This window comes from Stenotrophomonas indicatrix, from assembly GCF_050573115.1.
GTDB lineage: Bacteria > Pseudomonadota > Gammaproteobacteria > Xanthomonadales > Xanthomonadaceae > Stenotrophomonas > Stenotrophomonas lactitubi_A.
Genome location: NZ_JBNYZT010000002.1, coordinates 560762 through 618432, shown reverse-complemented (window position 1 = coordinate 618432; position 57671 = coordinate 560762). Strand labels below are relative to the sequence as shown.

General features: G+C 66.5%; 46 protein-coding genes and 3 tRNA genes (2 of these 49 running past the window's edge). 33 read left to right on the top strand and 16 right to left on the bottom strand.

All coding sequences use genetic code 11. The annotated features are described in order from the left end of the window. Together ACQ5SA_RS08740 and ACQ5SA_RS08735 are read left to right on the top strand one after the other, a co-directional pair. Positions 1–782, top strand: the end of a protein-coding gene (locus ACQ5SA_RS08740) for a MacB family efflux pump subunit (protein WP_499313992.1). The gene continues 1177 nt to the left of window position 1, outside the view; the window shows 782 of its 1959 coding nt (coding positions 1178–1959); its start codon lies beyond the left edge, outside the window; the stop codon is at positions 780–782. After that, positions 779–2218, top strand: a complete 1440-nt coding sequence (locus tag ACQ5SA_RS08735; RefSeq protein WP_499313991.1) for a TolC family protein — start codon at positions 779–781, stop codon at positions 2216–2218. The genes ACQ5SA_RS08740 and ACQ5SA_RS08735 overlap by 4 nt, the downstream gene beginning before the upstream one ends. A gap of 295 nt (positions 2219–2513) precedes the next feature. Here the strand turns inward: ACQ5SA_RS08735 and rlmB are convergent, their stop codons facing one another. From rlmB to rnr, 3 genes are all read right to left on the bottom strand, one after another. Beyond that, positions 2514–3257, bottom strand: a complete 744-nt coding sequence (gene rlmB / locus ACQ5SA_RS08730) for a 23S rRNA (guanosine(2251)-2'-O)-methyltransferase RlmB (protein ID WP_089239900.1) — start codon at positions 3255–3257, stop codon at positions 2514–2516. 120 nt (positions 3258–3377) lie between these two features. Beyond that, positions 3378–3863 carry a GFA family protein gene (locus ACQ5SA_RS08725; protein ID WP_499313990.1) on the bottom strand — a complete coding sequence of 162 codons (486 nt, stop codon included), beginning with the start codon at positions 3861–3863 and terminating at the stop codon, positions 3378–3380. A 121-nt stretch (positions 3864–3984) separates the two neighbouring features. Further along, positions 3985–6549 carry a ribonuclease R gene (gene rnr, locus ACQ5SA_RS08720; RefSeq protein ID WP_499313989.1) on the bottom strand — a complete coding sequence of 855 codons (2565 nt, stop codon included), beginning with the start codon at positions 6547–6549 and terminating at the stop codon, positions 3985–3987. Between the two features lie 23 nt (positions 6550–6572). On the opposite strand from rnr, the gene ACQ5SA_RS08715 reads away from it, so the two are divergent. Both ACQ5SA_RS08715 and ACQ5SA_RS08710 read left to right on the top strand, forming a co-directional pair. Beyond that, positions 6573–6657, top strand: a tRNA-Leu gene (locus ACQ5SA_RS08715). 160 nt (positions 6658–6817) lie between these two features. Beyond that, positions 6818–6904 (top strand) — tRNA-Leu (locus ACQ5SA_RS08710). A 60-nt stretch (positions 6905–6964) separates the two neighbouring features. On the opposite strand, the gene ACQ5SA_RS08705 is transcribed toward ACQ5SA_RS08710, so the two are convergent. Continuing rightward, a complete protein-coding gene (locus ACQ5SA_RS08705) occupies positions 6965–7711 on the bottom strand; it encodes a sulfite exporter TauE/SafE family protein (protein WP_089239894.1) in 747 nt (248 codons plus the stop codon). A gap of 99 nt (positions 7712–7810) precedes the next feature. Here ACQ5SA_RS08705 and ACQ5SA_RS08700 point away from each other — a divergent pair, with 99 nt between their 5' ends. The 3 genes from ACQ5SA_RS08700 to ACQ5SA_RS08690 all read left to right on the top strand — a co-directional run bounded on the left by ACQ5SA_RS08700 (position 7811) and on the right by ACQ5SA_RS08690 (position 9745). Then, a complete protein-coding gene (locus ACQ5SA_RS08700; RefSeq protein WP_499313988.1) occupies positions 7811–8722 on the top strand; it encodes a LysR family transcriptional regulator in 912 nt (303 codons plus the stop codon). 50 nt (positions 8723–8772) lie between these two features. Then, positions 8773–8859 (top strand) — tRNA-Leu (locus ACQ5SA_RS08695). Positions 8860–8983: 124 nt separating this feature from the next. Next, positions 8984–9745 carry a hypothetical protein gene (locus tag ACQ5SA_RS08690; RefSeq protein ID WP_499313987.1) on the top strand — a complete coding sequence of 254 codons (762 nt, stop codon included), beginning with the start codon at positions 8984–8986 and terminating at the stop codon, positions 9743–9745. 79 nt (positions 9746–9824) lie between these two features. On the opposite strand, the gene emrB is transcribed toward ACQ5SA_RS08690, so the two are convergent. Genes emrB through emrR form a run of 4 tightly spaced genes read right to left on the bottom strand, consistent with a single transcriptional unit; the run spans position 9825 to position 14543 of the window. Beyond that, complete coding sequence (emrB, locus tag ACQ5SA_RS08685; RefSeq protein ID WP_108267849.1) at positions 9825–11411, bottom strand: multidrug efflux MFS transporter permease subunit EmrB; 1587 nt, start codon at positions 11409–11411, stop codon at positions 9825–9827. A gap of 8 nt (positions 11412–11419) precedes the next feature. Next, positions 11420–12598, bottom strand: coding sequence for a multidrug efflux MFS transporter periplasmic adaptor subunit EmrA (gene emrA, locus ACQ5SA_RS08680; protein ID WP_089239888.1), 1179 nt, complete (start codon positions 12596–12598; stop codon positions 11420–11422). Positions 12599–12609: 11 nt separating this feature from the next. After that, the gene (gene emrC, locus ACQ5SA_RS08675; protein WP_499313986.1) at positions 12610–14103 is read right to left on the bottom strand and encodes a multidrug efflux transporter outer membrane subunit EmrC; all 1494 of its coding nucleotides are present in this window, start codon (positions 14101–14103) and stop codon (positions 12610–12612) included. After that, positions 14100–14543 (bottom strand): multidrug efflux system transcriptional regulator EmrR, encoded by a 444-nt coding sequence (gene emrR / locus ACQ5SA_RS08670; RefSeq protein WP_025877626.1) that lies wholly within the window; start codon positions 14541–14543, stop codon positions 14100–14102. The genes emrC and emrR overlap by 4 nt, the downstream gene beginning before the upstream one ends. A 145-nt stretch (positions 14544–14688) precedes the next feature. Between emrR and ACQ5SA_RS08665 the strand changes: the two genes are divergently transcribed. Both ACQ5SA_RS08665 and parC read left to right on the top strand, forming a co-directional pair. Then, the gene (locus ACQ5SA_RS08665; protein ID WP_499313985.1) at positions 14689–15597 is read left to right on the top strand and encodes an AraC family transcriptional regulator; all 909 of its coding nucleotides are present in this window, start codon (positions 14689–14691) and stop codon (positions 15595–15597) included. Positions 15598–15656: 59 nt separating this feature from the next. Then, a complete protein-coding gene (gene parC / locus ACQ5SA_RS08660) occupies positions 15657–17900 on the top strand; it encodes a DNA topoisomerase IV subunit A (RefSeq protein ID WP_499313984.1) in 2244 nt (747 codons plus the stop codon). 404 nt (positions 17901–18304) lie between these two features. Here parC and bfr read toward each other — a convergent pair whose 3' ends face one another. Continuing rightward, positions 18305–18793, bottom strand: a complete 489-nt coding sequence (gene bfr / locus ACQ5SA_RS08655) for a bacterioferritin (RefSeq protein ID WP_025877631.1) — start codon at positions 18791–18793, stop codon at positions 18305–18307. 125 nt (positions 18794–18918) lie between these two features. Between bfr and ACQ5SA_RS08650 the strand changes: the two genes are divergently transcribed. Then, a complete protein-coding gene (locus ACQ5SA_RS08650; RefSeq protein WP_499313983.1) occupies positions 18919–21249 on the top strand; it encodes a penicillin acylase family protein in 2331 nt (776 codons plus the stop codon). A gap of 117 nt (positions 21250–21366) precedes the next feature. Here the strand turns inward: ACQ5SA_RS08650 and ACQ5SA_RS08645 are convergent, their stop codons facing one another. After that, entirely contained in the window at positions 21367–22755 is a 1389-nt protein-coding gene (locus tag ACQ5SA_RS08645) for a cation:proton antiporter domain-containing protein (RefSeq protein WP_499313982.1), read from the bottom strand. A 106-nt stretch (positions 22756–22861) separates the two neighbouring features. Further along, the gene (gene asnB / locus ACQ5SA_RS08640) at positions 22862–24553 is read right to left on the bottom strand and encodes an asparagine synthase B (RefSeq protein WP_499313981.1); all 1692 of its coding nucleotides are present in this window, start codon (positions 24551–24553) and stop codon (positions 22862–22864) included. Between the two features lie 358 nt (positions 24554–24911). Here asnB and ACQ5SA_RS08635 point away from each other — a divergent pair, with 358 nt between their 5' ends. Next, on the top strand, positions 24912–25808 hold the full coding sequence (locus ACQ5SA_RS08635) for a tetratricopeptide repeat protein (RefSeq protein ID WP_499313980.1): 897 nt from the start codon (positions 24912–24914) through the stop codon (positions 25806–25808). Positions 25809–25854: 46 nt separating this feature from the next. Here ACQ5SA_RS08635 and dapE read toward each other — a convergent pair whose 3' ends face one another. Genes dapE through map form a run of 5 tightly spaced genes read right to left on the bottom strand, consistent with a single transcriptional unit; the run spans position 25855 to position 31876 of the window. Then, positions 25855–26982: a succinyl-diaminopimelate desuccinylase gene (gene dapE / locus ACQ5SA_RS08630; RefSeq protein ID WP_499313979.1), complete on the bottom strand. Its 1128-nt coding sequence runs from the start codon at positions 26980–26982 to the stop codon at positions 25855–25857. After that, a complete protein-coding gene (locus ACQ5SA_RS08625; protein ID WP_353100611.1) occupies positions 26979–27344 on the bottom strand; it encodes an arsenate reductase in 366 nt (121 codons plus the stop codon). The genes dapE and ACQ5SA_RS08625 overlap by 4 nt, the downstream gene beginning before the upstream one ends. A 13-nt stretch (positions 27345–27357) precedes the next feature. Beyond that, complete coding sequence (gene dapD / locus ACQ5SA_RS08620; RefSeq protein ID WP_230110465.1) at positions 27358–28404, bottom strand: 2,3,4,5-tetrahydropyridine-2,6-dicarboxylate N-succinyltransferase; 1047 nt, start codon at positions 28402–28404, stop codon at positions 27358–27360. Continuing rightward, positions 28404–31013 (bottom strand): [protein-PII] uridylyltransferase, encoded by a 2610-nt coding sequence (locus ACQ5SA_RS08615; RefSeq protein WP_499314014.1) that lies wholly within the window; start codon positions 31011–31013, stop codon positions 28404–28406. Before ACQ5SA_RS08615 ends, dapD begins: the two co-directional genes overlap by 1 nt. A 20-nt stretch (positions 31014–31033) precedes the next feature. Next, positions 31034–31876, bottom strand: a complete 843-nt coding sequence (gene map, locus ACQ5SA_RS08610) for a type I methionyl aminopeptidase (RefSeq protein WP_353100617.1) — start codon at positions 31874–31876, stop codon at positions 31034–31036. Positions 31877–32049: 173 nt separating this feature from the next. Here map and ACQ5SA_RS08605 point away from each other — a divergent pair, with 173 nt between their 5' ends. The 22 genes from ACQ5SA_RS08605 to dnaE all read left to right on the top strand — a co-directional run. Then, the gene (locus tag ACQ5SA_RS08605) at positions 32050–32577 is read left to right on the top strand and encodes a Csu type fimbrial protein (RefSeq protein WP_230110467.1); all 528 of its coding nucleotides are present in this window, start codon (positions 32050–32052) and stop codon (positions 32575–32577) included. Beyond that, on the top strand, positions 32577–33329 hold the full coding sequence (locus ACQ5SA_RS08600; RefSeq protein ID WP_499313978.1) for a fimbrial biogenesis chaperone: 753 nt from the start codon (positions 32577–32579) through the stop codon (positions 33327–33329). Before ACQ5SA_RS08605 ends, ACQ5SA_RS08600 begins: the two co-directional genes overlap by 1 nt. A 7-nt stretch (positions 33330–33336) precedes the next feature. Further along, positions 33337–35679, top strand: a complete 2343-nt coding sequence (locus tag ACQ5SA_RS08595; RefSeq protein ID WP_499313977.1) for a fimbria/pilus outer membrane usher protein — start codon at positions 33337–33339, stop codon at positions 35677–35679. A 2-nt stretch (positions 35680–35681) separates the two neighbouring features. Beyond that, the gene (locus tag ACQ5SA_RS08590; RefSeq protein WP_499314013.1) at positions 35682–36716 is read left to right on the top strand and encodes a Csu type fimbrial protein; all 1035 of its coding nucleotides are present in this window, start codon (positions 35682–35684) and stop codon (positions 36714–36716) included. Positions 36717–36817: 101 nt separating this feature from the next. After that, the gene (locus tag ACQ5SA_RS08585) at positions 36818–37045 is read left to right on the top strand and encodes a hypothetical protein (protein WP_353099970.1); all 228 of its coding nucleotides are present in this window, start codon (positions 36818–36820) and stop codon (positions 37043–37045) included. Further along, positions 37045–37743: a fimbrial biogenesis chaperone gene (locus ACQ5SA_RS08580; protein ID WP_499313976.1), complete on the top strand. Its 699-nt coding sequence runs from the start codon at positions 37045–37047 to the stop codon at positions 37741–37743. The genes ACQ5SA_RS08585 and ACQ5SA_RS08580 overlap by 1 nt, the downstream gene beginning before the upstream one ends. 219 nt (positions 37744–37962) lie before the next feature. Further along, positions 37963–38769, top strand: a complete 807-nt coding sequence (gene rpsB, locus ACQ5SA_RS08575; RefSeq protein ID WP_089239851.1) for a 30S ribosomal protein S2 — start codon at positions 37963–37965, stop codon at positions 38767–38769. A gap of 125 nt (positions 38770–38894) precedes the next feature. Beyond that, positions 38895–39773 carry a translation elongation factor Ts gene (tsf, locus tag ACQ5SA_RS08570; protein ID WP_165376694.1) on the top strand — a complete coding sequence of 293 codons (879 nt, stop codon included), beginning with the start codon at positions 38895–38897 and terminating at the stop codon, positions 39771–39773. A 257-nt stretch (positions 39774–40030) separates the two neighbouring features. Continuing rightward, entirely contained in the window at positions 40031–41569 is a 1539-nt protein-coding gene (locus ACQ5SA_RS08565; RefSeq protein ID WP_499313975.1) for a sensor domain-containing diguanylate cyclase, read from the top strand. A gap of 119 nt (positions 41570–41688) precedes the next feature. Beyond that, positions 41689–42417 carry a UMP kinase gene (pyrH, locus tag ACQ5SA_RS08560; RefSeq protein ID WP_025877663.1) on the top strand — a complete coding sequence of 243 codons (729 nt, stop codon included), beginning with the start codon at positions 41689–41691 and terminating at the stop codon, positions 42415–42417. A gap of 97 nt (positions 42418–42514) precedes the next feature. Further along, positions 42515–43069 (top strand): ribosome recycling factor, encoded by a 555-nt coding sequence (gene frr / locus ACQ5SA_RS08555; protein WP_099821430.1) that lies wholly within the window; start codon positions 42515–42517, stop codon positions 43067–43069. A 5-nt stretch (positions 43070–43074) separates the two neighbouring features. Further along, a complete protein-coding gene (gene uppS, locus ACQ5SA_RS08550; protein ID WP_089239843.1) occupies positions 43075–43842 on the top strand; it encodes a polyprenyl diphosphate synthase in 768 nt (255 codons plus the stop codon). Further along, complete coding sequence (locus tag ACQ5SA_RS08545; protein ID WP_025877667.1) at positions 43839–44675, top strand: phosphatidate cytidylyltransferase; 837 nt, start codon at positions 43839–43841, stop codon at positions 44673–44675. The genes uppS and ACQ5SA_RS08545 overlap by 4 nt, the downstream gene beginning before the upstream one ends. A gap of 2 nt (positions 44676–44677) precedes the next feature. Continuing rightward, positions 44678–45868, top strand: a complete 1191-nt coding sequence (locus ACQ5SA_RS08540) for a 1-deoxy-D-xylulose-5-phosphate reductoisomerase (RefSeq protein ID WP_499313974.1) — start codon at positions 44678–44680, stop codon at positions 45866–45868. Between the two features lie 51 nt (positions 45869–45919). Beyond that, positions 45920–47278 (top strand): RIP metalloprotease RseP, encoded by a 1359-nt coding sequence (gene rseP / locus ACQ5SA_RS08535; protein ID WP_499313973.1) that lies wholly within the window; start codon positions 45920–45922, stop codon positions 47276–47278. A 74-nt stretch (positions 47279–47352) separates the two neighbouring features. Next, positions 47353–49716 carry an outer membrane protein assembly factor BamA gene (gene bamA, locus ACQ5SA_RS08530; protein ID WP_165376689.1) on the top strand — a complete coding sequence of 788 codons (2364 nt, stop codon included), beginning with the start codon at positions 47353–47355 and terminating at the stop codon, positions 49714–49716. 422 nt (positions 49717–50138) lie between these two features. Continuing rightward, positions 50139–51161, top strand: a complete 1023-nt coding sequence (lpxD, locus tag ACQ5SA_RS08525; RefSeq protein ID WP_499313972.1) for a UDP-3-O-(3-hydroxymyristoyl)glucosamine N-acyltransferase — start codon at positions 50139–50141, stop codon at positions 51159–51161. Then, positions 51158–51613, top strand: a complete 456-nt coding sequence (gene fabZ, locus ACQ5SA_RS08520) for a 3-hydroxyacyl-ACP dehydratase FabZ (RefSeq protein WP_089239833.1) — start codon at positions 51158–51160, stop codon at positions 51611–51613. The genes lpxD and fabZ overlap by 4 nt, the downstream gene beginning before the upstream one ends. A gap of 19 nt (positions 51614–51632) precedes the next feature. After that, entirely contained in the window at positions 51633–52424 is a 792-nt protein-coding gene (gene lpxA / locus ACQ5SA_RS08515; RefSeq protein WP_108265801.1) for an acyl-ACP--UDP-N-acetylglucosamine O-acyltransferase, read from the top strand. A 53-nt stretch (positions 52425–52477) separates the two neighbouring features. Continuing rightward, positions 52478–53680, top strand: a complete 1203-nt coding sequence (lpxB, locus tag ACQ5SA_RS08510) for a lipid-A-disaccharide synthase (protein WP_499314012.1) — start codon at positions 52478–52480, stop codon at positions 53678–53680. Next, entirely contained in the window at positions 53677–54348 is a 672-nt protein-coding gene (gene rnhB, locus ACQ5SA_RS08505) for a ribonuclease HII (RefSeq protein ID WP_499313971.1), read from the top strand. Before lpxB ends, rnhB begins: the two co-directional genes overlap by 4 nt. 276 nt (positions 54349–54624) lie before the next feature. Beyond that, a protein-coding gene (gene dnaE / locus ACQ5SA_RS08500; protein ID WP_499313970.1) for a DNA polymerase III subunit alpha crosses the window boundary here: on the top strand, positions 54625–57671 show its 5' portion. Its footprint extends 532 nt past the window's final position; 3047 of the gene's 3579 nt are visible here — the first part of the coding sequence; its start codon is at positions 54625–54627; the stop codon falls past the right edge of the window.

Sequence of the window (57671 nt, the reverse complement as noted above, 5' to 3'; positions counted from 1 at the left end):
GCTTCTTCGACACCGATGCGGTGAAGGGACTCGGCCAAGTGGCGGTGATCGACGAGAACACGCGCACCCAGTTCTTCCCCGACAGCGACCCGGTCGGCCAGGTGATCCTGCTTGGCAACGTACCGGTGCGCGTGGTCGGCGTGGCGAAGAAGCAGAGCTTCGGTTTCGGCGGCAGCACCAGCCTGAGCGTGTTCGTGCCCTACACCACGGTGATGTCGCGCATGCTCGGGCAGAGCCATGTTTCCAGCATCACCGTGCGGGTGAACGATGAAACGCCGATGGATGCGGCGCAGGAAGCGATCACCCGGCTGCTGACCATGCGCCACGGCACCGAGGACTTCTTCCTCAGCAACAGCGCCGAGATCCGCGACACCATCGAACAGACGACGCGCACGATGACCCTGCTGATCGGCGCCATTGCCGCCATCGCGCTGCTGGTCGGTGGCATCGGCGTGATGAACATCATGCTGGTCTCGGTGACCGAGCGTACCCGCGAGATCGGCGTGCGCATGGCGGTGGGTGCGCGGCAGAGCGACATCCGCCAGCAGTTCCTGATCGAAGCGGTGCTGGTGTGCCTGCTCGGCGGCTTGCTCGGCATCGGCCTGGCATTGCTGATGGGCGTGTTGATCGGCCGTTTCGCCAGCGATTTCCAGGTGTTGTTCTCCACCGCTTCCATCATTGCCGCCTTCGCCTGTTCAACCCTGATCGGCGTGGCGTTCGGCTTCCTGCCGGCACGCAGTGCCGCCCAGCTCGACCCGGTGGAGGCCCTGGCCCGCGAATGAAGATGATGACCCGACTGCCGTTCCCCGCTCCGTCTCGCCTGCTGCTGGCCGGCGCCGTGCTGCTTGCACTCTCCGCCTGCGCCTCCGTGGGCCGCTATCCCGTCGCAGAGCCAAGCGTTGCCGCCACCTATGGCCGTGGCGATGCGACCCTCAACGCGCCGGCCGCCCCCCCACGCAGCGGTCTGGAGACCCCGGCCCGCGACATCCGCAACGATAACTGGTGGACCGGCTTCGGCGATGCGCGCCTGGACCGGTTGGTTGCGCAGGCGCTGACCGCCAACAGCGATCTTGGCGCAGCCGGTCTTGCCGTGCAGCGTGCGCGCCTGCAGGCTGGGCTGGCCAGCAATGCGCTATGGCCGCAACCTTCATCGTCCGGCGTGAGCGGCAGTGGCAGCCGTGCCACCGACCAGGCAGACGACTGGCGCCGCAGCTATTCCACCGGTGTGTCGCTGGGGTGGGAAATCGACCTGTGGGGCCGCCTGCGCACCCAGCGCGACATCGCCCGATGGGAGGCAGACGCCAGCGAAGAAGACCGGCAGAACACCGCCCTGCTGGTGATCGGCGATGTCATCAACCAGTACTGGGCACTGGCCTACCTCAACCAGTCCATTGCCACCGGCCAGGCCAACCTCGAGCGGCTGCAACGCACGCATGAACTGGTGCAGGCGCGCTTCGATGCCGGTGCGGTGTCGCGGCTGGAAGTACGCCAGGCACTGCAGAACCTGCAGTCACAGCGTTCGGCACAGAGCGCGCTGGAGCAACAGCGGGTGGAAGTGCGCAATGCGCTGACCGTGCTGCTGGATGGCACACCGTGGCCGCAGCAGGACGAACCGCAGAACCTGCTGGAGGCGCAGAGTCCGTCCATTGCCGAAGGTCTGCCGGCCGACCTGCTTGGCCGCCGGCCCGACCTGCGCGCGGCCGAACTGCGGCTGCGCAACAGCCTGAAGACGATCCGGGTGACCGCCACCCAGTACTACCCGGCACTGAGCCTGACCGGAAGCCTGGGTTCCAGCGCGACCTCGCTGGGCGATGTGCTGCGCAATCCGGTAGCGACGCTGGGGGCTGGCCTGTCGCTGCCTTTCCTCAACCTGCAGCGCGCGCAGCTGGATACGGACGTGGCCGGCACCAATTACCAGATCGCCGCCACCAACTTCCGCAAGACGCTGTACACCGCGCTGTCGGAGGTGGACAACGCCTTGTCCGCACGTGAGCAGCTGCTGCGCCAGGTGACCGCATCACAGGCGTCTTACGATGAAGCAGTGGAAGTGGAGCGCGCGCAGGAAGTGCGATATCGCGTCGGCGCCACCGACCTGCGCACCTGGCTGGAAGCGCAGCAGACCCGCCGCGATGCGGAACTGTCACTGGCGCGGGTGCGGCAGAGCCAGTTGAACAACGATGTGACGCTGTTCAAGGCGCTGGGTGGCAGCGCGGGGTAAGCGCGATGCGGGGCTGCGCCCCGCACCCGCAGAGGCAACAACAACAGCGCGGTTTCTGCAGGATCACCGGGGTGCCGTGGATGTGCGGGGACGCCGTGAACCCATCCCTGGGGGCTTGGTCGCCGCATCCATGCGGCTCACACCCCGCACACCCACGGCACCCCGGCTCATACAGTTCCGCGAGAGCTGATAGTAGATCCACGCCATGCGTGGATTGGGGGCCGGCAGAAAACAGGGGCAGATCCCTTTCCCAATGGAAAGGAATCTGACCCGGATCACGCTGCGGCGATGCCGATCAACCGCGCTGGCGCACGACCTCGAACAGGCTGACACCGGCAGCGACCGAAACGTTCAGGCTCTCGATCTCGCCCGGCATCGGAATCTTGACCAGACCGTCGCAGTTCTCGCGGGTCAGGCGGCGCAGGCCATCGGCTTCGCCGCCCAGCACCAGCGCGATGTTGCCCTTCAGGTCCAGCTGGTACAGCGACGCAGTGGCTTCACCGGCCAGGCCGTAGATCCACACGCCCTGCTTCTGCAGGTCCTTCAGGCAGCGCGACAGGTTGGTCACCGCCACCACCGGGATGCGGTCGGCGGCGCCGGCCGAGGTCTTGCGCACGGTGGCGTTGACCGTGGCCGACTTGTCCTTGGGAATGATCACGGCGGTGGCGCCGGCCGCAGCGGCCGAGCGCAGGCAGGCGCCGAGGTTGTGCGGGTCCTGCACCTCGTCCAGCACCAGCAGCAGCGCCTTGCCTTCCGCAGCGGTGACCAGGCCTTCCAGCTCGTTCTCGTTGTAGGTGCGGGCAGCGGCATAGCGCGCGGCCACGCCCTGGTGGCGCACCGAACCGCCCACGCCGTCCAGCGCCTGGCTGTTGACCTTGCGCACGTCGATGCCCTTGCGGCGGGCGTTTTCCTCGATCTCGGTCAGGCGCGGATTCTTCGCACCGGCCTCGACCAGCACTTCGCGGACGTTCTCGGCGTCGTTCTCGATGGAGGAGGCGACGGCGTTGACGCCGACGATCCACTGGCTGTTCTTGCTCATGCGGGCAGGACCGGAAAGGGGGTGGCTATGGTAGAGCATCGGGGGGCCGGGCGCTGCGGCGGCTCGCCGGGCCATGCCCGGCGACCGTTGTCCGCCACCCCCGCCGGGCTTGGCCCGGCGCTACCCGCGCGAGCGAGGCGGCCAGTGCGGGGTGTCGTGGTCGGGGTGCTGGTGGGACACGATCGTGGCCAGGAACTCCAGCGCGGCGACATCCTCCTCGGTGCGGCGGGCCGGCAGCTTGCCCAGCCCGTCAACGAAAGGCAGCTTGCGCTCGACGCCATATTGGATGGTCGGCGGCAGGCGTTCAGGCTGGTCGAAGGCACCGGCGGCCACCGCCACGCCATCGGGGGCTTCATAGGTCAATGGCGTGCCGCAGTCGGCACAGAAGCCGCGCCGCACGACGTTGGAGGACTGGAAATAACGCGGTTGGCCGCGGGTCCAGCTGAACTGCACGCCGCGCACCGAGACCAACGGCGCGTAGTAGGCGCCGAAGGCCTTCTGGCACATCCGGCAATGGCAGATCGAGCTGTCGGTCAGCTCGCCCCGCGCCTGGAAGCGGATCGCACCGCACTGGCAGCCGCCGCTGTACTCGGGTTGGCCCTGCATTGCCGCTTCCTCCGAAACGTCGTGCCAACCAACGGTTGGCACCTACCAGGTGAGGTGGGTGCCGACCGTTGGTTAGCACCTACCGGGGGAGGTGGGTGCCGACCGTTGGTCGGCACACCTTTCAATATTGCTTTTTCGTGCGCTTGGCCGGCTTGCCGCGCTCGGGCAGCGGCGCCGGGTTCTGCACCTCTTCCTCGCCCTTGTGCTCGACCAGACGGAAGTCGATCTTGCGCTCTTCCATGCTGGCCTTCAGCACCAGGATGCGCACCTGGTCACCCAGGCGGTAACTGCTGCCACGGCGCTCACCGGTCAACGTCTTGCGGGTCGCGTCGAACTTGTAATAGTCCTGCGGCAACTGGGTCACGTGTACCAGGCCCTGTACCTTCGAGTCGGCCAACTCCACGAACAGGCCGAAGCTGGTCACGCCGCTGATCACGCCGTCGAACTGGCCACCCACGTGCTTTTCCATCCACGCGGCGCGGTAACGCTCATCCACCTCGCGCTCGGCCTCATCGGCACGACGCTCACGCTCGGAACACTGCAGTGCCAGTGCGGCCATCTCGCGGGCGTTGTAGGTGAACTTGTCCAGCGGCTTGCCCGACAGCGCATGCTTGATCGCACGATGCACCAGCAGATCCGGGTAACGACGGATCGGCGAAGTGAAGTGCGCGTATGCCTCCAGCGCCAGGCCGAAGTGGCCGTTGTTGTCCGGGCTGTACACGGCCAGGCTCTGACTGCGCAGCAGCACCGATTCCAGCAGCGTGGCATCGGGACGGTCGCGGATCTTCTTCAGCAGCTTGGTGTAATCGCCCGGGCGCACCTTCGACCACGGCGGCAGGCTCAGCTTGAACTCCTTGAGGAATTCCAGCAGATCGGCGTACTTGGTCTCCGGCGGCTTCTCATGCACGCGGTAAGGCGCCGGCACATGGCGCGACAACAGGTACTTTGCCGCCTCCACGTTGGCCGCGATCATGCATTCCTCGATCAGCTTGTGCGCATCGTTGCGCACCAGCATACCGGCCTGGGTGACTTCACCCCGGTTGTCGAGCACGAAGCGGACTTCGCTGCTTTCAAATTCGATCGCGCCACGCTTGGTGCGCGCCTTGGACAGCACCTTGTACAGCTGGTGCAGGCGCTGCACCTGCGGCAACAGATCGCCGATGAAGGCCTTGGCACCGGCGTCATCCTCGCCCACTGCCTGCCACACCTGGGTGTAGGTCAGGCGCGCGTGCGAATTCATCACCGCTTCGTAGAAGCGCGAGCCGGTCACCTGGCCCTCGCGGTCGATCTGCATGTCGCAGACGAAGCACATGCGGTCGACCTTCGGCATCAGCGAACAGATGCCGTTGGACAACGTCTCCGGAAGCATCGGTACCACGAAGCCCGGGAAGTACACCGAGGTGGCGCGCTTCTGCGCTTCATCATCCAGCGGCGTACCAGGACGGACATAGTTGGAGACGTCGGCAATGGCGACCACCAGGCGGAAGCCGTCTGCGTTCGGCTCGCAGTACACCGCGTCGTCGAAGTCCTTTGCGTCCTCGCCATCGATGGTGACCAGCGGCGTGCTGCGCAGATCGACGCGGTCACCAATCATCGCCGGTTCGACCACCAACGGCACCGAGGCGGCTTCGTCCAGCACCTCCTGCGGGAACTCGAACGGCAGTTCGTGGCCGTGAATTGCGGTCTCCACCACCAGCGATGCGGTCAGCTTGTCGCCGAGCACGGCGATGATGCGACCGATCGGCGGACGGCGGCTGTCCGGTGCCTGGGTCAACTCGCAGACGACCAGCTGGCCATCGCGCGCACCGCCGATCTGATCCGGTGGCACCTGCACGTTGCGCTGGATGCGCTTGTCATCGGGCACCACGTAGTTGATGCCCATCTCGACGCTGAAGCGGCCGATCAGGCGTGTCATGCCGCGCTCGAGCACGCGGGCGATGCTGCCTTCGCGACGGCCACGATGATCGATGCCCGTAACACGCGCCAACACCTTGTCGCCGTGCATCACCTTGCGCATTTCGTACGGCGGCAGGAACAGGTCGTCGCCGCCTTCAACCGGGCGCAGGAAGCCGAATCCTTCCGGATTGGCAATCACCACGCCGGTGACCAGGTTCAACGTCTGGATGGGCGCGAATCCGCCGCGGCGGTTCTGCACCAGCTGACCATCGCGAACCATGGCGCCGAGCCGGCGCGATAGCGCTTCGGCACGGTCCGGTGCGGTCAGGCCCAGGCGCGCACCGAGTTCTTCAGCGGTCTGCGGCCCTTCGCAGCGCTCCAGCAGGGCCAGGATGGCCTCGCGGCTGGCGATGGGTTGTTCGTACTTTTCCGCTTCGCGGGACGCATAGGGATCGTCGATCACCTTGCCCGTCGGCGGCAGCTTGCGGCCCGGCGCCGGACCCGGTGCCTCTGCGTTGCGCGGGCCACGTCCACGCGGCGCGGCGGCTCCATCGGCCACGGTGGGCAGCCAACCCGGCAACGGCTTGCCTGGCTTGTTGTTGCGGGCCGGGCCGGCCTTGGCGCCCTTGTTCGGGGCTTCACTGCGGGACTTGCTCCCGCCCTTGCTTGGTTTTTTGGTAGTCATCGCCCTCCATGGTAGCCGTTGCGGGCGTGCAGAACGGGTCAGCAAAACAGTTGAAGCATCCCCATTAAGAATTTTCGGGAAATCGTTGACAGGTCCCCGGTTCATCTTCACAATTGCGCCTCTGGAACGCCCAGATGGCGGAATTGGTAGACGCACTAGTTTCAGGTACTAGCGGGTAAAACCGTGGAGGTTCGAGTCCTCTTCTGGGCACCAACGAAAAAACTCCTCGCTTCGGCGGGGATTTTTTTTGCCTGTAATCCGGATGCGGCACCCCATCCACGCATGGCGTGGATATGCAGGGCGCGACCGGCGCGGGAGTTTCACAAGGGTGTTGACACCTCCATCACGGCACCGCATAATTCTCCTCCTCGACGCCCAGGTGGCGGAATTGGTAGACGCACTAGCTTCAGGTGCTAGCGGGGGCAACTTCGTGGAGGTTCGAGTCCTCTCCTGGGCACCATGTCGAGAATGAAAAACACCCGCGAAAGCGGGTTTTTTCTTGTCTGGCGTCCGGCCAGCATCACCACCACGAACGCAGCACCAGCTCCAGGCCCAGCAGCAACAGGAAGCCGAGGAAGCACGCACGGAATACCCGCGCACTGATGCGCTGGCGGATCACCTGCCCCAGCCACATGCCGGCCAGCGACGGCACCACTGCCAACGCGCTCAGGCCGAGCTGCTGCACGCCGAACGCGCCATGCAGCACCAGGCCTGTGGTCAGCGAAATCGTGGACACCGTGAATGCAAGGCCCAGCGCCTGCACCAGCTCGTCGCGCTGCAATCCCAACGACTGCAGGTAGGGCACCGCCGGCATCACGAACACGCCAGTTGCGCCGGTCACCACACCGGACATCGCGCCCACCAGAGGTCCCAGCCAGCGCTCGCGCCGAGCCGGCACCCGCAACACCGGCGCCAGCAACGCGTACCCGGCGTAGACCACCAGCGCCACGCCCAACGCGGCACGCGAGACATCACGATCCACCCGCACCAGCAGCGCGGCGGCGCCGAGGGTGGCGATCACCACCGCCAGCATCATCGGCCACAGTCGCCGCACGATCTGCCCCACCGAAGGCCCGGACAGCAACTGCCAGGCATTGGTGACGAAGGTGGGAATGAACAGCATCGAGGCCGCCGCGACCGGCGACAGTGCACCACCCAGCAGCCCCATCGCCACGGTCGGCAGGCCCATGCCGGTCACGCCCTTGACCACGCCGGCCAGCAGGAACACCACCACCAGCAACGCGTAGAAGTAGATCGTTTCGTTCATTACCTCATTGGAGCCGCCAGCACTTCAGCGCACAATGCGGCATTCCCGCCCTACCCTTCGGCTGCTCCGAAGGCAACGGCCACGATGCGAGGTCATGACATGCGCCTGGACATTGCCGATCTGCGCCTGTTCCTGGCAGTAGTCGAAGCCGGCAGCATCACCGCCGGCGCCGTAGAAGCGAATCTGGCATTGGGATCGGCCAGCGAACGCCTGCGCGCGATCGAAACCGACGCCGGCACCGCGCTGCTGACCCGGCACCCGCGCGGCGTCAGCCTGACCGAAGCCGGCGCCGCACTGGCCCATCACGCGCGCCTGATCCTGCAGCAGCAGGCACAGTTGCGCGGCGAACTGCAGGCCTTCGCCCACGGCGCACGCGGCACCCTGCACCTGTATGCCAACACCGCGGCATTGACCAACTATCTGCCCGCGCGACTGGCCCCATGGCTGGCCGAACGCCCTCGCCTGCGCGTCGAACTGCACGAACGCACCAGCAATGAAGTCGTGCGTGCGATCCGTGCTGGTCAGGCAGAGGCCGGCATCATCAGTGACGCCGTCCCCGCCGACGGACTGCGCCGCCATGTGGTTGCGGAAGACCCGCTGATGATGCTGCTGCCGGCTGGCCATCGCTTCGCCGCGCGACGCTCGCTCGACTTCAGCGATGTGCTGGGTGAGACCTTCGTCGCGCTGGCCGACGGCAATGCACTGCAGACCTATATCGAAGAACTGGCAGCAGAGGCCGGACGCATGCTCGACGTCCGCATCCGCATGAAGACCTTTGAAGGCCTGTGCACGATGGTGGGCCATGGCATCGGCGTGGGCATCGCGCCACGCACGATCGCACGGCAACACCGACGGGCCACCGGCATCGTCGCCGTTGCACTCGGCAACGCATGGGCGCAACGCCGACTGTGCGCCGCGTTTGCCGACTGGACATCGCTCTCGCCGCCGATGCGCAGCCTGCTGCTGCATCTGGATGTGGACGCGGGAATGGATGCAGAAAAAAATGTGTGAAATGGTGTTGACACATATCCAACCTTCCTGCAAAATTCTCCTCCTGAGTCGCCCAGGTGGCGGAATTGGTAGACGCACTAGCTTCAGGTGCTAGCGGGGGCAACTTCGTGGAGGTTCGAGTCCTCTCCTGGGCACCATGACTCAGACAATGATCAAACCCGCGCAAGCGGGTTTTTTCATTTCCGGGGTTGGATGATGTGTGACGCTAAAGAGCGCCTCCTGTGAGCCGATGTCAGGATCAAGGCCGCAGCGATCACACTCATGGAAGAATCACAAAAACTGGATATAGCTACACTCTACCCCCTTGTAAAAAGGCTTGACGCGGAATACGTGAGAGAAGTCAAATCGCGTCGACCTGAGCCAGCCAGCGATGTCATCCTCAAGGCCCTGTTGCTCGCCATGGGCGTACTCGCCTCAGCGGTTGTGGCCGCGATAGGCACCAAGCAACTGCTAGGACCAGATGATGCGACGTTCTGGCACCCCATCGGGCAAGGATTGCTCATCTTTCTGTCAGGGCTCGCTGCGTGCTGGGCCGCAGGATTTCTTTTCGACATTTTCAGTTCCGCGCTCAGGTCTCATCGCAACTACCTGAGGGACATCGACAGCGGACTCGCTCGCGATGACGAAATCGCCATCAGGCTGAGATTCGGAATCCAGCAAATCGCCGCTAGTGAAGCCGGACAATCAAGTCGGTCGTCACCGGGCTCTACGGCCCGCATGGTGAGTCGACTCCGCACTCTGGTCCTCCATCTCAATTCGGAGACCAAGATCCGGATCACCCGCGCGAACACGGGCGCGCTGCTTGGCGCGTTGGCCGGCTTTGCGATCACCACATCCGACACGTTGCAGAAATTCTGGGGTGTAAAGGTCCCCATGGAAGTGCCCAGCTATACGCTTTCACTTGCGATTGGAGTGATGTTGGGAGCGCTGCTGCAAACACGCTTCGCAGCCAAACTCTCACGTCTGGCCGAGTTGCTTGAGCGCGTCGCGGATATGGAAACCAGCGCCAATCCAAACCCCTGAAGAACCACCCCGCCCTACGCCGTACAAACAAAAACCCCGCCTTCCGGCGGGGTTTCTGCGTTTCAACAACAACGATCGATCAATGCCCGCCACCGGCGGCGGCACCCGCACCTGCACCGAATGGCGGCTTGGCCAGCCACAGGAACGAGATGATCGCCAGGAAGATCCAGCCCAGCAGGAAGAAGATGTCGTTGAAGCCCATCTGTGATGCCTGGTGGTTGATCATGTTGTTCAGCACCGCCGCACCATGCTGCAGGTCGCCCTGCCCCATCGCCGCTACCTGGTCCTGCATGCCCGGCTGATATACCGAGATGTGTTCGGTCAGGTCTGCGTGATGCACCTGCGTGCGACGCGCCCACAGCCAGGTGGTCAGCGACGCGGCGAAGCTGCCGCCCAGCGTGCGCAGGAATGTGGCCAGGCCCGAGCCGGCCGCGATCTCACGACCATCCAGGTCCGACAGCAGGATCTGCAGCACCGGCATGAAGAACAACGCCACGCCGATGCCCATGATCAGCTGTACGCCGGCCACATGATTGAAGTCCACCTGCAGGTTGAAACCCGAACGCAGGAAGCTGGTCATCGACAGCACCACGAACGCGATCGTGGCCAGCATGCGCATGTCGAAGCGCGATGCGTACTTGCCCACGAACGGGGTCATGATCACCGGCAGGATGCCGATCGGTGCGGTCGCCAGGCCTGCCCATATCGCGGTGTAACCCATGTCGCGCTGCAGCCACTGCGGAATCAGCAGGGCCACGCTGAAGAACGCGGCGTAGGCCACCACCATCGCCAGCGTGCCGGCGCGGAAGTTGCGGTGCCGGAACAGCTTCAGGTCGACGATCGGGTCCTTGTCGGTCAGTTCCCAGATCAGGAACACGGTCAGCGCCACCACGGCCACGCAGGCCAGCACCACGATCTTCATCGACGAGAACCAGTCCTCGTCGTTGCCCAGGTCGAGTACCAGCTGCAAGGCGCCCACGCCGATCACCAGGGTGACCAGGCCGACGTAGTCCATCTTCGGCTTTTCGACCTGCTCCGGGCGGCCCTTCAACTGATTACCGACCACCAGCGCTGCGAAGATGCCCAGCGGCACGTTGATCAGGAAGATCCATTCCCAACTGTAGTTGTCGGTGATCCAGCCACCGAGGATCGGCCCACAGATCGGCGCCACCACGGTGATCATCGCCAGCAGCGCCAGCGCCTGTCCGCGCTTTTCTCTTGGATAGATCGAGACCAGCAGCGACTGGGTAATCGGGTACATCGGGCCGGCGACGAAGCCCTGCAGCGCGCGCGACAGCACCAGCATGCCCATGCTCTGGGCCAGACCGCACAGCAGCGAGGTGATCACGAAGGCCAGCGTGGCCCACACGAACAGCTTGCGCTCGCCGAAGCGACGGCTGAGCCAGCCGGTCAACGGCAGTGCGATCGCGGTGCTGACCGCGAACGAGGTGATGACCCACGTTGCCTGCTGCGAACTGGCGCCAAGATTACCGGCGATGGTCGGCAACGAGACGTTGGCGATGGTGGTGTCGAGCACCTGCATGAACGAGGCCATCGCCAGGCCCACGGTGCACAGGGCCACACTGGGTGGCAGGAAGCCGGCGGCCGCACCCGGCGCCGCCGGTGCGCCCGGAGACCCGGGCGCAGCTGGAGCTTGTGCGGACATGGCCGGCCTCAGCTCGCCTTGCCCTGCTGCGGCAGGTTGCCCTGGATGATCGTGTGGATCACCTCATCGGCATCGTGCAACTGCTTGGCGTACACGTCGGTGTCGAACACCGTGCCCTTGGCGGCCGCGCTCGGCAGCACTTCGCCCTTCTGGTCGCGCAGGCTCACTTCGGCCTTCATCGACAGGCCGATGCGCAGCGGGTGTTCGGCCAGCTGCTTGGCATCGATGGCGATGCGCACCGGCACGCGCTGCACGATCTTGATCCAGTTGCCGCTGGCGTTCTGCGCCGGCAACAGCGAGAACGCCGAACCGGTGCCCAGGCCCAGGCTGTCGATGCGGCCCTTGTACTTGACGTCGCCGGCATACAGGTCCGACTTCAGCTCCACTTCCTGGCCCAGGCGCATGTGGCGTAGCTGGGTTTCCTTGAAGTTGGCTTCAACCCACATCTGCTCGGTCGGCACCACCGCCATCAGCGCATTGCCCGGCTGCACGCGCTGGCCAACCTGCACCGAACGACGGGCAACATAGCCGGTGACCGGGGCGACGATGCCCGAACGCGCATTGTTGAGGAAGGCCTGGCGCAGCTGCGCGGCGGCAGCCTGCACATCCGGCTGGGTGGCGATCACGGTGTCATCGACCAGCGCACGGTTGCGCTCGACGGTCTCGCGCGAACCGGCCACGGCCGCTTCGGCAGCCGCCAGCTCATCGCCTGCATGGGCCAGCTCTTCGTTGGAAATGGCGCCGGTGGCGGCCAGGCCCTTGCGGCGTGCGAAGTCGTCGCGCACGCGCTTCAAGGTCACCTGACGTGCGTTCAGATCTGCCTGCGCACCTTCGACGCTGCGGTACAGGCCGCGGGTCTGGCGCACGGTCTTGGCCAGGTTGGCTTCAGCCTGCTGCAGGGCGACCGACGTGTCCGCCGGGTCCAGCTGCACCAGCAGCTGGCCGCGCTCCACGCGCATGCCGTCATCGGCGTTGATGGCGACCACGGTACCGGCCACCAGCGGGGTGATCTGCACCTGGTTGCCCTGCACGTAGGCGTCGTCGGTCTCTTCGAACCAACGGCCAAACATGAAGTACCACAGCGCCAGTGCCGCCAGCAGCAGCACGACGATCACGAACAGGCCGCGCAGCAGTTTGCCGCGACGGTTGGGGGCGGCGGGGGCCGCAGTGTCTTGGGTCTGGCTCATGGCAGGCGTCTTCAGGAATGCGAGGAATCGGAATGGGAAGCAAGCGGTGCGGCATCAGCATCACTGGGCTGGAAACCACCGCCGAGCGCCTTGCTCAGGCGCACCGAGGTCTGCAGCTGCTGCGACTGCAGGCCGGCCAGCTGCTGCTGCGATTGCAGCAGGGTGGACTGCGCGGTCAGCACGTCCAGGTAGCTGCCGATGCCGGCGCGATAGCGCTGCTGGGCCAGGTCGAATGCAGCGCGTGCGGTATCCACCGCCTGCTGCTGCGACTGTGCCTGCTGCGCCAGCGAGCGCACCGCGTTGACCTGGTCGGCGACGTCGCGCAGTGCATCGAGCACCGCCTGGTTGTAGTTCGCTACGGCCAGGTCGTACTGCGCATCGGTGTTGGCCAGGTTGGCGCGCAGCTTGCCGCCTTCGAAGATCGGCAGGCTCAGCGCCGGACCGATGTAAGCGAAGCTGGAGCTGCTCTGCAGCAGGTCGCCGACATTGGGTGCGACCACGCCGGCCAGTGCGGTCAGGTTGAGGCTCGGGTAGAACTTGGTCTTGGCGACCTTGATCTGCTTGTCCGCCGCTTCCACCCGCCAGCGCGCGGCGACGATGTCGGGGCGACGGCCGAGCAATTCGCTGGGCACCACGCCCGGCAGCTGCAGGGCCAACGGGTTCATCGTGCGCGGGCGTTCGATCGACAGGCCCCGGTCCGGGCCCTTGCCGACCAGCGCGGCCAACGCAGTGCGTCCCGCGTCGATGCGCTGCTGCGCCGCCAGCAACTGCTGCTGTGCGGCCGGCACACGGGCTTCGGCCTGGCGCACCTGCAGGTCGCTGTCGATGCCGGCGCTGCGACGCTGACGGGTCAGTTCCAGCGACTTCTGCGAGCGCGCCAGTTCTTCTTCGGCCACGTCATTGAGCTGCCAGGCGTAGGCCAGATCGGTATAAGCCTGGGCGATGCCGGTGGACAGGTTCAGGCGTGCGGCCTGGGCCTCGACGGTAGCGGCATGGGCGCCGTCCACGGCGGCTTCCCAGGCGGCGCGCTTGCCGCCCCACAGGTCGACGCCATAGCTGAAATCGAAGGCGACCTGGCTGCTGCCGGCGTAGTGACCACCGATTTCATCGCCGGCCATCGATTCGGGCAGGCGCAGGCCGGTGTAGCCACCGGACACGGAGAGGCTGGGCAGGCGATCGGCGCGTGCGGTGCCGACCTGTGACTGTGCCTGGCGCAGGCGGGCGTCGGCGGCGTCCAGGCTCGGATGGCCGGCCAGGCCTTCGGCGATCAGCGCATCCAGCTGCGCATCGCCCAGTGCCTTCCACCAGTCCTGGGCGGGAAAACCGGCGGCGCTCAGATCGCTGTCGGCCAGGGTGCGTTCGCTGTGCAGGCTGTCCACATCGAGCACGTGGCCCTGCGGGTTCAGGCCGCGGCTGCTGGCGCAGGCGGCCAGGGCCAGGGCCAGCGCTGAAACCAGCAGCGCGCGCCCGGACCGGCGGAGAGTGGGATACGGGATCGGGTTCATGGGGTCGTCAAGGAATCGCGGATTCGGGTCAGGAGGGACAGCAGCTGCGTGCGTTCGTCGGCGGACAGATCGCGCAGGGCGTAATCCATCACTGCGTCGCCGCGCAGCTTCAACCGCGCCCAGAGCGCGCGGCCTTCATCGGTCAATACGATCTGCAGCGCACGCCGGTCCTGGGCATGCGGCTCGCGGCGCACGCAACCGAGCGCTTCCAGCTTGTCCAGCAGGCGGGTGACCGCGCTGGGCACCTGGTCGATGGCCTGGGCCAGCTCGTTGGCCGTGCACGGCGCCATGTTCGAGAGCACCTTCAGCCCGATGTAGTGGGTGAAGCCGATGCCGAGGTCTTCCTCGGCCATGGACGCATCGAGCTGGCGGACCAGGCCGTCGCGCACCTGGCGCAGCAGCAGGCCGAAGCTGGGGGGAGTGGTTGCAGGACAGATCATGGGGGAGCATTCTCTTCCAAAAAAAATATTTCTCAATGGAAATATTCGATCTGGCATCAAATGCTGTGTTGCAGCAGTGGGCTGGATCAGGTGAAGGCGCCACCTTAATGGCGCTCCCAACTGGCCCGGTAGTACAATCCAGCCAATGAATGTCACATTCAAGCCACCCCTAGCCCACGTGAAGGCGGGCGAACCCGGACCTGCCACCCTGCTGCGTGAAGAAGCCCTGGACTGGTTCGAGCGCAATGACGGGCCGCCGGTCATCGCCTTCCGCTTCGACAGCCCGCAGGGACTGGCCCGCGAAGTGGACTGGCATCACCACGTCCGCGCGCAGCTGATCTGCGTCGAACGCGGCCTGCTGACCACACGCACCTCGCATGGCACCTGGTCGCTGGCGCCAGGCTCGGCAGGCTGGATGCCACCGGCCGAACCGCATACGGTCCACATCGATGGCCCCCTGCGCGGCTGGGGCATGGTGCTGGCCGCACCGCTGTGCGCCGAATTGCCTGCCGACCCGTGCGTGCTGGGCATCTCGCGGCTGGCGCAGGCGGTGGCCGAACGCATCTGCGACTGGCCGCAGGACTACGAAAGCACCGCCGAGCGGCAGCACATCATCAACGTGCTGCTGGACGAGATCCGCACCGCGCCGCGCCAGCGCATGCACCTGCCGATGCCACGCGACCGGCGCCTGCTGAAGATCGCCTCACAGCTGCTGGCCGACCCGGCCGACGAGCGCGGCCTGGCGCAGTGGGCGCATTGGGCCGGCCTGTCGCCGCGCAGCCTGACCCGCCATTTCCGCGACGAGACAACGCTGAGCTTCGCCCAATGGCGCCAGCAGGCGCGGCTGGCCGAGGCGCTGCGGCAGCTCAGCGAGGGCCGCAGCGTGGCCGATATCGCCCACGCGCTGGGCTTCAGCAGCGCCAGCGCCTTCGTCACCGTGTTCCGGCGACACTTCGGGCTACCGCCCGGACGCTACCTGGCACGGGCCGGCCACGGCCTGGAACCGGGCCTGGATCCTGCACGCGGCTTGGCATCCCCCGCCGCATCCGGATAATCACTGGATTGAGAGCGGCGACCGCCGTCACCGCCTCCCGACATAGGTAACAACGCCGCATGACCGATCTTGCCCGCCCCGTGTTCCACGGTTTCGAACAACTGCCGCTGCGCGAATACGCCGAACGCGCCTACCTCGACTACTCGATGTACGTGGTCCTGGATCGCGCCCTGCCGTTCCTCGGCGACGGCCTGAAGCCCGTGCAGCGCCGCATCATCTATGCGATGAGCGAGCTGGGCCTGAATGCCGCGTCCAAGCCGAAGAAGTCCGCGCGTACCGTCGGTGACGTCATCGGTAAGTACCATCCGCATGGCGACAGCGCGTGCTACGAAGCGCTGGTGCTGATGGCGCAGCCGTTCTCGTACCGTTATCCGCTGATCGAAGGCCAGGGCAACTTCGGTTCCAGCGACGACCCGAAGTCGTTCGCGGCGATGCGTTACACCGAATCCAAGCTGACCCCGATCGCCGAAGTGCTGCTGGGCGAACTGGGCCAGGGCACCACCGACTGGGCACCGAACTTCGACGGCACCCTGCAGGAACCGACTTGGATGCCGGCACGCCTGCCGCATCTGCTGCTGAACGGCACCACCGGCATCGCCGTGGGCATGGCCACCGATGTGCCGCCGCACAACCTCAATGAGATCGTCAGCGCGCTGCTGCACCTGCTGGACGATCCGGATGCCAGCGTGCGCGACCTGTGCGAGCACGTGAAGGGCCCGGACTACCCGTCCAACGCCGAGATCATCACCCCGGCCAACGACCTGCGGAACATGTACGAGACCGGCAACGGCAGCGTGCGTGCGCGTGCGACCTACATCAAGGAAGCGCACAACGTGGTGGTCACCGCGTTGCCGTTCCAGGTGTCGCCATCGAAGGTGATCGAGCAGATCGCCGCGCAGATGCGTGCGAAGAAGCTGCCGTGGCTGGAAGACGTGCGCGATGAATCCGACCACGCCAACCCGGTGCGCGTGGTACTGGTGCCGCGTTCGAACCGCGTCGACGCCGAGCAGCTGATGGGCCATCTGTTCGCCACCACGGACATGGAGCGCAGCTACCGCGTCAACCTCAACGTGATCGGGCTGGACGGCCGTCCGCAGGTGAAGAACCTGAAGACGCTGCTGAGCGAATGGCTGGCGTTCCGCAGCAGCACCGTCACCCGCCGCCTGCAGCACCGCCTGCAGAAGGTCGAGCGTCGCCTGCACCTGTTGGAAGGCCTGCTGGTGGCGTTCCTCAACCTGGACGAGGTGATCCACATCATCCGTACCGAGGACGAACCGAAGGCGGCGCTGATCGCGCGCTTCGGCCTGTCCGAAGACCAGGCCGAGTACATCCTGGAAACCAAGCTGAAGCAGCTGGCCCGCCTGGAAGAGATGAAGATCCGTGGCGAGCAGGACGAGCTGGCCAAGGAACGCGACAAGATCATGGCCATCCTCGACAGCAAGACCAAGCTGAAGAAGTTGATCCGCGACGAACTGCAGGCCGATGCCAAGAAGTTCGGTGACGAGCGCCGTTCGCCGCTGGTGCAGCGCCAGGCGGCGCAGGCCATCGACGAGACCGAACTGGTACCGAGCGAGCCGATGACGGTGGTGATGTCCGAGAAGGGCTGGATCCGCGCCGCCAAGGGCCACGACATCGACGCCTCGACCCTGTCCTACCGCGATGGCGACGCCCTGCAGGGCGCGGTGCGTGCACGCAGCACCCAGCAGGTCGCGTTCCTGGACAGCGAAGGCCGCGCCTACTCCACGCCGGTGCATACCCTGCCCTCGGCACGCGGCAACGGTGAACCGCTGACCGGCCGCTTCTCGCCGGCCGCCGGCACCAGCTTCGTGACCCTGGCCAGCGCCGAACCGGATACCCGCTTCGTGCTGGCCTCGACCCACGGCTATGGTTTCGTCACCCGCTTCGAGAACCTGATCGGCCGCAACAAGGCCGGCAAGGCGATGCTGAACCTGTCGGCGGGCTCGTCGGTGCTGTCGCCGTCGGTGGTGGCCAACGTCGGCACCGACCGCATCGTCGCGGTGACCAGCTCGGGCAACCTGCTGGCGATCGCCGCCAGCGACCTGCCGGAACTGGACAAGGGCAAGGGCAACAAGATCATCGAGATCCCCAAGGCCAAGCTCGCCACCGAACGCGTGGTGGCGATCGTGGCGATCAGCCCGGGGCAGACCCTGCAGGTGCGCAGTGGCCAGCGCACGATGGGCCTGAAGTTCAACGAGCTTGAGCCCTACCTGGGCGCCCGTGCCACCCGTGGCCACCTGCTGCCGCGTGGCTGGCAGAAGGTGGAAGGGCTGTCGGTCGAATGAGGCGCGGGGTCGGATCCCTTTCCAGCGGAAAGGGCTCCGACCCCATGCACCGCCTCTGGTAGATGCCAACCTTGGTTGGCACGCCACACCCGATGGGGTCAGAGCCGTTTTCTTCGAAAACGGATCCGACCCCGGACGTCAGACACAAAAAAGCCGGGGCATTCCCCGGCTTTTTTGTTTGTCGGCTGGCGGGCGGTGGAGCAGCTGGCTGGCGAAGGCTGGCTGGCGGTGCTCCGGTGCTGGCGGGCGACGGGACGTTGTGCTTCTGCGAAATGCAGCCAAGCATGGCTTGGCTCTACTTCAGGTACAGCAGCCGACCAGCGGTCGGCTCTACCGGAAAGCAGCCGAGCATGGCTCGGCTCTACATCAAGCGGCACCGGGCATCGCCCGGCCCCACCTCCGGATCAGTGCGCCGGGGCGCCGCTGCCGTCGATCTTGCTCAGCTGGTACAGCTCCAAACCGATGCGCTTGATCAGGCCCAACTGCTGCTCCAGCCACCAGGCGTGGTCTTCCTCGGTGTCCTTCAACTGCGCCAGCAGCATGTCGCGGCTCACGTAGTCGCCCTTCTCCTCGCACAGCTTCATGCCGGCGGCGAGGTTGTTGCGAACGGCGTATTCGGTGTCCAGGTCCTTGCGCAGCATTTCCTCCACGGTCTTGCCCGGCTCGGTGGCATGCGGGCGCATGTCCGGGTCGCCGCCCAGGAACAGGATCCGGCGCAGCAGCGCGTCGGCGTGCTGGGTCTCCTCTTCCATCTCGTGGTTCAGGCGTTCGTACAGCGCGAACAGGCCCTGGTCCTCGTAGCGGCGGGAGTGGATGAAGTACTGGTCGCGGGCGGCGAGTTCGCCGCGCAGCAGTTCCTTCAGGCAGGCGATGACGTCCGGGTTGCCTTTCATGGGGGGAGCTCCTGTGAATCGATGGCGCCCATGGTGCCCCATCTGCAGATACGGTGATCTAATCGGAATCAGTCGCAGTTGCGCCTGCGGCTACAATCGGCCTACATGCTCGGGAAGGACCTGCAATGCGTCGTACGTGGCGGTGGATTCTGGGTGTGTTGGTCGCGATCGTGCTGCTCGCGGTGCTGGTCCTGTGGTTGCTGCTGCGCGGCAGCCTTGCCGAGCTGGACGGCGAGCGCCCTTTGCCCGGGCTGGCCGGCAAGGTCACCATGGAGCGCGATGCGCTGGGGGTGGTCACCATCACTGCCGGCAACAAGGCCGATGCGCTGCGGGCACTCGGCCGTATTCATGCGCAGGAACGTTATTTCGAAATGGACCTGATGCGGCGCAGTGCCGCAGGTGAACTGTCCGCCCTGTTCGGGGCGAAGGCGATCGAGGCCGACAAACGCATGCGCGTACACCGCCTGCGCGCGCGCACCGAGGCCCATCTGCAGGATGCGCTGGGCAGCGACCCTGCGGCCGTGCGTGCCTATGTGGACGGGGTCAACCAGGGTCTGGGCAGTCTGGCGGTGCGGCCATGGGCCTACCTGCTGCTGCGGCAGGCGCCGCAACCGTGGCAGGCCAGCGACAGCGTGCTGGCAGGCCTGGCCATGTATGCCGACCTGCAGGACCCCAGCAACCAGTCGGAACTGGCCCTGCAGCGCATCCGCGCGGTGGTGCCGCCGGCCCTGTACGCCCTGCTGGCGCATGACGGCAGCGAGTGGGACGCGCCGCTGGCTGGCGCTCCCCGCGGCAACGCCAGCCTGCCCGACGCCAGCCAGCTGGACCTGCACACGCTGAAGGCCGCAACTGGCGCAGCTGCCGAAGATGCCGACGCGGTCGGCAGCAACAATTTCGCCGTTGCCGGCGCACTGACCGCCGATGGCCGTGCGATCGTCGCCGACGACATGCACCTGGGCCTGCGCGCGCCAAGCCTGTGGTTCCGTGTGCGCCTGCGCTACCCCGATCCGCAGGCCGCAGGTGGCCAGGTCGACGTCAGCGGCTTCTCGCTGCCGGGCGTGCCGGCGGTGATTGTCGGCAGCAACGGCCACGTGGCCTGGGGCTTCACCAACAGCTACATCGACACCGCCGACTTCCGCAGCGAACCCGCCGACGCTGCGGTGACCGTGCATGAGGAGCGGATCGTCGTGGCCGGTGGTACCGACGTGCAATTCCCGGTACGCGAGACCGCGTGGGGACCGATCCTGCACACCCACGCCGATGGCAGCGGCGACGCCCTGCGCTGGGTCGCGCAGTTGCCGGGCGCGGTGCGCATGGACTTCGCCGACATGGCACGCGCCGCCGATCTGGACCAGGCCCTGCAGATTGCCGACCACGCTGGCATTCCAGCGCAGAATCTGCTCATCGGCGACCGCAGTGGGCGCATCGCGTGGCGCTTGATCGGCGCGCGACCTGACCGTGGCCGGGACTGCGCACCACTGGGCTTCAATGACAATCATGGCAACCAGGACTGCGCGCCCTGGCCGATCCGCAGCGACGCCGCGCCGAGCCTGATCGATCCTGCTGCGCATCGGCTGTGGACCGCCAACAGCCGCGTGGTGGACCAGGCGACCCTGGCCACCGTCGGCAATGGCGGCTACGACCTCGGCGCACGCGGCCGGCAGATCCGCGATCTGCTGGCCACGCAGGAGCGCTTCGACGAACACGACCTGCTGGCAATCCAGCTGGACGACCGCGCAGTGTTCCTGCAGCGCTGGTGGGTGCTGCTGCACGAGGTGGTCGGGCACAGCGACGATCCGGCCCTGAAGCGATTGGGCACAGTCAGCAGCCATTGGGACGGTCGCGCCGCGATCGATTCGGTCAGCTACCGGGTCGTGCGCGAGTTCCGTACACAGGTGCTCGACACGCTGACCGATGCGCTGCTGGCACCGGCCCGGGCGCAGCTGGGCGAGGACTTCCTGGCACCGCGCCTGGCGCAGCTGGAAGGCGTCGCCTGGCCGATGCTGGAACAGCGCCCCGCCAACCTGCTGCCACCCGCGTACACCAGCTGGGATGCGCTGCTGGCCGATGCTGCACGTCACACCGAAGCGGAGCTGTCCAAGCAGGGGCCGCTGGCGCACCGCAGCTGGGGCGAGCGCAATACCGCAGCGATCTGCCATCCGGTGGCGCGCGCCCTGCCTGCCTTCGCCAGTCGCTGGTTGTGCATGCCGGCCGATCCCCTACCCGGCGACCGTGACATGCCGCGTGTACAGACACCGGCCTTCGGTGCCTCGCAGCGGATGGTGGTCTCGCCCGGCCACGAGGCCGACGGCATCGTGCACATGCCGGGTGGACAGAGCGGCCACCCGCTATCGCCTTACTGGGGCGCGGGACATGAGGATTGGGTGCATGGTCGCCCCACCCCGTTCCTGCCCGGCAAGGCAGAGCACACGATGACGCTGGTGCCGGTGAAGTAGCGCCCGACAGTGACCGCATGATGCCCGCCCCGTGTGCGTGGCTGCCGGCCAGCGGCCGGCACTACTACGCCATCCGGCTGCGGGGATGGCCCCGTGGAGCCGCCGAGCGCGACGGGGTCAGGCCCTGCGACGCTCGATCAGGTTCAACAGCGGCCCGGTCATTGCGGTGGTCACCAGCGCCATGATCACCAGCACCGCGAACAGGCGGTCGCCGAGCAGGCCCAGCTCGTAGCCCAGGTTGAGCACGATCAGTTCCATCAACCCGCGGGTGTTCATCAGCGCCCCCAGTCGCCAGGCTTCGCGCGAGGCCATGCCGGTGCTGCGCGCCGCACTCCAGGTGCCCAGCAGCTTGCCCACCGTGGCCACTGCGATCACCACCACGCACAGCAGGATGTCGCTGCCCTGCAGCGCGTCGGCACGCATGCGCAGGCCGGTCATGGCGAAGAACAGCGGCAGCAGCAGGGTCACCGCGAACGGTTCGACCCTGGCCACCAGCAGGTGCCGCAACTGCGCGTTGGACGACACCGCCACACCCGCAGCGAACGCGCCGAACAACGCATGGATGCCGAGCACTTCGGTGACCAGCGCGCTGGCCAGCGACAGCAGCAGGATGCCCAGCAGCCAGCGCCCCTCGCGACCCGGCGCGATGGTCTGGCGGGAAAACCACGGTTTCACCAGCCCCAGCATCAGCACGATGAACGCCACCACGCACAGCAGGTTGAGGCTGGCCGGCAACCAGCCAGTGGCCTGCGCTGCGGCCACGATCAGCGCCAGCAGACACCACGCAGTCGCATCGCCCAACGCCGCGCAGGCGATGGCGGTCTGCCCCAGCGATGTGTGGGTGATACCGCGATCAGCGAGGATGCGCAGCAGCACCGGGAAGGCGGTGATGCTCATCGAAATGCCGACGAACAGCGCGAACGCGGTAAAGCTCACACCTTGCGGGCCATGCTGCGGATACAGCCAGATCGCCAGGACCACGCCAAGCACGAACGGCACCGCGATGCCGGCGTGGCTGACGGTGAAGGCGAACCGGCGACGCCCACGCAGCGCGCCCAGATCCAGCTCGGCGCCGGCCACCAGCAGGAACATCAGCACGCCCAGTTGGCTGAGCATGCCCAGCGGCCCCAGCGAAGCGGCCGGGAACAGCGCGCCATGCACCTGCGGCAGCAGACTGCCCAGCAACAGCGGCCCCATCATCAGGCCGGCGGCCATCTCGCCGATCACGGCCGGCTGGCCGAAACGCTTCAACAGTGCGCCCGCGCCCTTGGCGACCAGCAACAGCACCAGCAGCTGCAGCAGGAACAGGCCCAGCGGCGAGGCCAGGTGATGCGCCCAATCACTGCCGACCACGGCCTCGGCCTTGCTGGCCACCGTCGGCAGCCCGGGCCCGGCATAGCGGGCCAGCAGCAGGCCGACCAGCAGCGGCACGCCGGCCCAGACAAGGTAACGCCACGCCCACTTCGTCGGCCGCACGGGATCTCCGGTCTGTACGTCCATGAACATTCCCCAATGTGCAGGGCGCCGATGATACGTCCTTGCCTGCTCCGGTGCTGTGCGCTCGCCGGGCATGGCCCGGCGCTACGTTGTCAGGCGACCGGGCACTGCCGGTTCAGGCCAGCGCCTGCTCGTGCACGCCGGCGATGGCGCGGCCCGACGGATCGGCGGCAGCGGCGAAGCTGGCGTCCCAGGCAATGGCCGCCGGCGAGGAACAGGCGATCGACTTGCCGCCCGGCACGGTTTCAGCCGCCGCGTGGCTGGGGAAGAACTGTTCGAACAGGTGGCGGTAGTAGTACGCCTCCTTGGTCTGCGGCGGGTTGTGCGGGAAACGCTTGTCGGCGGCGGCCAGTACGCGGTCGCTGACCTGTGCTTCGGCATGCGCCTTCAGGCCGTCGATCCAACCGTAGCCGACGCCGTCGCTGAACTGCTCCTTCTGCCGCCACAGGATGCTGTCCGGCAGATAGCCCTCGAAGGCCTCGCGCAGCACTGCCTTCTCGATGCGGCGACCGCCGAAGCCGGCGCCAACCATCTTGTGCGCGGCATCGAAACGCATCGCCACGTCGAGGAACTCGCGGTCCAGGAACGGCACGCGCGGCTCCACGCCCCAAGCCATCATCGACTTGTTGGCGCGCAGGCAATCGTAGTTGTGCAGGGCATCGAGCTTGCGCACCAGTTCCTGGTGGAATTCGCGCGCGTCCGGTGCCTTGTGGAAATAAAGATAGCCGCCGAAGATCTCGTCGCTGCCTTCGCCGGACAGCACCATCTTCACCCCCATCGCCTTGATCCGGCGCGCCAGCAGGAACATCGGCGTGGACGCGCGGATGGTGGTGACGTCGTAGGTTTCAATGTGGCGGATCACCTCCGGCAGCACATCCAGGCCTTCTTCGAAGGTGTATTCGAAGCCGTGGTGCACCGTGCCCAGCGCTTCGGCGGCCACCGCAGCAGCCGCCAGATCCGGCGAGCCCTTCAGGCCGATGGCGAACGAATGCAGGCGCGGCCACCACGCTTCGCTCTGGCCGCCATCTTCAATGCGACGGCGCGCATAACGTGCTGCCACGGCAGCAACCAGCGACGAATCCAGCCCGCCCGACAGCAGCACGCCATACGGCACGTCACTCATCAGCTGGCGCTCGACCGCATGTTCGAAGGCCTGGCGCAGCTCGGCGAGATCGGCCTGGCGGCCCCGCACGTCGTCGTACTCGCGCCACGGCTGCTGGTAGTAGCGCACCAGCTCACCGCTGGCGCTGTCGTAGTAGTGGCCCGGCGGGAACTGGGCAACGTCTGCGCAGGTGTCGACCAGCGCCTTCATTTCAGACGCTACGCGCAGCCGCCCCTGCGCATCATGGCCCCAGTACAGCGGCACCACGCCGACCGGATCGCGCGCCACCAGTACACGGCCGGCTGCACGGTCCCACAGGGCAAAGGCGAAGATGCCGTTGAGCTGTTCCAGCCACTGCGCCGGCGATCCGCCCTGGCGGTACAGCGCGTTGATCACCTCGCAGTCCGAACCGGTCTGGAAGGCATAGGCTTCGGCGAGGTCGGCCTTGAGCTGCTGGTGGTTGTAGATCTCGCCGTTGACCGCCAGCGCCAGCTGCCCGTCTTCGGACAGCAGCGGCTGCGAGCCGCCGGCCGGATCGACGATGGCCAGGCGCTCGTGGACCAGCAGCGCGCCTTCGTCCAGATACACGCCGCTCCAGTCCGGGCCACGATGGCGCTGGCGCTGCGACAGCTCCAGCGCATGGCGGCGCAGGGAAGGAAGATCGTCACCGGCCTGCAGGCCGAAAATACCGAAGATCGAACACATGGGTGGAACTCCTGTTGTGGGGAAGTACACGGGGGGAAGGTGTTCGACCGGCCATCCAGGCCCGGGTGGGCCTGCGCCCGGGCACAAAAAAACCCGCATCGGCCGATGCGGGTTTTCTGGTGTCCGGGCGTATGTTGCTGTCTATCTACCCAGGGCGCAGTCCCGCATCGGCCGCGCACGATTATTCGTACGCAGATTATTGCGGTTGGTGTTGTTGACGGCGGTGGCCAGGCGGAGCGACATGGATCCGACCGTAACCGGGTTTCCGGCGCGGCGCAACTGTTGCGATGGCAACCGATTCAGCAGCCACGCCGGTACCGCCCCGGATAATCCCCTGCCCGCTTTCCGGAACTCATGGATGACCCCTTCCTGCCGTCGCCTGCTGCTGCCCACCCTGGCTTTGATTGCTCTGGCCGGGTGTGCGACCACGCCCACCCACCCGGTCGATGACACCGAACGCGATGCCTTGGCTGCGGCTGCCGATGGCCAGTTCGATTCGGCGTTGCGCGTGGCCAAGCTGTACCAGTACCGCAACGACGTGCGCGCGCTGGACTGGTACGCGCGCGCCGCTGCCACCACGCCGCGCACGCACCGCACCACCAGTGCCGAGGAGCAGCTGGGTACGATCCTGGAACGCGGCCGACTGGACAGCGGTGATGCCCCGCAGAAGCCCGACGCGGTCGTGCTCAAACCCTCCGCGCGCAAGGCCTACCGCTGGTACCACCGTGCTGCCTATCACGGCTCGCCGTATGCGATGAGCGATCTGGAGACGTGGTATGAGCGACGTGGCGACATGGAGGGCGCGCTGCGCTGGCGCCTGCGCCGCGCGGTCTACCTGCGTCAGTTGTACAAGCTGCAGCCGTTGCGCGATGCCACCAGCGGGTCCGCGAAGCCCGGCACTCCGCTCAGCGCTGATGCTTCACCGAACCCGGTGATCGCGCGCATCCAGCGCCGCGCCGCGCGCGGCGATGCCGAAGCGCAGGTGGACCTGGGCACGCTGTACGAGGCCGGCATCGGCGTGGTGCAGGACAAAACCGAAGCGCTGCGCTGGTATGAGCGTGCCGCTGCACAGGGCAACGTGTATGGCCAGTACCTGGCCGGGCTGGCACTCGGCCGCGGCGGCGATGGCCTGCAGAAGAACGTGGATGCCGCGGCGGCGTGGTTCGCCAAGGCCAGCGCACAGGACTTCTACATGGCCGACGAGTCGTACTGGCGCGAAGCGATCAAACCGCCGTTCTTCCAGTTCTCGGAGTAGCGCCAGGCCATGCCCGGCGTATCCACAGCAACCTGCTGGACGAGCGCTACACCAGCAGGCGTTCAACCAGTCGCTGGTACAGCCCCGGCAGCGCTTCCAGCTCGTCCACGCGCACGTTTTCATCCACCTGGTGGATGCTGGCATTGACCGGGCCGACTTCGATGCACTGCGCACCCAGGGGTGCGATGAAGCGCGCATCGGAGGTGCCACCACCGGTGCTCTCTTCAGGCGCGCGACCGGTGTGCTCGGCCAGCACCGCGCGCGCCGCTGCCCGCAACGTCCCTTCCGGGGTGTAGAACGGTTCGCCGCTGCGGTGCCACATCAGCGTGTACTGCAGGCCATGACGGTCCAGCAGCGTGGTGATCTCCGCTTCCAGCTTCGCTGCATCCCAATGCGGGTTGTAGCGGATGTTGAAATCCACCTCCAGCTCACCTGGAATCACGTTGTTGGCGCCGGTCCCGGCATGGATGTTGGACATCTGCAGGCTGGTCGCCGGAAAACTCTCGTAGCCCTCGTCCCAACGCCGTGCGCTCAGTTCGGCCAGCATCGGCGCGGCAAGATGGATCGGATTGCGCGCCTTGTCCGGGTAGGCCACGTGGCCCTGCACACCCTGCACGCGCAGCTTGGCCGACAGGCTGCCCCGCCGCCCGACGCGCAGCAGGTCACCCAGCGTGGCGGTGGACGACGGCTCGCCGGTGATGCACCAGTCGATGCGCTGGCCGCGCTCGGCGAACAGGCGCGCGACATGGCGCACGCCGTCGATGGCATCGCCCTCTTCGTCGCTGGTCAACAGCACCGCCAGCGTGCCCGTGTGCTGCGGATGGGCCGCAACGAACTGTTCGGCAGCGATCACGAACGCAGCCACGCTGCCCTTCATGTCCGCGGTGCCGCGACCGTACAGCACGCCATCGCGGATCTGCGGCGCGAACGGATCGCTCTGCCACGCTTCGCGCGGGCCCGGCGGTACCACGTCGGTGTGGCCCAGCAGAACCAGCACCGGTGCTCCGCTGCCGTGGGTGGCCCACAGGTTGTCGACCTCGCCCAGCCGCAGGTGCTCACAGGTGAAACCCGCCGCCTGCAGACGTTCGCCGATCAGCACCTGGCAGCCGGCATCGTCCGGGGTCACCGATGGCCGTGCGATCAGATCGCAGGCCAGGTCGAGGACGGCGCTCACGCGCCGCCCACGCCGAAGCGCGCCTTGAAGCCGTTGTCGCTGAAACCCTGGCTCACCTTGCCGTCGGCGGTCACCACCAGCGGGCGCTTGATCAGCTGCGGATACTCGCGCAGCAGCAGCTTCCACTCCGCTTCCGAATCGGCGGCCTTGCGGGTGTCCGGCAACTGCCGCCAGGTGGTGGAGGACTTGTTGACCATCGCTGCCAGGCCACCCAGTTGTGCCGCCCATTCCAGCAGCATTTCCGGGCTGGGTTTGTTGTCGCGGTAGTCGACGAAGGTGTACGGCACGCCGAAGCGGTCCAGCCACTTGGTCGCCTTCTTGCAGGTATCGCAGTTCTTCAGACCGTAGACGGTGGTGCTCATGCGTGCGGCTCCGTCAGTCGGCCAGGCCGCGCAGCAGGTCGTTGACGCTGGTCTTGCTGCGGGTGCGGGCATCGACCTGCTTGACGATCACCGCGCAGTACAGCGAGTGGGTACCGTCCTTGCTCGGCAGCGAGCCGGACACCACCACGCTGTACGGCGGGATGTAACCGTAGCTGATTTCGCCGGTGGCGCGGTTGTAGATGCGGGTGCTCTGGCTGAGGAACACGCCCATGCCGATCACGCTGTGATGGCCGACGACCACGCCTTCCACCACTTCCGAACGCGCGCCGATGAAGCAATGGTCTTCGATGATGGTCGGGCTGGCCTGCAGCGGCTCGAGCACGCCGCCGATGCCGGCACCACCGGACAGGTGGCAATGCTGGCCGATCTGCGCGCAGGAACCGACGGTGGCCCAGGTATCGACCATGGTGCCTTCGCCGACGTACGCACCGATGTTGGTGAAGCTCGGCATCAGCACCACGTCCTTGCCGAAATACGTGCCGCGACGGGCGATCGCACCCGGTACCACACGCACGCCGCCGCGGCGGAACTTCGCCTCGTCATAGCCGGCAAAGCGCGATTCGACCTTGTCCCAGAACGGCGCCGGGCGTGCATCGACCACGGCCATGTCGTTGACGCGGAAATACAACAGCACGGCCTTTTTCAGCCATTCGTTGACCTTCCAGCCACCATGGCCGTCCGGCTCGGCGACGCGGAATTCGCCGCTTTCCAGGCCGTCGATCACGCGATTGACCAGAGGACGGGTCGAGCCTTCCAGTTCGTGCAGGGTCAACGTGGCACGGCGCTCGAACGCGCTTTCGATGCCGAACTTCAGTTCTTCCACGCCCGGGCCGGCCGGCTTGCGCAGCGACTTGCGTGCGATGTTCTCGGCGCGCGCGGCTTCGGCGGTTTTGGCCGGGGCCTTCTTCGCAGGTGCCTTCTTCACCGCAGCCTTCTTCGGCGCGGCAGTCTTCTTCGCAACCGGCTCAGCGGCAGTCGTCTTTTTGGCTGCTGCGCTCTTGGCGGTCGCGGCAGTCTTCTTTACAGGCTTGGTGGCCATCAGGCGGGGTCTCCGGCGTTTCGATCAGGGTCCAGGCAGGCCAGCATTGCGTCATGCAGCTGCTGCCGGGCGGATTCAGTCAGGGGGAGGTCGTGTTCGTCACTGATCACGAAGGTGTCTTCGGCGCGTTCGCCGAATGTGGCAATGCGCGCGTCCTGCACGCGCAGTCCCTGGTTGCGCAGCACGAACGCCACGTCGGCCAGCAGGCCGGGGCGGTCGGGTGCGACCAGGGCGAAACGGGTTGCGCCGGGTTCATCGCGGAACTCGATGCGCGGGGCGAAACGGAAATGGCGAAGCTGGCGTGGCACCACCCGGCGCGAGGGACGCAGCCGCGTCAAATCGCCACTGAGCGCCTCGCGCAGGGCAGCTTCCAGATTGGCACTGCTGCCATCGGCAAACGTATCGGCCGGGCTCACTTCAAAATTATCGAAAATCGTGTCGGCCGGCCCATCCAGCACGCGCGCGCGATGGATGCCGTAGCCCTTGCGGTCCAACGTCATCACGATCGCGGCGAACAGGCCGTCACGGTCCGGCGAGTGCACGAACACTTCCAGTGCCGGGTCGTCGACGCTGATCCGACGTACCTTCACCAGCGTCTGGCCCTGCTTGATCGGTACCAGCGCGGCGGCCTGCCAGGCCAGCTGCTCCGGGCGCAGGCGGATGAAGCCTTCGTCGGGCATCACCGCGAACTGGCGGTCGATGGTGGCATCGTCGTAGCCCTGCTCGCGCACCAGCGCACGCACGCTGTCGCGCGCTTCGGCCACGCGCTCGGCGGCCGGCACCGGATGCTCCAGACCCTCGCGCAGTGCGCGCCGGGTCGCGAAGTACAGATCGGCCAGCAGCCGGTCCTTCCACGCGTTCCACAGCTTCGGGCTGGTGCCGGCGATGTCGGCGCAGGTCAGCAGGTAGAGGTAATCGAGGCGGTCGCGGCTGCCGACCAGGGTCGCGAAACGATGGATCACGTCCGCATCGGCGATGTCCTGCTTCTGCGCGGTCACCGACATCCGCAGGTGCTGTTCGACCAGCCAGGCCACCAGTTCGGTATCCGAACCACTCAACCCCTGCGCGTGGCAGAACGCCCGTGCATCGACCGCGCCCAGTTCGGAATGATCGCCGCCACGGCCCTTGGCGATGTCGTGGAACAGGCCGGCCAGCAGCAGCAGTTCGGGCTTGCGCAGGCGCGGCCAGACTTCATGGGCGATCGAGAAACGTTCGTCGGCGCGACTGCTGGCGAACAGCCCCATGTTGCGCAGGACCATCAGCGTGTGCTGGTCGACGGTGTAGACATGGAACAGGTCGAACTGCATGCGCCCGCTGACCTGGGCGAACGCCGGAATCCACTGCCCGAGCACACCCAGCCGCGCCATGCGCGAAAGCGTGTCGACCGGGCGCTGGCCACGCAGCAGGGCCATGAACTGTTCGCGCGCGTCAGGGTCTGCCTGGTCATAGGCAGGCAGCAGCGGCAGCGATTCGGCCAGCGCGCGCGCGGTCAACGAATGCAGGCCGCGGATCTGCGGATTGTTCGCCCAGCTGGCGAACAGCGCGAAGACCTGGCCGATGTCGGCGTTCGGCCAGTCGGCATCGTTGGCCGCCAGATAGCCACGACGCAGGGCGAACCCCACGGTCAGCGGCTCGGGCTGTGCCTCGCCATCGAACTGTTCCTCGAAACGCTGCAGCAGACGGTCGCTGATCCGCCGCACCACCGAAGCAGCGCGGTAGAAGCCCTGCATCATCTTTTCGACACCGAGACTTTCGGTGTCGTCTTCAAAGCCCAGGCGCGCGGCCAGGGTCTTCTGGTAATCGAAGCGCAGGCGCTCTTCCGGGCGTCGCGCCACCAGATGCAGGCCGAAGCGCAGTCGTGCCAGCACCGCGCGTTCGCGCTTCAGCGCAGCGGCCTCGTCAGCGCCCAGGTGGCCCAGGCCGACCAGTGCTTCCAGATCTCGCACACCAAACGCACGCAGCGCCATCCAGCCCAGCGTATTGAGATCACGCAGGCCGCCGGGGCCATCCTTCAGGTCCGGCTCCAGGTTGTCGGCGGTATCACCGAAGCGCTGGTGGCGGTTGCGCAGCTCCTCCAGCTTGGCCAGGAAAAACGCACGTGGCGGCCACAGTTCGCGGTCATCCACCGCCGCACGCAGCGCACGCCGCGCGGCCTCATCGGCCGTCAGCGGGCGCGCTTCGATCAACGCCGTCAGCACGGTCTGATCGGCAGCGGCCTCGCTGCATTGCGCGGCCGAACGCACCGCGTGACTGACCGCCAGGCCGCAATCCCACAGCAGCGCGAACAGGCGCGCCAGCGACTCTTCGTGGGCCAGCTGCGCCTGCGGATCGCCGAATACCAGCAGGTCGATGTCCGAGCGCGGGAACAGTTCACCGCGTCCATAGCCACCTACTGCGAACAGCGACAGACCACTGTCGGCCGGCAGGCAACGTTGCCACGCGTGGCGGATCAGGTGATCGGCCGCGCGTGCGCGCAGTGCCAGCAGGCGCTCGATGTTGTCGCCCTGGTCGAAGCGGCGGTACAGGCGCGTATCGGCCTGCTGCAGCGCATCGCGCGCGGCAGCAGCCCAGTCCGGGTCGTTGAGCGACGCGGCCGGCGTGTCCAGCAGCGAACTCGCCGGCAGCATCGTCAGGAGACCTGCGACTCGCCTGGCGACAGGGTCAACACGTCCACGCCGGTCTCGGTGACCGCGATCATGTGCTCCCACTGCGCCGACAGCTTGCGGTCCTTGGTCACTACGGTCCAGCCATCAGGCAGCACCTTGTTGTAGCGGGTGCCCTCGTTGATCATCGGCTCGATGGTGAAGGTCATGCCCGGCTGCAGCACCAGGCCCTGGCCCGGACGGCCGTAATGCACCACCTGCGGTTCATCGTGGTAGACCTTGCCGATGCCGTGGCCGCAGTACTCGCGCACCACGCTGAAACGCTCGCCTTCGGCGTAGCTCTGGATCGCATGGCCGACGTCGCCCAGGGTTGCACCCGGACGCACCGCGCGGATACCGCGCCACATGGCCTCATAGGTGGCGTCGACCAGGCGCTTGGCCATCACCGACGGGGTGCCGACGAAATACATACGGCTGGTGTCGCCATGCCAGCCGTCCTTGATGACGGTGACGTCGATATTGATGATGTCGCCATCCTTGAGGACCTTCCCTTCGCTGGGAATGCCGTGGCAGATGACATTGTTGACCGAGGTGCACACGGTCTTGGGGAAGCCGCGGTAGCCGACGTTGGCCGGAATGGCGCCCTGCACGTTCACGACATGGTCGTGGCAGATGCGGTCCAGTTCCTCGGTCGTGACACCGGGCTTGACGTGGGGGGTGACGATGTCGAGCACTTCGCTGGCCAGGCGGCCGGCGATGCGCATCATCTCGATTTCCTGCGGGGTTTTGATATTCACGCTCATGGCGACCATTATCGCCGATCCGGCCGCAATCTGAACGAACGCCACCCAACTGGCGATCCGGGCCATGCACGATTCCGGCAAGGAATGTGAAAGCGTGATGGCCCACACCCTTTCGAATCCTTGATTCTCACGCAATACAGACACTTACGGTGCCTACGCTGGGGTCACTGTCGTCAAAACGGCGCTGAATGTGCCGTTTTCGCCCTGTTCAACGGACCTTCGGGTCAGGGAGGTTGTCCATGCGATCCGCAGCTCGTTCCCCTTTGGCCTGGGCCCTGGCCCTGCTGGTGGCAGGCCCGGCCGCCGCCGCTGATACCACCACGTTCAACGTCACCCTGGTGGTCACCAAGGCCTGCACCATCACCGCGGCTGCGGCCACCAATGTCGACTTCGGCACCGCCGCGTCCACCACCGCCACCCCGACCCTGGGCCAGGGCACCGTGACCGCGCAGTGTTCGGCGCTGACCCCGTACACCATCTCGCTGAACGCCGGTGCCAACGCCGGCACCGCCAACGACGTCACCACGCGGCGGATGAAGAACACCAACGCCGCAGTGACCGCGAACAACTTTGTCGGCTACCAGCTCTATCAGGATGCCGCGCATACTCTGGTCTGGGGCGCTACCTCGGGCACCAACACCCAGGCCGGCATCGGCACCGGCCTTGCGGTGCCGTACATCGTCTATGGCCAGATCCTCAACCTGAGCACGGCCAACGCCGCTACCGGCAACTACCTGGACACCGTCACCGCCACGATCACGTATTGATGGAGCACGCCCGCATGGCCGGATCCCGCCCGTGGCGCGCCACCGGCGTGGCGCTGCTCGTCTTCGGCCTGCTGGTGGCCGCCGAGGTCCCGGCGACCAGCCTGCAGGTCGCCCCCACCAGCCTGCAGCTGGAAGCGCGCCAGCGCGCTGGCGAACTGTGGCTGACCAACAGCGGCACTTCACCAGTGAAGCTGCAGGTGCGGGTGTTCCGTTGGGTACAGCAGGACGGAAAGGAGCAGTTGCTGCCCACCGAGGATCTGCTGGCCACGCCACCGATGCAGGAACTGGCCGCTGGCCAGCAGCAGCTGGTACGGGTCATGCGCGCGGTGGCCGAAGCACCCGCTGCGCAGCAGTACTACCGGCTGATCGTCGATGAGGTGCCCGATCTGGCCACGCGCACCGAAGGCATGCAGTTCGTGCTGCGCTATTCCATCCCGGTATTCGTGCAACCCGGTGCCGGCAGCCGACTGGCACCGCAGCTGCACGCCCGCCTGGTCCGGCTGGACGACGGTCGCAACGGCGTGGAAGTAGGCAATACCGGCAACAGCTACGCGCAGATCGCCGACCTCGCCCTGGGCAGCCCGCAGCGGCCGCGCATCGTGCATCCAGGCCTGCTGGGCTATGTACTGCCCGGCCAGGTCATGCGCTGGCCGCTGGAGCGCACGGCGATCGACCGCGACAACGACCAGATCACGGCCAAGCTCAATGGCGAGTCGGAACAGACGTCGCTGCCGCCACCACCGGCTCGCTGAGGCGCTGATGAGCGCAGCGCTCGGTGCGGCCCTGTCCCCGGCGGCCCATGCAGCCGATGTCTCCGGGGTCTCCGCCGATGCCCTGCTGCCACCACCGACCCCACTCACGGCCAACCAGACGCTATACCTGGACGTGACCCTCAACAGCACGCCACGCGGCCTGCTGCCCTTCACCGACAATCGCGGCCGCCTGCAGGCCAGCCCCGAGATCCTGCGCCAGCTCGGTTTCAATGCCAGTGGCGATGCTCCCGTGTATCTGGACCAGATCAGCGGCGCGGTGGTGCGCTATGACGCACACCTGCAGACCCTCGCGCTGGACGTGCCACTGGACCAGCTGACCCTGCCCACGACCGTGCTCAGCCGCCCGCAGGTCCGTGCCTCGCGCGGCAGCGCCTCGCCCGGCGTCCTGCTCAATTACGACCTGTATGGCAGCCGCGTCGACAGCCTGGGCAACCTGACCCTGAGCTCTGAACTGCGGGTGTTCGGCATGGGCACCGGCACCTTCGAGAACACCGCGGTCAGCCGTCGCTACCAGACCGGAGACCGCCACTGGCGCAGCGAAAGCGTACGCCTGGATACGCGCTGGACCCTGGATTTCCCGGACAAGGCGCTGACCCTGGAGGTAGGCGACTTCTACAGTGGTTTTGTCGACTGGAGCCGACCGGTACGCCTGGGCGGCATCCAGATCGGCCGCAATTACGGACTGCAGCCGTACCGTGTACTCACCCCGACCCCGGCCTTCCTTGGCCAGGCGGTGGTGCCATCCACGGTCGAGCTGTATGTCGATGGCCTGCGCCAGTACAGCGGCCAGGTGCCGGTTGGGCCGTTCCAGCTGGCCGCGCAACCGGGCATCAGCGGCAACGGCAGCGCGCAGGTCGTGGTCACCGATGCCTTCGGCCGCATGCAGACCCTGGATTTCAGCTTCTACGGCACCCAGCAGCTGCTGGCCAAGGGCCTGTCGGACTGGTCGCTCGGCGTCGGCCAGCTGCGCGAGCACTTCGGCGAACGGTCCTTTGCCTACGACGACCGCACCGTGGCAAGCGCCAGCTGGCGCGGCGGCGTCAGCGATACGTTCACCGGCGAAGCACACGCCGAAGGTGGCGGCGGGCTGGCACAGGCCGGCGTGGGCGGCTGGTGGCTGCTGGGCGGTGCGGGCATATTCAACGCTGCCTACGCCCACAGCCGCTACCAGGGCCTGCAGGGCGGCCAGTGGGCGCTGGGGTACAGCTGGAACAACCGCCGTTTCAACATCAATCTGCGCAGCGTGCGCAGCCACGGCGACTACCGTGATCTGGGCGCGCTGCAGGCCAACCTGCCGCCCAGCATCAGCGAGCAGGCCACGGTCGGCCTGGACCTGCTGCGCTTGGGCTCCCTGAGCGCCAGTTACCTGCGCCTGCGCTACCCCGATGGCGAGGACAACCGTTATGCCAGCCTGTTCTGGTCACGCAGCTGGAGCCAGCGCTGGTCGGCCTACCTGTCGGTCAACCAGAACCTGGACAACAGCGATGACCGCAGTGTCTACCTGTCGCTGACCGCGAGCCTGGGCAACAACCGCCAGGCCAGCCTGTCCACCCAGCGCAATGGCGACCGCCAGAGCTGGGTCGCCGATGTCACCCAGCCGGTTCCGGGCGACGGCAGCGCAGGCGGTATCGGTTGGCGTGCACAGGTCCGCCACGGCGACGACGGCAGCGGCGGCCTGGCCGAAGTCGGCATCCTCAACGATGTCGGCCGCTATGCCTTCGGTGCCTCGCGCCAGGCTGGCCTCAACTACGCCTATGGCAGCGCCAGCGGCAGCGTGGTGTGGATGGCCGGGCACACCTTTGCCGCCCGCGAAGTCGCCGATGCCTTCGCCGTTGTCAGCACGAATGGTATTGGCGGTGTACCGGTGCGGCTCGAGAACCGCCTGATCGGTGTCACCGACGATCGTGGCCTGCTGCTGATCAGCCCGCTGCTATCCTGGCAGCGCAACCGTGTCTCCATCGACACCCTGGATCTGCCGGCGGACATGCGCGCCGATCGCATCGAGGACTGGGTAACACCGCGCCAGCGCGCCGGCACCGGCCTGACCTTCAACCTGCGCTCGCGGCCGTCGCTGAACCTCACCGTGCAGGACATGGCGGGGCAGCCGCTGGAAGCAGGCAGCGAGGTGCAACTGCCGGATGGCCGCCAGGCCTCGGTCGGTTACGACGGACTGCTGTACCTGGAAGACGTGGCCGCTGGCACCGTGCTGTACATCACCACCAGCAGGGGGCAGTGCCGTACGCGGGTACCGGCATCGCCGCAGGTGGTCGCCGCGGGTGCACGGCCTCGTCCGGCGCCCCTGCAATGCGTGCCGGAGGTGGCACCGTGAGCCTGCGCCCGCTGCTGCTCGGCCTGCTGCTGCTTGCAGGCCTGATCGCCAGTGCACCGACGCGCGCGGCCGCTACGTGCACCGCCACCGCCGACGCGCTGCTGCCCTTCGGCAACGTCAGCAGCGGCGCCGCAGGTGCCACCCCCGGCACCTTGAACATCACCGTGAACTGCTCCACCGCCGCGCTCAGCCTGATCGCCACCACCGGCATCCGCGTCTGCATCGGCCTGGGCAATGGCACCGGCGGCACCAGTACTTCGCCGTGGCGGACAATGGTCAACGGCAGCAGTGATCCGCTCAATTTCCAGATCTACAACGTCGCCAACTACAGCGAAGTCACCGGCCTGGCACCGCGCGGCACACCGCCCGCACAGGAACTGACGATGACCTACAACGTTCCGCTGATCGGCGGCTCCGGTAGCCGTACCACGCAGTTGTTCGCACAGATTCCGGCCAACCAGGTGCTGGCCTCCGGCAACTACAGCAGCACTTTCACCGGTGCCAGCGTGGTGCTCACCTGGGCCTGGAACGAGGTGCTGCTGGGCACCGCCACCGTGCCAGCCACCTGCAATGGCGGCGCGACCGGCACCAACACCGCCAGCAATGCCTTCACTTTCAATGCCACTGCCACCGTGCTGCCGCAATGCGGCAGCTACCTCACCACCACCATGAATTTCGGCAACGTCACCGGCGGCATTCCCGCCAACATCGACCAGACCGCCACCCTCACCCTGACCTGCCTCAAGCGCACCGCGTTCCAGGTCAGCCTCGACAACGGCCAGAACAACCCTGCCCTGAGCAGTACCCGGCGCATGCGCACCACCATCGGCAGCAACAACTATTACCTGACCTATGAGCTGTACCGGGATGCTGCGCGCAGCCAGCGCTGGGGCAATACGCTCAACGTGGACACCTTCAGCGGCGTCGGCACTGGCAGCGCGCAACCGTTGACCATCTACGGCCGGGTACCGCCGGTGAGTGGCCAACCACCCGCCGGCACCTACAACGACCTGGTACAGGTGACGATCACCTACTGAGTGAGGCCCCGCACTACAGAATCGCCCCTGTCGGCCGATACCGCGCATCAGATCGACAACAGGGTGGGTGGCAGGTGGTTCGCGCAGTACTGATCGGAGCGATGTCCATCGCCAGCACGACAGCGTGGGCCGACCCGGCGCCCGTCCCATTGCAGATCCGCCTGACCGTGGTGGAAGGCTGCGCCGGCACGGAGGGCAGCCCGCTTTGCCCGGTGCCGCAGCAGCGCAGCGACACCCTGCACCTGCCGCCACAGATCCGTGAACTGGCCCCGCCAGCGCAGGACGAGCAAGGGCATGCGGCATCCGAACCGCCCACCACCTACTACTGATGCGCCGGCTGCTGCCCCTGTTGCTGGCACTGCTGCCCATGCCCTTGCAGGCCCTGGATCTGATGCCGACCACGCTGCGCCTGCCTGCTGCACTAGGGCGGTCCGAGCTGTGGCTGCACAATCCCGGCCCTGGGCACTGGCGCGGCCAGGTGCAGATCTGGGCGTGGGACCAGCAACCGGGGGCCGAACACCTGCAACGCAGCGCGCAGGTGCTGGCAAGTCCGACCCTGCTAGACCTTCCTGTCGGTGCGCGCCAGCGCGTCTGGTTGCTGCCGGCGTCGTCCGCCCCTGTGGCCGCCGAACAAGCATTCCGTATCATCCTGGCACCGGCAGAACCGACCATGCCGCGCTATTCGCTGCCTCTGTTCCGCGGCGAACCGGCCGGCCCAGCCTCCCCCTGCCTGCAGGTAGAGGTGGTGGTCAACGGGTCGCAATACATGCTGCGACTGTTGAACGACAGCACCGGGCACGCGCGTCTGAGTGACCTTGCCTACGAGGCAGCCAGCGGCCACCGCAGCCTGCTGCTGCCCGGTCTTGCCGGCTACGTACTGGCGGCGCGCCAGCGCCAGTGGCCGCTGCCGCCGCGCGCCGATGGCTACGCCGGCGGCAGGTTCCACGCCCGCCTGCAGGACGGCGCAGAGGTGATCCTGGCCGCGCCGACGCCGGCAATTGCAGCGCGCCAGCCAAGCGGGCTATAATCCCCGGGATGTCCTGCCGCCCTGTGCGCGGGACGCCGTCCACACCGGACGTCACCGGTGAATCCACACCTGCTGCCCCCATCCGTGCCGGGGTGCTCCGCAAGGAGTTCGGCCACGGAGGCAACAGGGAAGCCCAACCCCGGAACCTTCAGCGCTTCCACGCGTCCCGCATACCTATCCCGCGGGCGGAATCGCCGGTTCCCCATCAGGAGTATTGCAATGCCCCAGGTCACCATGCGTCAGATGCTGGAAGCCGGCGTCCACTTCGGCCACCAGACCCGCTACTGGAACCCGAAAATGGCTCCGTACATCTTCGGCGCCCGCGGCAAGATCCACATCATCAACCTGGAAAAGACCGTCCCGCTGTTCAACGACGCGATGAACTTCATCTCGTCGGTTGCCCAGAAGCGCGGCACCATCCTGTTCCTGGGCACCAAGCGCAGCGCGCGTGAGTCGATCCGCGAAGAAGCCGAGCGTTGCGGCATGCCGTTCATGAACCAGCGTTGGCTGGGCGGCACCCTGACCAACTTCCGTACCGTCAAGCAGTCGGTTGCCCGCCTGAAGGAACTGGAAGCCGGTGAGTCCGACGGCACCTTCGAGAAGCTGGTCAAGCACGAAGTGCTGGGCCTGCGTCGCGAGCGCGACAAGCTGGAAGCCTCGCTGGGCGGCATCAAGGACATGAACCGTCTGCCGGACGCGATCTTCGTCATCGATATCGGCCACGAAGACATCGCCATCAAGGAAGCCAAGAAGCTCGGCATCCCGGTGATCGCTGTCGTCGATACCAACTACAACCCGGAGCTGGTGGATTACGCGATCCCGGGCAACGACGACGCCATCCGTGCCGTGCAGCTGTACGCACGCGCTGCTGCTGACGCCGTGCTGGAAGGCAAGGCTGCTGCACCGCACGCTGCCACCGTCCGTGAAGAAGAGTTCGCCGACGCTCCGGCCGAAGAAGGCAAGCCGGTTCGCCGCGCTCCGGCCAAGAAGGCTGTTGCTGCCGACAAGGGCGAAGCCCAGGCCTGATCCAGGCCCCGGTGGGCGCCACGCGCCCACCTTTCCTGTCCGCTGCCGATGGCGCGACGACAGGAAACTGTCACACGGGCCGGCCACCATGCCGGCCCAACCCCTTTCTTTCGTGAGGTAATCCCGTGGAAATCACTGCTTCCCTGGTCAAGGAACTGCGCGAGCGCACTGGCGCCGGCATGATGGAATGCAAGAAGGCGCTCACCGAGGCCGGCGGCAACATCGACGCCGCTGCTGAAGCGCTGCGCAAGTCCGGCGCTGCCAAGGCCGACAAGAAGGCTGACCGCGTGGCCGCCGAAGGTCGTCTGGGCCTGGCCCAGGACGGCGGCAAGGCCGTGCTGGTCGAGATCAACTCGGAAACCGACTTCGTCGCCAACGACATCAACTTCAAGAACTTCGTCGATTCCGTCGCTGCCGCTGCCCTGGCATCGGGCGCCACCGACGTGGAAGTGCTGAAGAGCGCCAAGCTGGCCACCGGCGAAACCGTCGAAGAAGCCCGCGCCACCGCCATCCAGAAGCTGGGCGAGAACATCCTCATCCGTCGCTTGGTCAAGCTGGACACCACCGGCAACGTGGGTTCCTACGTCCACACCAACGGCAAGGTCGGCGTGCTGATCGACCTGATCGGTGGCGACGCCGAACTGGCTCGCGGCCTGGCCATGCACGTGGCTGCGCTGAAGCCGCCGCACAACAAGGCTGCCGATGTGCCGGCCGAGTTCGTGGAAAAGGAAAAGGAAATCGAACTGGCCAAGATGTCCGAGAAGGACAAGTCCAAGCCGGCCGACATCCTGGAAAAGATCATCAGCGGCAAGATCAACAAGATCGTCAGCGAAGTGACCCTGTACGGCCAGAGCTACGTGCTGGACGGCGACAAGACCGTCGAGCAGGTGGTCAAGGCTGCCGGCGCCGACGTGGCTGGCTTCCAGCTGCTGGTCGTTGGCGAAGGCATCGAGAAGGTGGTGGAAGACTACGCCGCCGAAGTTGCCAAGGCGATGCAGGTCTGATTCCAGCCTCCCGGATGTAATGAAACCAGAAGGAGCCGCGGGAAACCGCGGCTCTTTTTTTATGCCTGCACCCGCGGGGCACCCTTTCTGCGGGTGCGCACCGTTGGTGCGCACACCGGAACCAAGGGTCTTTGCGTTGCAAGCGAATCAAGCCGATACTCGGCACAGGGAACCTGCAGTCACATAACAGGAACGAAAGTCGCGGACTGTGATGCATTCCTAGGTATTCTTGTCCTAATGGAATTGAACGACCCGACATGCCTCCCGAGCTGACAGCTGCACTGGCGCTTTGCCGCAACCTCCCCTCGCCGCCCGGTATTGCCCTGCGCATCATCGAACTGGCCCAGGACCCGGAAGCGGACATCGCAACCGCTGCGGACATCATCGCCATCGACATGGCGTTGAGTGCCCGCATGCTGCGTATCGCCAATTCGCCGCTGTACGCCAGCCGGCGCCGGATCGAGAACCTCGGCCAGGCGCTGACCATGCTCGGGCTGAACGCTACGATCAGCCTCGCCCTGGGCTTCACTGTCACCCAGGGCCTGACCGGCAAAGGCGGCGCCGACCACGACCTGCGCCAACGCGCCTGGAAGCGCAGCATCCTCAGCGCGCTGGCGGCCAGCCAGCTCGGCCAGGCCCGCGGCCTGCGCCGGCTGGAGGAGCTGATGCTGGCCGGACTGCTGCAGGACATGGGCGTGCTGTGCCTGGCCCAGGCCGAATCCGAACGCTACCTGCCCCTGCTGCGCGAAGCGCGCGACAACCCTGATCTGATCGCGCGCGAGCGCCAGGAACTCGGCTGCAGCCACGCCGACGTCGGTGCATGGGTAGCCGAGGAGTGGGGCCTGCCGCGCTACCTGGTCGACAGCATCCGCCACAGCGAAGACGAAGGTACCGCCGAGAATCCCTTCCAGGCCTGCGTACAGCTGTCTGGCGCCGTTGCCGACATCTGGCTGGATGAAGACGCCGATGCCGCCCGCGAGCGCGCCCTGCAGCAGGTCCACGACCGACTGCAGATGGACAGCGCCCGCTTCGACCAGGTCCTGGCCCGGATCAGCGAAGCGCTACCGGACATCGCCAGCCTGTTCGAGAACGGCCTGAATTCGCCGGCCCGCGTGCGCGAGCTGATCGACCACGCGCAGGAGCTGGCCACCCTGCGCAACCTGCGCGAACTGCAGGACGCCGACCAGGCCCGTCGTCGCGCCGATGAATTCGAGGCCCGTGCCAAGCGCCTGGCCGACCAGGCCCATCGCGATGCCCTGACCGGCGTCCTCAACCGCCGCCAGCTTGAAGCCGTGCTTGAGCAGGAGTTCCTGCGCGCCGGCCGCCATGGCTGGCCGCTGTCGGTGGCCTTCATCGACCTGGACGATTTCAAGAAGATCAACGACGCGCACGGCCACCTGACCGGCGATGAGGTGCTGCGTGCCTTTGCCGGCAAGCTGCAGGGGCAGCTGCGCAACAGCGACACCGTGGCCCGCTTCGGCGGCGAGGAGTTCGTCGCACTGTTGCCCAACACCAGTGAGTCGGTCGCCCTTGACGTGATCCGCCGCGTGCTGGCCAACATCGTCGCCACCCCGATGGCGGAACTGGAGGGCGGCCCTCTGTTCATCACCTTCTCGGCCGGCGTGGCCACCCAGGGCGGCTACGAGCGTTTTGCTGGTGTGCAGGACCTGCTGCGCGCCGCCGATGACGTGCTCTACCGCTCCAAGAACCTGGGCCGCAACCGTGTCATCGCGCGCTCTCCCGGCGCACTGGGGCATGATGAACTGTCTGCCACTGCGGGCGCCGAGCTTGGCTGAATGGTGCGCCCCGGATGTGCGGGGCACACCGGTATTTTGCGCCGCAGTGCACAAAACGCTTTGGCCGCGCGCTGCTTGCGCGTAGAATCGCCCGCGATTTCCACGCACCCGAGGTCCCTATGTCCAAGCTCGCCTATCGCCGCATCCTGTTGAAACTTTCCGGGGAGGCGCTGATGGGAGATGAGGACTACGGCATCGACCCCAAGATCATCAACCGCCTGGCCCGTGAAGTCGTCGAGGCCCAGCAGGCTGGCGCCGAAGTCGCACTGGTCATCGGTGGCGGCAACATCTTCCGCGGTGCAGGCCTGGCCGCTGGCGGCATGGACCGGGTCACCGGCGACCAGATGGGCATGCTGGCCACGGTCATCAACGCACTGGCCATGCAGGATGCGCTGGAAAAAGTGGGCGCCAAGGCCCGCGTGATGAGCGCGATCAAGATCAACGACGTGTGCGAGGACTACATCCGCCGCCGCGCCATCCGCCATCTGGAAAAGGGCCGCCTGGTGATCTTCGCCGCAGGCGTCGGCAGCCCCTTCTTCACCACCGACTCGGGCGCTGCCCTGCGCGCGATCGAGATCGGCGCCGACCTGCTGCTCAAGGCAACCAAGGTCGATGGCGTATATGACAAGGATCCGAACAAGTACAGCGACGCCGTCCGCTTCGACAGCCTGAGCTACGACGAAGTGATCCGCCGCGGCCTGGAAGTGATGGATACCGCCGCCTTCGCCCTGGCCCGCGACAGCGACCTGCCGATGCGCGTGTTCGACATGGGCCAGCCGGGCGAGCTGCTGAAGATCCTGCACGGCGAGAACATCGGCACCCTCGTCCAGGGCCGCGACCCGGCCTGAGGCTGAGCGCAAGGCGACCTCCGGGCCGATTCAGGCCCGGCGGCGTCCCGTATTCGCCTATAATCGCCCGATTCCAGTTACATCCAGGACCCTGGCGATGCTCAACGACATCAAGAACAACGCGCAGACGCGCATGGCCAAGAGCATCGACGCTCTTAAGCACACCCTCACCTCGATCCGCACCGGTCGCGCAACGCCGGCCCTGCTGGACCGCGTCACGGTCAATGCTTACGGCAACGCCAGCACGCCGCTGAACCAGGTCGCGTCCATTTCCAACCCCGACGCCCACTCCCTGCTGGTCACGCCCTTCGACAAGAGCATGATCAAGGAGATCGAGAAGGGCCTGTACAACATCGAGCTGACCCCGAACACCATCGGCACCTCGATCCGCGTCAACCTGCCGCCGCCGACCGAAGAGCGCCGCAAGGAACTGGCCAAGCAGGTACAGAAGGAAGGCGAAGGCGCCAAGATCGCCGTGCGCAACATCCGTCAGGATGCGAACAAGGAAGTCGCCAAGCTGCTGAAGGACAAGGTCATCAGCGAAGACGAGAAGAAGCGCGGCGAAGACGATATCCAGAAGTTGACCGATGCCAACATCAAGGATATCGACAAGGTCGTCGCCGACAAGGAAAAGGAACTGATGTCGGTCTGAAGTCGATGCCTTCAGTCCCGCCTCCCCTGCCGGCCGCCCTGCCGCGCCACGTTGCCATCATCATGGATGGCAACGGGCGTTGGGCACAACAGCGCCGTCGCCCCCGCGTGATCGGCCATCGTGCCGGCGCGCGCGCGGTCAACCGCACCATCGAGCGCTGCCTGGAACTGGGCATTCCGGCGCTGACCCTGTTCGCGTTTTCCAGCGAGAACTGGGGCCGGCCGCAGGAAGAAGTCGATGCGTTGATGAAGCTGTTCCTCGGCGCGCTCGACCGCGAAGTGGACGAGCTGCATCGGCGCGGCGTGCGCGTGCGCTTCATCGGCGAACGCGAGCGCTTCGGTGCTGCCCTGGTCAGCCGCATGCAGCTGGCCGAACAGCGCACCGCCGACAACCGCGCGCTGACCCTGTCGATTGCCGCCAGCTATGGTGGCCGTCAGGACATCGCCCGTGCCGCACGCGCATTGGCCGTTGAAGTGGCCGCAGGCCGCCTGCTTCCCGAGCAGATCGACGAATCCCTGCTGGGGCGACAGGTGGCTCTGGCCGACCTGCCGCCACCGGACCTGTTCATCCGCACCGGCGGCGATACCCGCATCAGCAATTTCCTGCTGTGGCAGTTGGCGTATACCGAGCTGTGGTTCACCGAAGCGCTGTGGCCGGATTTCGACGCCGCGCAGCTGCAGCTGGCGCTCGATGCATACGCCAGCCGTGAGCGCCGCTTCGGCCTGACCAGCGCCCAGATCGCCGCCCTGGCCACCGAGACGTCCAGCCCATGACCAAGACCCGAGTCCTCGCCGCGCTGATCATGGCGCCGGTCGCCATTGCTGCGATCCTGTTGCTGCCCACGCAATGGCTGGCCGCCGCTGCGGCTGCCGTGCTGCTGATCGGCCTGTGGGAATGGCTGAAACTGGCCGATGTTGAAGACACCCTCGCCCGCACCGTGCTGCTGGTCCTCAACCTGGTGCTGATGGTGCTGTTGGTGTGGGCCGATGCCGGCACCCTGGTGCTGTTCCAGATCGCGACCCTGGTGGGCGTTGCCTGGTGGCTGGGTGCGCTGGTCTGGCTGCGCTTCTTCAACTTCGGCGCGCAGCCCGGCAGTCCGGCGCGCATCCTCAAGCTGCTGGCCGGCACCCTGGCGATCGTGCCGGCGTGGGCGGCGCTGGTGCTGATCCATGCCGGCGGCGACCCGCCGGGCCATCAGGGCCACCTGTGGCTGCTGGCCGCGCTGGCACTGGTCTGGGCCGCTGATTCGGGTGCCTACTTCGCTGGCCGTCACTTCGGCAAGCACAAGCTGGCACCGCGGATCAGCCCGAACAAGACCTGGGAAGGCCTTGTCGGTGGGCTGATCGCCGGTGTTGCGGTGGCCGTCGGCCTGGGCTGGCTGGCCGGCATCGATGCCGCGCACCTGCCGGGGCTGCTGGTCACCTCGGTGGTGGCCGTGTTCGCCTCGGTGCTGGGCGACCTGTTCGAAAGCCTGATCAAGCGCCATGCCGGCGCCAAGGATTCAGGCCACCTGATCCCCGGCCACGGCGGCGTGCTCGACCGCGTCGACGGCGTGCTGGCGGCCATCCCGGTGTTCGCACTGGGCAAGGAAATCTTCGGGTTCTGACCATGGATGCTGCTGCAGACCTGCGCCGGGTCGCCGTGTTCGGCGCCACCGGTTCGATTGGTGCTTCCACGCTTGACGTGATCGCCCGCCATCCGCTGCGCTATCAGGCCACCGTGCTCGCCGCCGGCCGCCAGGTACAGGCGCTGCTGGCCCTGTGCCGGCAGCACCGGCCCGCGCATGCGGTGATCGCCGACGAATCCCTGTATGCCGAACTGCGCGACGGCCTGCGCGATGCCGGCCTGGCCACCCAGGCCCACGCCGGCCATGCCGCGCTGGACCAGCTGGCGGCCAGCGACGCCTGCGACACCGTGGTGGCCGCGATCGTCGGCGCCGCCGGCCTGTCCTCGACTCTGGCCGCTGCTGCGGCCGGCAAGCGCATCCTGCTGGCCAACAAGGAATCACTGGTACTGGCCGGCGAACTGCTGACCCGTACCGCCGAACGTGCCGGCGCCGAGATCATCCCGATCGACAGCGAGCACAGTGCGATCTTCCAGTGCCTGCGTTCACGCGATGCCAGCCTCGACGGTGCCGGTGTGCGCCGCATCCTGCTGACCGCCTCGGGCGGACCGTTCCGCGGGCGCAGCCGCGCCGAACTGGAGCAGGTCACCCCAGCCCAGGCCGTGGCGCACCCAAAGTGGTCGATGGGACCGAAGATCTCGGTCGATTCGGCGACGTTGATGAACAAGGGCCTGGAAGTGATCGAGGCCCACCATCTGTTCGGCATCCCTGGTGAGCGCATCGAGGTGCTGGTGCACCCGCAGAGCCTGGTGCATTCGCTGGTGGAGTTCGTTGACGGCTCCACCTTGGCGCAGATGGGCCTGCCAGACATGCGCACCACCCTGGCGGTGGGCCTGGGCTGGCCGCAACGGATCGAATCGGGCGTGTCAGGTCTGGATCTGCTGAGCCAGGGCCGGCTGGATTTCGAGGCCCCCGACACCGACGCGTTCCCCTGTTTGGCCCTTGCATGGCAGGCGATGCGCGCCGGCGGTACCGCCCCGGCCGTGCTGAACGCCGCCAACGAAGAGGCTGTTTCAGCGTTTCTTCAGGGCCGCATAGGCTTCCTGACCATTCCGACGCTGGTTGCTAACGCTCTTTCAACACTGCCGACCGAACCAGCCGATACACTTGAGGTTCTGTTGTCCGCCGACCAGCGGGCCCGCCAGCTGACCCTGAACGCCATCGACGCCACCTGAACAGCGCACCCATCCGAATGACGCCGCCCGTGTCCGCCAATGTGAACCTGCATGACTGACTTCATCGGATCGGTCTGGTGGATGATCGTGAGCCTTGGGCTGCTGGTCACCTTCCACGAATTCGGGCATTACTGGGTCGGCCGCCTGTGCGGGGTCAAGGTGCTGCGCTTCTCGGTCGGCTTCGGCCGCCCGCTGTGGTCGCGCCGTGACCGCCATGGCACCGAGTTCGCCATCGCCGCCATTCCGCTGGGCGGCTATGTGAAATTCCTCGACGAACGCGAAGTTGAAGTCCATCCGCACGAGCGCGGCCAGGCCTTCAACCACAAGACCGTGTGGCAGCGCATCGCCATTGTCGCCGCCGGTCCGATCGCCAACCTGCTGCTGTGCATCCTGCTGCTGTGGGCGATGTTCGTGATCGGCAAGCAGGACTATTCCGCAACCGTCGGCCGCGCCACCGGCATGGCCGCCACGGCCGGGCTCGGCAGTGGCGATCGCCTGCTGAGCGTGGACGGGCGCGATGTGATCACCCTGGGTGAGGCCAGCATGGCCCTTACGGCGGCGGCGATGGACCGTCGTGACGTGACCCTGGAAGTTCTGGATCCCGCAGACCAGCTGCGCTCTCGCAATCTGCCGCTGTCGCAGCTGCCGGCCGGTTTCGATGAACGCCGGGTTCCGATCCTGGCCGGCGTGCACTGGCGCGCGTGGCTGCAGCCGCCGCTGGTGGACAGCATCGTGAAGGGTTCGGCTGCGGAGGGTCACCTGCAGCCGGGTGATCTGATCGTGGCGATCGACGGCCAGCGCATCGACAGCGTCGAGCAGGCCATCAGCGAAGTGGGCAGCCTCGGCCGCCGCGGGGGCCCGGCGATGATCGAGGTGCTGCGTGGTGGCGAGCGCCTGGCGCTGGAGATCACCCCGCGCCAGGGCAAGGACGGCAAGGGCCAGCCCACCTGGCAGATCGGCGCCGGCTTTGCCCAGAGCTACAGCCCCGCCTATGACACCCTGCTCAAGTTCGGTCCGCTGCAGTCGGTGACGGTGGCGGTGCGTGAAACCGGCAGGATGGCCGCCGATTCACTGGCCATGATGGGCCGGATCGTCACCGGCAAAGCCTCGCTGCAGAACGTTTCCGGCCCGGTCACCATTGCCCGGGTCGCCAATATTTCGGCCAAACGTGGCGTGGATTGGTTCATCCAGTTCCTCGCCCTGCTGTCGCTGAGCCTGTGCATCATCAACCTGCTGCCGATCCCCATCTTGGACGGCGGCCACCTGCTGTATTACCTTATCGAGTTGGTCAAGGGCAGCCCGCTGAGCGAGCGTGCCGTCGCCGCCGGCCAATACATCGGCCTGGCGTTGCTGGCCGGGCTGATGGGATTGGCGTTCTACAACGACATCCTCGGCCTGGTCCCGCGATGAACTTTTCCATGTTTTTGCCGTCTACAGCGTCGGCATCCCTTACCAATGAAATCGACCTTCCTACCGGACGTGACATGACGCGACTCCCCAATCGCCGCCTGCTGGCCCTCGCCCTCGCCGCCGTCACCGGCGCTCCCGCCCTGGCCCAGGCAGCCGAGCCCTTCACTGTCAGCGACATCCGCGTCGACGGCCTGCAGCGCATCAGCTCCGGTACGGTGTTCACCTACCTGCCGGTCGAGCGTGGCGAGACGGTCACCGACAGCAAGGTCGGCGAGACCATCCGCGCCCTGTACAAGACCGGCTTCTTCGAAGACGTGCAGCTGGATCGCCAGGGCAGCATCCTGGTGGTGACCGTCAAGGAACGCCCGGCGATCAACAAGCTGACCGTCACCGGCAACAAGGACATCAAGTCCGACCAGCTGCTCAAGGGTCTGTCCGACATCGGCCTGACCGAAGGCGGCACCTTCGATCGCCTGAGCCTGGATCGCGTGACCCAGGAACTTCGCCGCCAGTACAACGATCGTGGCAAATACACCGTCGACATCACCCCGACGGTGAGCCCGCTGGACCGCAACCGTGTCGACATCGCCATCGCGATCAAGGAAGGCAAGGCGGCCAAGATCCGCCACGTCAACATCGTCGGCACCGAGAAGTACGACAGCAAGGACATCCTGGAATACTGGGAGTCCAAGGAGCACAACTGGGCGTCGTGGTACCGCCGTGATGACCAGTACTCCAAGGAAAAGCTGTCCGGCGACCTGGAGAAGCTCAATTCCTGGTACCTGGACCGCGGCTATGTCGACTTCAGCATCGACTCGACGCAGGTCTCGATCAGCCCCGACAAGCGCGACATGTTCATCACCGCCGGCGTGACCGAAGGTGACCAGTACAAGATCTCCGAGATCAAGGTCAGCGGCGATACGATCCTGCCGCAGGAAGACGTCGAGCGCATGGTCGTGCAGAAGTCCGGCGACACGTTCTCGCGTGCGCTGCTGGAATTCAGCTCCGACTCGATCACCAACTCGCTGTCCAACATCGGCTACGCCTTCGCCAAGGTGAACCCGATTCCGACCACCAACCGCGCCGAGCAGACCGTGGCGGTCAACATGCAGGTCGTGCCCGGCCCGCGCGTCACCGTCCGCCGCATCATCTTCAAGGGCAACACCCGCACCTCCGACGAGGTGATGCGCCGCGAAATGCGCCAGTTCGAGAACAGCTGGTACTCGCAGGCCGCCATCGACCGTTCCAAGATCCGCCTGCAGCGCCTGGGCTACTTCGAAGGCGTCGAAGTGGAAACCCCGGCTGTCAGCGGCAGCAACGACCAGGTCGACGTCGTCTACAACGTCAAGGAAACCACCTCGGGCAGCTTCGTGTTCGGCCTGGGCTATTCGCAGTCCTACGGCATGACCACCTCGGTGCAGCTGTCGCAGAACAACTTCCTGGGCGGCGGCAACCGAGTGTCGGTCGAAGCCTCGCGCAGCAGCTACCTGCAGCGCTACGGTTTCAGCTACACCAACCCGTACTTCACCGATGACGGCGTCTCGCTGGGCTACAACCTGTCCTGGCGCGAACTGGACTATTCCGACTTCAACACCGCGCAGTACAACAGCACCAATGGTTCGGCGCAGGTGGTGTTCGGCGTGCCGATCACCGAGACCGATACCGTCTCGCTGATGTTCGGCATCGACAGCAACCAGATCACCACCTACGCGGGCTCGACCCCGAAGTCGATCATCGATTACATCGATGCCGTCGGCAGCCGCACCTTCCATGCATGGCGCACGGAACTGGGCTGGGCGCGCGACTCGCGCAACGACTACTTCATGCCGACCCGCGGTACCTACCAGCGCGTGGGCCTGGAAACCACCCTGCCGGGTTCGACCATCGAGTACTACAAGCTGAACTACCAGATCAGCAAGTACTGGCCGATCATCCCCTCGCTGGTGATCAACACCCGCGCCGAAATCGGCTACGGCGATGCCTACGGCAATGACAAGACCCGCGTGATCGACAACGGCGACGGCACCACCCGTACCGTCACCGCATCGGGCCTGCCGTTCTACGAGAACTTCTACGCCGGTGGTACCAACTCGGTGCGTGGTTTCGAGGACAACACCCTCGGCCCGCGTGAAGTCACCAGCGGCTACCCGAACGGCCAGCCGCTGGGCGGTTCGCTGAAGACCGTCGGTTCGGTCGAAGCCTACTTCCCGCGCCTGTTCGACAGCCCGTCGGCCCGCGTGTCGGCCTTCGTCGACTTCGGCAACGTCTACAACGGCACCGACAACTTCAAGGCCAACGAGCTGCGCGTGTCCACCGGTGTGGCCCTGCTGTGGCGCGCCCCGGTCGGCCCGATCTCGATCAGCTACGCGTTCCCGCTGAAGAAGAAGGACGGCGACGAAATCGAACGCCTGCAATTCACGTTTGGTGGCCAGTTCTGAGGAACGACGTTCCTCAGAACTGATCCACCTCCGGTGAATTGCCCGCGCATTTCACCTATCCCCCGCGCCGCTGGCGCGCCCCCCTTAACAGAAGGGGGGCTCTCCACCAGACGGGTCTCGAATCGCCGGGCATTGCCCGGCGTTTTCGTTATTGAAGCGCACGCTGACGCGCGGTGAGCCGAGTATGGCTCGGCGCTGCAGGCGACTGTGGACGTTGGATCCGCTCGCGCGCGGGAGACCATCCGGTGATGGCGCAAGGGGCTGACCAGGACCGTTGGCGCCATGGATGGCGCCATCGAGCCCCCAGGGATGGGTTTACGGCGTGTCCTGGGCAGCCCCCTGCGCCATCGCCCCACGGATCAACCAGGCGCCGGCTTTTGCTCCCGCATGACCGCAATGGCGTCACACGTTAAACTCCCGCCGTGAATACTCCTACCTACACCGCCCAGCAACTCGCCGATCAGTTCGGCCTGCAGGTCCATGGCGACCCGAGCACCGCCATCCATGGCGTGGCCACCCTCGCCCATGCCGGTGCCGGCCAGCTGACCTTCCTCGCCAATCCGCGCTACCGCGCCCAGTTGGCCGACAGCCACGCCGGCATCGTGGTGCTGCGCGCCGAGGATGCCGACGCAGCTCCCGGCACCGCGCTGGTTGCCAAGGACCCTTACACCACCTTTGCCAAGATCGGCGCGCTGTTCGACATCGCCCCGACCCGCCCGCCGGGCATCCACCCCAGCGCGGTGATCGATCCGCAGGCGCAGGTCGCCGCCAGTGCCCACGTCGGCCCGTTCGTCACCATCGGCGCACGCAGCGTCATCGGCGACAACTGCATCATCGGCGCCGGCAGCATCATCGGCGAAGACTGCACCCTCGACAGCGGCTGCGAACTGATCGCCCGCGTCACCCTGGTCACCCGCGTGAAGCTGGGCAAGCGCGTGCGCATTCACCCCGGCGCCGTGCTGGGCGCCGATGGCTTCGGCCTGGCGATGGATGCCGGCAAATGGATCAAGGTGCCGCAGCTTGGCGGCGTGCGCATCGGCGACGACTGCGAGATCGGTGCCAACACCTGTGTTGACCGTGGCGCACTGGAAGACACCGTGCTAGCCGAGGACGTCCGCCTGGACAACCTGGTGCAGATCGCACACAACGTGCAGATCGGCGCACACTCGGCCATCGCAGGCTGCACCGGCATTGCCGGCAGCGCCAAGATCGGCCGTTATTGCCTGCTCGGCGGCGCCGTTGGCGTCGTCGGTCATCTTGAAATCTGCGACAAGGTCGTGATCACCGGCAAATCGGTGGTCCGCAACTCCATCACCGAGCCGGGCGAGTACTCCTCCGGCACGCCCCTGACCGACAACCGCACGTGGCGCAAAAACGCCGCGCGCTTCAAGCAGCTCGATGCACTGGCCCGTCGCATCCTGTCTGTGAGCAAGGAGAAAGAATGAGCCAGCCCCAGACCCTGCCGGACATGGCGCAGATCCAGACGCTGCTTCCGCACCGCTACCCGTTCCTGTTGGTGGACAAGGTGGTGTCGATCGACTACGAGAAGCGCACGATCGTCGCGACCAAGAACGTCAGCATCAACGAGCCGTTCTTCCAGGGCCACTTCCCGGGCCAGCCGATCATGCCCGGCGTGCTGATCATCGAAGCCATGGCCCAGGCCGGTGGCGTGCTGACCCAGTTGACGCTGGGCCGCGACGCGCAGTCCAAGCTGTTCTACATGGTCAAGGTCGACAAGGCCCGCTTCACCAAGCAGGTGGTGCCGGGTGACGTGCTGGAGATGCACGTCGAGATCAAGCGCGTGATCCGCAACATGGCCGTGTACGACTGTGTGGCCAAGGTCGACGGCGAAGTCGTCGCCTGCGCCGAGGTGCTGTGCGCCGGCACCCGCGAATGACCCTGGCTGGAGGACCGAGATGAGCGACAACGCCCCCCTGATCCATCCCACTGCCGTGATCGATCCGTCGGCTCGCTTGGCCGACGATGTCCGCGTGGGCGCGTTCACGATCATCGGTCCGGACGTCGAGATCGGTGCCGGTACCGAGATCGGCCCGCACTGCAGCGTGCACGGCCCGACCCGGATCGGCCGCGACAACCGTTTCATCGGCCACGTCGCGGTCGGCGGCGAGCCGCAGGACAAGAAGTACGCCGGTGAACGCACCGAACTGGTGATCGGCGACCGCAACGTGTTCCGCGAGTTCGTCACCCTCAACCGTGGCACCGGCGGCGGCGGTGGCATCACCACCATCGGCGATGACAACTGGATGCTGGCCTACACGCACGTGGCCCACGATTGCCACGTCGGCAACTTCTGCGTGTTCTCCAACAACACCACGCTGGCCGGCCACGTGACCGTGGGTGACTACGTGATCATCAGCGGCTTCGCCGGCGCGCATCAGTTCTGCCGCATCGGTGCGCATGCCTTCCTCGGCATGGGCGCGCTGACCAATGGCGACGTGCCCCCGTTCACCATGGTCGGCACCGACTCGCTGGGCCGCCCGCGCGGCATCAACAGCGAGGGCCTGAAGCGCCGCGGCTTCGACCCCGAGCGCATCACCGCCATCAAGCGCGCCTACCGCACGCTGTACGTGGCGGGCCTGCCGCTGGCCGAAGCCAAGGCGCAGCTGGCCGAGCAGGCGCGCGACAGCGACGACGTCAAATCGATGCTGGACTTCATCGAACACACCGAGAGGCACCTGCTGCGATGAGCAGCGCGACCGGCCAGGCGCCGGCCGGCGCCGACGTGATTCCGCTGGCCTCGATGGTCGGCAGCGTGCCTGCGCATCGGGTGCTGAGTGATCGACCGTTGCGGATCGCGCTGGTCGCCGGTGAAGCCTCCGGCGACCTGCTCGGTGCGGGCCTGATACGCGAACTGAAGGCCCGCTTCCCACATGCCGAATTCGCCGGCATCGGCGGCGATGCGATGCGCAGCGCCGGCTGCCAGACCTGGCACGATGCCAGCGAACTGGCGGTGATGGGCCTGACCGAAGTCCTGCGGCATCTGCCGCGCCTGCTCAAGCTGCGTTCGGCGTTCCGCCAGCGTGCGCTGGAGTGGCAGCCGGACGTGTTCATCGGCATCGATGCTCCCGATTTCAATCTGGGCATCGAACGCTGGTTGAAACAGCGTGGCGTGCGCACCGTGCACTACGTCAGCCCTTCGGTATGGGCATGGCGCGAGAAACGCGCCGAGAAGATCGGCAGCAGCGCCGACCTGGTGCTGTGCCTGTTCCCGATGGAACCACCGATCTACGCCAAGCACGGCATCGACGCGCGCTTCGTCGGCCATCCGATGGCCGATGACATCGCGCTGCATGTCGACCGTGAAGCAGCCCGGATCGAACTCGGCCTGCCCGCCTCGGCCAAGGTGCTGGCCGTGCTTCCCGGCAGCCGCCTGGGCGAGATTTCCAAGCTCGGCGAAGCCTTCTTCGAGGCTGCCTGGCAGGTATCCGAGCGTATTCCCGGCCTGCACGTGGTGGTGCCCGCCGCCAATGCGGCCTGCCGACGCCTGATCGAGGAGCAGCTGTCACGCTCGGCGCTGCCGGTGGCCTATTCGCATGTACTGGACGGCCAGGCGCGCAGCGCGATGATCGCCGCCGACGTGGTGGTGCTGGCCTCCGGCACTGCGACCATGGAAGCGATGCTGGTGAAGCGGCCGATGGTCGTCGGCTACCGCGTCAACGAGCTGACGTACCGCTTGGTGAAGGCGCTGGGGTTGATCAAGGTCGACCGCTTCGCCCTGCCCAACATCCTTGCCGGCCAGGACCTGGCGCCAGAGCTGATGCAGCACGACTGCACGCCGGAGAAACTGGCCGCCGCCGTCCAGCAGTGGTTCGACCACCCGCAGCGGATCGCCGACCTGCAGGGCACCTACACGCGCCTGCATGAACGCCTGCGTCGCAACGCATCGGCGCGCGCAGCCGATGCTGTCGGCGAACTGCTGGTCCGTGGCCAGGCAAAAGCATGAGCCGCCGCCATGCCGCAGCGGCCAGCCTGGCCTTGTTTGATGGCGCTGCGGTGATAGACCCCGGCCACCGCATCGCCGGTGTCGACGAAGCCGGCCGGGGACCGCTGGCCGGCCCTGTCGCGGTGGCAGCGGTGGTGTTCGATCCGCAGCGGCCACGACTGAACGGTCTGGATGATTCCAAACAGCTGACCGCGGCCCGCCGTGAGCAGCTGCATGACCGCATCCTCGACCGCGCCCTGGCCTGGCACGTGGTGCTGGTGGACGTGGAAGCCATCGACCGCTTGAACATCTATCAAGCCACGCTGCAGGGCATGCGCGATGTCGTAGCGGCGGTGGCCCACGTGGCCGGCTTCGCCCGCATCGATGGCAACGTGGTGCCCAAGGGTCTGGTACTGCCGGCGCAGGCATTGATCGGCGGCGATGGCATCGACCGCGCGATCATGGCGGCCTCGATCCTGGCCAAGGTCTCGCGCGACCGCTACATGCTGGACCTGCACGCACGCCACCCGCAGTACGGCTTCGACCAGCACAAGGGCTACGGCACTCCAGCGCATCTGGCCGCCCTGCGTGAACACGGCCCCTGCGCGGAGCACCGGCGCAGCTTCGCCCCGGTGCGCGAGTGCCTGGAAGTGCCGCCGGCTGTGGCCGCCTCCATCGCGACCGCCTGAATCGCCTGAACGGCCGCTGCAATCCGTCTCGGGAAGAGTCCCCCTGAGTCAGGGGGACGCGCCAAGGGCGCGGGGGTCTGGAAGCATGCTGAGACGGGGCCCGCGGTTCGCCTGCGAACCGTGGGAAGCGATAGCGCGAATGCGATATCGCCCACCGTCAAGCCTTGTGGCAACCCCCTGCCCTCGCTACCCTGACCGGGCACTCCAGCGCTTCTCGACCCCGGCGACGATTCCCGCGTCTGCACCCGGGGCCTGCGCGCTCCAACCTGGTCCGGCATGTCCAACTCCCGCTTCGTACATCTCCACGTCCACACCGAGTTCTCGCTGGCGGACTCGACCATCCGTGTGCCGGCAAAGCCGGACCAGGCTGACCCGAAGAAGGCCAAACAGGCCAACCTGCTGTCGCGCTCGGTCGAACTCGGCCTGCCTGCGCTGGCGGTGACCGACCTCAACAACCTGTTCGCGCTGGTCAAGTTCTACAAGGCCGCCGAAGGCGTGGGCATCAAGCCCATCGCCGGCGCCGACGTGATGATCGCCGAGGAAGGCCAGGACCCGTGGCGGATGACCCTGCTGTGTCGCGACCGCGAGGGCTACCTGAGCCTGTCGCGTCTGCTGACCCGCGCGTGGATGGAAGGCCATCGCCCCGAGGGCGGCGTCGCCGTGCACCCGGACTGGCTGAAGGCCGGCAACGCCAGCCTGTTCGCCCTGGCCGGCCGTGACAGCCTGGCCGGGCGCCTGGCCCTGGATGGCAAGCATGACCTGGCCGAACAGCAGTTGGCCGACTGGCAGCGCGTGTTCGGCGACGGCCTGCACCTGGAGCTGACCCGCACCGGTCGCGACGGCGAAGAGAGCTTCAACCAGTTCGCGCTGATGGCCGCCGGCCAGCGTGGGCTGCCGGTGATCGCCAGCAACGATGTTCGCTTCCTGTCGCCGTCCGATTTCAGCGCGCACGAAGCACGCGTGTGCATCTCCACCGGCCGCGTGCTGGATGATCCCAAGCGCCCGCGCGAGTACAGCGACCAGCAGTACCTGAAGTCGGCCGAGGAGATGTGCGCGCTGTTTGCCGACATCCCCGATGCGATCGACAACACACTGGCGCTGGCCGAACGCTGCAACATCGAGATGCGCCTAGGCACCTACTTCCTGCCCGACTATCCGGTGCCTGACGAGGAAACGCTGGACAGCTGGATCCGCAGCGAATCGCGCAAGGGTCTGGCCGCGCGCCTGGAAAAGAATCCGATTGCGCCCGGCATGACCGCGCAGGATTACAGCGACCGCCTCGAGTTCGAGCTGGACACCATCATCAAGATGGGCTTCCCCGGCTACTTCCTGATCGTGGCCGACTTCATCCAGTGGGGCAAAGCGCAGGGCATCCCGATCGGCCCGGGCCGTGGTTCCGGTGCAGGCTCGCTGGTGGCGTGGGCGCTGCAGATCACCGATCTGGACCCGCTGCCGTACAACCTGCTGTTCGAGCGCTTCCTCAACCCCGAACGCGTGTCGATGCCCGACTTCGACATCGACTTCTGCATGGACCGCCGCGACGAAGTCATCGACTACGTCGCGCGCAAGTATGGCCGCGAGCGGGTCAGCCAGATCATCACCTACGGCACCATGGCGGCCAAGGCGGTGGTGCGCGACTCCGGCCGCGTGCTCGGCTTCCCCTATGGCCTGGTCGACGGCGTCGCCAAGCTGATCCCGAACATCCTCGGCATCTCGCTGAAGGACGCGATGGGTGAGGGCAAGGACAGCGAGATGGCCTCGCCCGAGCTGATCCAGCGCTACCAGAGCGAGGACGATGTCCGCGATCTGATCGACCTGGCGCGGCAGCTGGAAGACCTCACCCGCAACGCCGGCAAGCACGCGGGCGGCGTGGTGATCGCGCCCGAACCGCTGGCCGAGTTCTGCCCGCTGTTCGCCGAACACGACGAGGATGGCCGCGGCAAGAATCCGGTCACCCAGTTCGACAAGAACGACGTTGAAGAAGTCGGCCTGGTGAAGTTCGACTTCCTCGGCCTGCGCACGTTGACGATCATCGACTGGGCAGTGAAGGCGATCAACAAGCGCCATGAGCGCGCCGGCATTCCGCCGGTGGACATCACCCAGCTGCCGCTGGACGATGCGCCCACCTACAAGGACATCTTCGCCTCGGGCAATACCGGTGCGGTGTTCCAGTTCGAATCCTCGGGCATGCGCCGCCTGCTGAAGGACGCCAAGCCCGACCGCTTCGAAGACCTGATCGCGCTGGTGTCGCTGTACCGGCCCGGCCCGATGGACCTGATCCCCTCCTTCGTCGACCGCAAACACGGGCGCGAAGACGTGGAGTATCCCGATCCGCGCACCGAGCGCATCCTGCGCGACACCTACGGCATCATGGTGTACCAGGAGCAGGTGATGCAGATGGCGCAGATCGTCGGCGGCTACTCGCTGGGCGGCGCCGATCTGCTGCGCCGAGCGATGGGCAAGAAGGTGCCGGCGGAAATGGCCAAGCACCGCGAGATCTTCCGCGAAGGTGCGGCCAAGGATGGCGTCGGCGAAGCCAAGGCCGATGCGATCTTCGACCTGATGGAGAAGTTCGCCGGCTACGGCTTCAACAAGTCGCACGCCGCTGCCTACGCGCTGGTGAGTTACCAGACGGCCTGGCTCAAGCGTCACTACCCGGCCGAGTTCATGGCCGCGACGCTGTCGTCGGACATGGACAACACCGAAAAGGTGGTCGGGTTCCTGGACGAGGTGCGCAACCTCGGCCTGACCGTGCTGCCGCCGAAGGTGAACCAGTCCGCTTTCATGTTTGAAGCGTCCACGCCGGACACGATCCAGTACGGCCTGGGCGCAATCAAGGGCGTCGGCCAAGGTGCCTGCGAAGCGGTGGTGGACGAACGCCTGCGCGGCGGCGACTACACCGATCTGCTCGACTTCTGCACCCGCATCGGCTCGGCCAAGCTCAACCGGCGCACGCTGGAAGCCATGATCAACTGCGGTGCGCTGGATGAGCTGGGCCACAACCGTGCCTCGCTGATGCTGCAGCTGCCGGAAGTGATCAAGGCCACCGAGCAGATGGCGCGCGAGCGTGCGTCCGGTCAGAACTCGCTGTTCGGCGGCCCCGAGCCGGGCGTGCAGGCCATCCACCTGGAGCTGCAGGAAACCGAAGAGTGGCCGTTGCTGCAGCGCCTCAACGGCGAGCGCGACACGCTGGGCTTCTACCTCAGCGGCCACCCGTTCGATCCCTGGCGCGATGACGTGCGCGACCTGGTCGGTACCGATCTGGGCGCGGTGGAAAAGATCTGGAGCGCCAACAGCAACAGTGGCGGCGGCGAAAAGCGCTG

What these genes read in the sequence shown, in the direction of transcription:
- ACQ5SA_RS08725 (WP_499313990.1), bottom strand. Translation starts at nt 3,863, where the DNA reads ATGCAGGGCCAACCCGAGTACAGCGGCGGCTGCCAGTGCGGTGCGATC.
- ACQ5SA_RS08700 (WP_499313988.1), top strand. Translation starts at nt 7,811, where the DNA reads ATGCGCCTGGACATTGCCGATCTGCGCCTGTTCCTGGCAGTAGTCGAA.
- rlmB (WP_089239900.1), bottom strand. Translation starts at nt 3,257, where the DNA reads ATGAGCAAGAACAGCCAGTGGATCGTCGGCGTCAACGCCGTCGCCTCC.
- ACQ5SA_RS08585 (WP_353099970.1), top strand. Translation starts at nt 36,818, where the DNA reads ATGTCCATCGCCAGCACGACAGCGTGGGCCGACCCGGCGCCCGTCCCA.
- map (WP_353100617.1), bottom strand. Translation starts at nt 31,876, where the DNA reads ATGGCCCGGATCGCCAGTTGGGTGGCGTTCGTTCAGATTGCGGCCGGA.
- ACQ5SA_RS08645 (WP_499313982.1), bottom strand. Translation starts at nt 22,755, where the DNA reads ATGTTCATGGACGTACAGACCGGAGATCCCGTGCGGCCGACGAAGTGG.
- ACQ5SA_RS08625 (WP_353100611.1), bottom strand. Translation starts at nt 27,344, where the DNA reads ATGAGCACCACCGTCTACGGTCTGAAGAACTGCGATACCTGCAAGAAG.
- rnhB (WP_499313971.1), top strand. Translation starts at nt 53,677, where the DNA reads ATGAGCCGCCGCCATGCCGCAGCGGCCAGCCTGGCCTTGTTTGATGGC.
- rseP (WP_499313973.1), top strand. Translation starts at nt 45,920, where the DNA reads ATGACTGACTTCATCGGATCGGTCTGGTGGATGATCGTGAGCCTTGGG.
- emrR (WP_025877626.1), bottom strand. Translation starts at nt 14,543, where the DNA reads ATGATCTGTCCTGCAACCACTCCCCCCAGCTTCGGCCTGCTGCTGCGC.
- emrA (WP_089239888.1), bottom strand. Translation starts at nt 12,598, where the DNA reads ATGAGCCAGACCCAAGACACTGCGGCCCCCGCCGCCCCCAACCGTCGC.
- ACQ5SA_RS08595 (WP_499313977.1), top strand. Translation starts at nt 33,337, where the DNA reads ATGAGCGCAGCGCTCGGTGCGGCCCTGTCCCCGGCGGCCCATGCAGCC.
- ACQ5SA_RS08565 (WP_499313975.1), top strand. Translation starts at nt 40,031, where the DNA reads ATGCCTCCCGAGCTGACAGCTGCACTGGCGCTTTGCCGCAACCTCCCC.
- parC (WP_499313984.1), top strand. Translation starts at nt 15,657, where the DNA reads ATGACCGATCTTGCCCGCCCCGTGTTCCACGGTTTCGAACAACTGCCG.
- rnr (WP_499313989.1), bottom strand. Translation starts at nt 6,549, where the DNA reads ATGAACCGGGGACCTGTCAACGATTTCCCGAAAATTCTTAATGGGGAT.
- emrC (WP_499313986.1), bottom strand. Translation starts at nt 14,103, where the DNA reads ATGAACCCGATCCCGTATCCCACTCTCCGCCGGTCCGGGCGCGCGCTG.
- ACQ5SA_RS08605 (WP_230110467.1), top strand. Translation starts at nt 32,050, where the DNA reads ATGCGATCCGCAGCTCGTTCCCCTTTGGCCTGGGCCCTGGCCCTGCTG.
- ACQ5SA_RS08690 (WP_499313987.1), top strand. Translation starts at nt 8,984, where the DNA reads ATGGAAGAATCACAAAAACTGGATATAGCTACACTCTACCCCCTTGTA.
- ACQ5SA_RS08650 (WP_499313983.1), top strand. Translation starts at nt 18,919, where the DNA reads ATGCGTCGTACGTGGCGGTGGATTCTGGGTGTGTTGGTCGCGATCGTG.
- dapD (WP_230110465.1), bottom strand. Translation starts at nt 28,404, where the DNA reads ATGGCCACCAAGCCTGTAAAGAAGACTGCCGCGACCGCCAAGAGCGCA.
- emrB (WP_108267849.1), bottom strand. Translation starts at nt 11,411, where the DNA reads ATGTCCGCACAAGCTCCAGCTGCGCCCGGGTCTCCGGGCGCACCGGCG.
- uppS (WP_089239843.1), top strand. Translation starts at nt 43,075, where the DNA reads ATGCCTTCAGTCCCGCCTCCCCTGCCGGCCGCCCTGCCGCGCCACGTT.
- pyrH (WP_025877663.1), top strand. Translation starts at nt 41,689, where the DNA reads ATGTCCAAGCTCGCCTATCGCCGCATCCTGTTGAAACTTTCCGGGGAG.
- ACQ5SA_RS08665 (WP_499313985.1), top strand. Translation starts at nt 14,689, where the DNA reads ATGAATGTCACATTCAAGCCACCCCTAGCCCACGTGAAGGCGGGCGAA.
- ACQ5SA_RS08600 (WP_499313978.1), top strand. Translation starts at nt 32,577, where the DNA reads ATGGAGCACGCCCGCATGGCCGGATCCCGCCCGTGGCGCGCCACCGGC.
- ACQ5SA_RS08580 (WP_499313976.1), top strand. Translation starts at nt 37,045, where the DNA reads ATGCGCCGGCTGCTGCCCCTGTTGCTGGCACTGCTGCCCATGCCCTTG.
- ACQ5SA_RS08540 (WP_499313974.1), top strand. Translation starts at nt 44,678, where the DNA reads ATGGATGCTGCTGCAGACCTGCGCCGGGTCGCCGTGTTCGGCGCCACC.
- lpxB (WP_499314012.1), top strand. Translation starts at nt 52,478, where the DNA reads ATGGTCGGCAGCGTGCCTGCGCATCGGGTGCTGAGTGATCGACCGTTG.
- lpxA (WP_108265801.1), top strand. Translation starts at nt 51,633, where the DNA reads ATGAGCGACAACGCCCCCCTGATCCATCCCACTGCCGTGATCGATCCG.
- ACQ5SA_RS08705 (WP_089239894.1), bottom strand. Translation starts at nt 7,711, where the DNA reads ATGAACGAAACGATCTACTTCTACGCGTTGCTGGTGGTGGTGTTCCTG.
- ACQ5SA_RS08635 (WP_499313980.1), top strand. Translation starts at nt 24,912, where the DNA reads ATGACCCCTTCCTGCCGTCGCCTGCTGCTGCCCACCCTGGCTTTGATT.
- fabZ (WP_089239833.1), top strand. Translation starts at nt 51,158, where the DNA reads ATGAGCCAGCCCCAGACCCTGCCGGACATGGCGCAGATCCAGACGCTG.
- bfr (WP_025877631.1), bottom strand. Translation starts at nt 18,793, where the DNA reads ATGAAAGGCAACCCGGACGTCATCGCCTGCCTGAAGGAACTGCTGCGC.
- rpsB (WP_089239851.1), top strand. Translation starts at nt 37,963, where the DNA reads ATGCCCCAGGTCACCATGCGTCAGATGCTGGAAGCCGGCGTCCACTTC.
- bamA (WP_165376689.1), top strand. Translation starts at nt 47,353, where the DNA reads ATGACGCGACTCCCCAATCGCCGCCTGCTGGCCCTCGCCCTCGCCGCC.
- asnB (WP_499313981.1), bottom strand. Translation starts at nt 24,553, where the DNA reads ATGTGTTCGATCTTCGGTATTTTCGGCCTGCAGGCCGGTGACGATCTT.
- ACQ5SA_RS08735 (WP_499313991.1), top strand. Translation starts at nt 779, where the DNA reads ATGAAGATGATGACCCGACTGCCGTTCCCCGCTCCGTCTCGCCTGCTG.
- frr (WP_099821430.1), top strand. Translation starts at nt 42,515, where the DNA reads ATGCTCAACGACATCAAGAACAACGCGCAGACGCGCATGGCCAAGAGC.
- ACQ5SA_RS08545 (WP_025877667.1), top strand. Translation starts at nt 43,839, where the DNA reads ATGACCAAGACCCGAGTCCTCGCCGCGCTGATCATGGCGCCGGTCGCC.